The sequence below is a fragment of the Polaromonas sp. genome, from assembly GCF_035638815.1.
GTDB lineage: Bacteria > Pseudomonadota > Gammaproteobacteria > Burkholderiales > Burkholderiaceae_C > Polaromonas.
In genome coordinates this window covers 1-57,255 of sequence record NZ_DASQZG010000020.1, presented here as the reverse complement: position 1 = coordinate 57,255, position 57,255 = coordinate 1, and the positions used below count along the sequence as shown (strand labels likewise).

Below are 57,255 nucleotides of genomic sequence, written 5' to 3'. Positions count from 1 at the left end.
GCACCGCGATGCTGCGCCGCAAACTCAAAGCCGGCAGCAACTGCACTTTGATGTGCTGACGGGTTGGACAGAAGAGCCTTGGCCTTGCCAATCGCCTCGTCCATATCCTGAACGCGGAAAGCAGCTCCGGCGCCGAGCGCCAACTCTGCCACCTCGTCAAAGTTGAAGGTGTGCGGGCCCATGATAACGGGGCAGCCGCAAGCCGCGGCCTCAATCAGGTTTTGCCCGCCCAGCTGTGCAAAACTGCCGCCCAGCAAGGCCACATCACTCATGGCGTAATACAACGCCATCTCGCCCAGCGAGTCACCCACCCAGACATCTGCCGCGACGGGTGCGCCATTCCAGCTGGACCGACGCAACACGGACAGGCCACGTTTTGCGGTCAGCGTGACCACGTCGTCAAAACGATTGGGATGCCGGGGCACGATCAACAGCTGAAAGGCCGAAGCCAAAGCGCTTCCCTGCTCAAGGAAACTTTCCTCCTCACCTTCACGCGAGCTGGCCAGCATCAGGACAGGACGGCCCAGCGCCTGCCGCCATTGTTTGCCTTGCGCCTGCTGGGCGGTGTCGGGTGCGGCGTCAAATTTGAGATTGCCGAACACATGCTGCACTGTCGCACCCACGGAGCGCAGACGTTGCGCGTCAGCCTCGCTCTGCGCGTACACGGCTGTCAGGGCGCCAAAAGCAGGCTCAGACAGGGGGGCCATGCGCAGTGCCTGCGCCATCGACTTGTCTGACAGGCGAGCGTTGACCAATGCGAGGGGAACGCCTAGCGCCTGAGCGCAGGCGACAGTGTTAGGCCAGACCTCGGTTTCCATCAGCAAGCCAAGGCGCGGTTGAAAGTGTTTAAAAAACCGACGCACCGCTGCCTGGCTGTCCCAAGGCTGCCAGACCTGCACGTCGCCCGCGCGCAGAAGCCCTGCACCTTCGGCCCTGCCGGTGGCCGTACCGTGGGTCAACAAAATTCGCAGCGCAGGGTGCTGTACACGCAAGGCCTGAATCAGCATGCCGGCCGTGCGCGTCTCTCCCAGGGACACGGCGTGCACCCACACCAGCTCCGGACGGGCTTCTGCCACATGCGAGTAGAAACCGAAACGCTCGTCGACCGCTTCCAGGTACCCGGCTTCAGCCTGCCCGCGTCTGCGCAACTTGCGTCTGAGCAAAGGCTGCGCAGCCCACATGAGCAACGAATAGAGTTGACGAATCAGGCCGGACATCAAACCACGCTTTGAGCTTGGGCGTCGGTGGGCGCGCAGCTCATCCACGCGTCCCACACGGCTTGCACGGTTGGCGCGGGCTGGGCGTAAACGCTTACCTGATGCCCGCCGGCGGTGCCCGGCAGCGGCCCGGTGCGCCAGGCTGTGTCGAAGTTGTAAATCTGGACATGCGGCAAATCCAGCGCCACGGCGATGTGGCTCACGCCGCTATCCACGCCAATGACCCCGGCACATTGCGCAAGTTGCTGCGTGAGCGCGTCCAGCGACAGGCGCGGCCAAATCACGGCCTGGGTTGTGGGCCGGCCTTCGCTACCCAGATTAATCGCCGCAGCCATACGCTCGCAGCTTGCCAGCTCCTCGTCACTCCCATGCGGCAATGCAATCTGGAAGCCCAAGGCCGCGAGTCGCCGGCCCAGCGCAACCCAGTCTTCCTCGGGCCACTGCTTGTTTGCACGGGAGGTGCCATGGACAAACGCTACTGTTTTAATAGCGAACTTTGTCCGTGGCGATTGGGCCAATGCCGGATTTAATCCATAACTCCAGGCTGGAGGCAAGGAATAGCCCAGCGCACGCGCGCTCAACACACGTGAGCGCTGCATCGCGTGGATGTGCGGCTCAATGAAGATAGCCACGTCTGCGACCCAACGCGTCGGTGCTTCGTAGCCAGAACCGTCGGTCTGATTGGCTAGGGCGTATCGTTTTCCCGTGGCAGTCACGCTGGCGAGCCGCGCCACCAGCGCTGATTTGGTCAGACCCTGCAGGTCAATCACAGCGTCGTAGTGCTCAGCCTGAAGAAGCGATTTGAATATTTTCCATTCCGCACGCGTAGCCGCTGCCAGCGGAGACTTTCGCCAGCGCCTCAGTTCGCAGGGGATGACGCGGTGTAAGCCTGCGCCTACCAGCGGCGACAGCAGCGGCGCAAAAGACTTTTCCACCACCCAATCGATCTGGGCGCCGGGATGTGCGGAAAGGATGTCCTGCACCACCGGCAAGGTGTGAACCACATCGCCCAGCGAAGACAGTTTGACTAGAAGAACTTTCATCAAGTCCGGCGGAAATGCCTAATGTGCAGCTGGGGCAAAACTCGCGTCAGGCTTCACGCTGCGGAGCAAGGCGAGCATGTCGGCCTCGATGCGGTCCAGCGCCTGCTGCGACCGCCCTTCAAAGCGCAGCACCAGCACCGGCGTGGTGTTGGAGGCGCGGATCAAACCAAAACCGTCTGGCCAATCCACGCGCACACCGTCGATCACTGAAATTTTTGCCGGCTCTGGAAACGACACTGTCTTCATCAGCGTTTCCACCACGCTGTGGGGCTCGCCCTCGCGGCACGCCACGTTGAGTTCTGGTGTGGAAAAGCTGGTGGGCAAGCCATTGAGCACAACACCCGCATTGGGCATGCGGCTCAAAATCTCGAGCAAGCGCGCACCGGCGTAGGTGCCGTCGTCAAAACCAAACCAGCGCTCCTTGAAGAAGATGTGCCCGCTCATCTCGCCGCCCAGCGGGGAATCAAGCTCTTTCATTTTTGACTTGATCAGCGAGTGGCCGGTTTTGTACATCAGCGGTACACCGCCGGCGATCTCGATCTCGGGCGCCAGACGCTGCGAACATTTCACATCAAAAACAATGGTGCTGCCGGGCATGCGTGACAGCACATCGCGCGCAAACAGCATCATCTGGCGGTCAGGGTAAATGGTGTTGCCCTCGCGGGTAACAATGCCCAGGCGGTCACCGTCGCCGTCAAAAGCCAGGCCCAGCTCAGCGTCGCTGGACTGCAGCGCGGTGATCAGGTCTTTGAGGTTTTCAGGTTTGCTCGGATCGGGATGGTGGTTGGGGAAAGTGCCGTCCACCTCGCTGAAGAGTTCAATCACTTCGCAGCCCAACGCACGGAAGATGTCGGGTGCCGATGCGCCTGCAATACCGTTGCCTGAATCAATCACGACTTTCATCGCGCGCTCCAGCTTGATGTCGGACACGATACGGGCGGAATATGGCGCCAGGACATTGATGTTTTTGACCGTCCCGGGTCGCGCTGGCGCGGACCATTGGCCGGCTTGCATCAAACGTTTCAGCGCCTGAATCTCCTCGCCGAAAATCGCCCGCCCATTGAGCACCATCTTGAAACCGTTGTAGTCCGTGGGGTTGTGGCTGCCGGTGATCTGGATACCCGAGCGGGCCACTGTATTGGCCGCGAAATAAAGCATCGGTGTGGTGGACATGCCGATGTCGATGACATCCACACCAGTGGAAACCAGGCCGCGTATCAGGGCAGCCGCAAGCGCGGGGCCGCTGAGACGGCCATCCCGGCCGACAGCCACGGTGCGCTCACCCTCGGCCAGGGCAACGGTGCCAAACGCCCTGCCCAATGCCTCGGCCACGGACTCATTGACGGTAGAGGGAACGATGCCGCGGATGTCATAAGCCTTGAAAATCGATGCGTCAAGCTGCATGAGGGGGAGTTTCCTGAGGGGTGATGGGAGTACGGGGAGTGCTGGGATTGTAGGCGCCGCCGCCGGGGGGAAGATGTCCGAAAACGGCCAGTTCATTTGTAGTGAATCCGTATGATGAGCCCATGAACCCGGACAACGCCCTCCTCGCTGATGACGACTGCTACCTCGCGCTGAAGACGCGGGACGCGCGCTTTGATGGCAGTTTTTTCACCGGTGTGACCTCAACCGGCATCTATTGCCGGCCGGTGTGCAGCGTCAGAACGCCCAAACGGGAAAATTGCCGCTTTTTCGGCCACGCGGCTCAAGCTGAAAACGCCGGGTTTCGACCCTGCCTGCGCTGCCGGCCTGAGCTGGCGCCGCATTCGGTGGTGTGGTCGATTCAGGACGCCTCTTACATCCTGGCGCATCAAGCGGCACGGCTGTTGGATGAACCAGAAGCTTGGGCCGACACCGCCCCATCGGTCGAAAAACTCGCGGCACGGCTGGGCGTGAGCGACCGCCATGTGCGGCGGATCTTCGAAACGCAGTTCGGCGTGTCGCCCATGCAATATCTTCAGACTCGCCGCTTGCTGACAGCCAAGCAGCTTCTGGCCGACACAGCCCTGCCCATTACAGAAATCGCGTTGATGAGCGGCTACGCAAGCCTGCGACGCTTTAACGCCGCTTTTGTGGAGCACTACAAACTCAACCCGACGCAGTTGCGGCGCCAGGGCGCGGCTCCGTCGGGCGACGGCATCACCATACGGCTGGGGTACCGCCCGCCGTATGACGTGGCGGCCATGCTTGGCTTTTTCAGCAAGCGGGTCAGCAACGCGATTGAGTTTGTCAACACCGAGTCTGCCTATCCGGGAACGGGCCGAACCGTCCGCATCGAATCGGGCGGCAAGGTGCACGCCGGTTGGGTGCTCGCCTCTTTTGATGAAGCCCGCTGCCAGCTGGTACTGAAAGTCAGCGACTCCCTGCGCGAGGTGCTACCAATGGTGATTCGGCGCATACGCGCCACGTTTGATCTGGATGCCGACCCACACGCGATCAATACTGCACTGCACAGCAGCTTTCCCGGCGGCGACGGCCTGCGCGTGCCGGGTGCGATGGATGGTTATGAAATAGCCGTGCGAGCCGTGCTGGGCCAGCAAATCACCGTCGCCGCAGCGCGGACGCTGGCGCAGCGCATGGTGGACAAACTCGGTGAGCCGATCACAACGCCGTGGCCCGCGCTGACGCGTTTGTTTCCATCAGCCGCGGTGCTGGCGCAGGCAAGCGGTGACGCACTGGGCCAGTTGGGCATCGTCAAGCAGCGGCAAACTGCAATTGTGGGCATTGCCACGGCGGTGGCTGAAAAGCGCCTGCAGCTGCATGGCAGCGCCGATATCAACGCAACCATTGCCACGCTGAAAGAGTTACCCGGCATTGGCGACTGGACGGCGCAATACATTGCGATGCGGGCCCTGCGCTGGCCAGATGCCTTTCCGGCAGGCGATGTGGCACTGCACAAGGCGCTTGGCGTGCAGGGAAAGAAAAACCCCGCCAAGGAGGCGGAGCTGGCGTCAATGGCCTGGAAGCCGTGGCGCAGTTACGCCGTCATCCGGGCGTGGAGCGGCGCACTGCCCTCGCCGGCTGGGACCAATGCCGACGGATAACCGGGTAAGCCGATTTATGCGATTTGCGAATGAATAAGGCAGTTCTTTTTCATTGGACGCAAAGGCGCTCTCCCGCGAGGATCACAGTCGAGCAGTGGTGCGCGTGCCGCGTGTCTGTGATTGCCCGGGACCAGAAGAGAACATGATATTTGCTACCAAATCAATAGCTGTAGTCGCCCGTATCTATTGGGCTAGAGGCACATTTTGGCCTGCAAGACGGGCCAAAGCACGCAAACAACCACTCAAAAAGGTGAACACCATGAAATTTGACCGCTCCATCGTTCAGACCACTTATGAAAGCCCTTTGGGCAAGATGATCATCGCCGCCACAGACAAAGGCCTGGCCGGCCTCTGGTTCGAGGGGCAGCGCCATCTCCCACCAGAGCTGTTGGCCCCCACGCTTGCCGCTTGGCCCAGCGATCCCGCGCACCCGTTACTGCGGGAAGTCATCCGCCAACTGGGTGAATACTTCGCCGGCAAACGAACCGAATTTGACGTCGCACTGGACCTCGCTTACGGCACCGCTTTTCAGCAGTCGGTCTGGCAGGCGTTGCTGGCGATTCCCCAGGGTGGCACCGCCAGTTATGGCGAAGTCAGCAGCCGCATAGGCAAACCGGCTGCCGTACGCGCGGTAGGGGCCGCGATTGGCCGCAACCCTGTCAGCATCATCGTGCCCTGCCATCGTGTGATGGGCGCCAAGGGCGCACTCACCGGTTACGCCGGTGGGCTGGAGCGCAAAAGCGCCCTGCTTCGGCTGGAGGGTGTTCTGTGACCATCGCTGCTGCTGCGACGACAGCGAAACCCAAAAGCTGGCGCCTGGATTTTGTTTTGCTGGCGGCCATCTGGGGCTCGTCTTTTCTGTTCATGCGTATTGGCGTGGTGGAGTTCGGGCCGCTTCCCACAGCGGCCGTACGGGTTGCCATCGCGGCTGTTTTTTTGTTGCCGCTGGTGATGCTGCGCGGGCTGGGACCGGTGCTGATGACGCACTGGCGACGTGTGTTTCTGGTTGGCCTGTTCAACTCGGGCATTCCATTTGCCTGCTTTTCGTTTGCGCTGCTGTCCATCACCACAGGTTTGTCGGCCATCCTCAACGCTACCGTACCCATGTTTGGCGCACTCGTCGCCTGGCTCTGGCTCAAGGACAGGCCCACCGGTTCACGCGTGCTGGGCCTGGTGATTGGCTTTGCGGGGGTAGCCATGCTGGCATGGGACTCGGCCACCTTCAAGCCCGACAACTCCGGCGTGTCCCCCGCCTGGGCGGTGCTTGCCTGCCTGCTCGCCTGCGTTTGTTACGCGCTGTCCGCCAGCTACACCAAGCGTTACCTGACCGGCTTGCCGCCACTCGTCACCGCAGCAGGCAGTCAGATAGGGGCAACATTGGGTCTGGCCCTGCCCGCACTCTGGTTGTGGCCTGCGCGCATGCCGGGCGGCGAAGCATGGCTTGCCCTGCTGGTTGTCGGTGTCCTGTGCACAGGTATCGCATACATCCTGTACTTTCGCCTGATCGAGGCGGCCGGACCCGCGCGCGCACTGACCGTGACCTTTGCAGTACCGGTGTTTGCCGTGCTTTACGGCGTCGTGTTTCTAGGCGAAACGGTGACACTGTGGATGCTGCTGTGCGCGGTCGTGATCGTGTGCGGCACGGCACTGTCTTCGGGGCTGCTCAAACTCGGGAAGTAACCACGCTAGACGGAGCCAGCCGCGACGTTAATCGCCAAGGCAACGATCAGCACGTTAAATGCAAATGACAGGATGCCGTGCCCCAGCGTCAGCCGCCGCATCTCGCGTGAACTGACCTTTACATCGGACACCTGTGAGGTCATGCCAATGACAAATGAGAAATAGAAAAAATCAAAGTAGTCTGGATTCGGCTGGTTGGGAAACATCAGGCCTGCCCCGTCCGGCTCCTTGCGCTTTTCTTCCTGGTAGTAGCGGTGCGCATACCGGAACGCAAAAATGGTGTGGATGAACAGCCAGGACAAACTCAGGCCCATCATGGCCAGGATCAGGTGAAGAAGTCGCTCGGTTCCCTCCAGCTCTTTGACCTGCTGCAACAAAAGCGTGATGCTGATGACACAGGCGAGCATGGCCAACATGGTCACCAGAAAAATCACGACACTCGGCTCGTCCTGCGCCTGCGCGCGCTCCCGGGTGCCTTTGGAGTCGAAGACTTCTGCAAGCCACCAGGCCAAAACGAGATACACCGCAGCGCCTACGCACCAGCCAATCAGTGCCCTGAACGGCCACTCCATGGGCACCGGAATCGCCACGGAGGCTGATCCGGCAATAAGGCCGTATACAAGCCGCTGGGGCCCAGTAGTTTCAGAAAAGTGTTTTCGCATGGCTGCCATTGTGGCGCGAGTCGCGCCCGCTCTGACTTCCCCGAACTCCTACACCCCACAGAGAAGCTGAGTCGAGATCGCAAACGAATGCAGGGTGCCTCAGCGCACAGCCATTCCGCCATCGATAAAAAGATTTGCGCCGTTGATATAGGCCGCCCCATCGCTGCAGAGGAACGATGCCGCAGCCGCACAATCAGCTGGGGTACCCACGCGGCCAGCAGGTATGCGGGACAACACGGCAGCGCGGTATTCGGGGTCATTCAGTACGGCGCGGTTCATATCCGTTTCGATAGCGCCGGGAGACAAGGTATTGACGGTGACGCCAGAAGCGCCCAACTGCACAGCCAGGTTGCGGGCCATGTTTTCCAGCGCAGCCTTGGCTGCGGCATAGGCAATCAGTTGGGGATGCGGCCGCACTTGCTGAACACTACCTACGAACAAGACGCGTCCCCAGCCCCGGCTCCGCATTCCTGAGGTCAATTTTTGAGTCAATCCCAGGGGCGCCAGCAGGTTCACTGCCAACTGTAATTCGGCGTCGCCCCTACTGAGCTGATCCCACGGCGCGCGGCGCTCTATTGCAGCGTTGAGTACAAGTATGTCGATTCCGTCCGGCAGCAGCTCATCACATTGCTCAACCAGCTCTTGCACACCGCTCTCAGTCTGAAGATCGACGTGGAGCGACCCCAACGCGCCCATTGAATTTGCGAGAGCGGTAGTTGCTGCACGCTGCCCGGGTAGCCCGTGGAGGACAACGCGAACGCCATCACGTGCGAGCGCCAGTGCAATGGCGAGACCGATTCCAGTTGCTGATCCGGTGATGAGTGCTGACTTGTCTGAAATAGCAGAAGTGGTCATGTCGGTTTGGAACCTGGTCCTGTAATGAATGTTGGCCTGAACAGGGATAGCCTCAAACTTTCCTGGGAAATGTCAGTGACGTGCCCCTCTCGCCTCGCTTTAGTCCACCTTGATTTTGGCCTCCCGGACCAGCCGGGTGTAAGACACCGTCTCCTCCTTCAGGAATTTTGCAAACTCGGCAGTGGAGTTGCCAATCGGAACGGCGCCAACACTTGCGAAGCGCTCACGCACTTCTGTCTCACGCACCAGTTTGGCAATTTCAGCTTGTAGTCGCGCAAGAACTGGGGCGGGGGTGCCAGCCGGCACCATCAGACCGTTCCAGCTGTCAGCCTCAAAGCCGGGGACTGCTTCGGCCACAGTCGGCAGTTCCGGTGCCAAAGGACTGCGAGTTGGACTCGCCACGCCAAGCCCGATCAGTTTGCCGGCGCGGATGTTGGGCAGCGCCGTAATCGCCGTGTCAAACATGACATCAACCGTGCCGCCCATCAAGGCTTGCAGCGCAGGAGCACTGCCATTAAACGGTACGTGAAGAACGTCAATGCCTGCCATGAGCTTGATCTGCTCCACAGCCAGACCGCCACTTGTGACCGTTCCAAACGAACCGAAATTGATCTTCCCGGGATTGGCCTTGGCCTTTTGGACAAGTTCCGCCGCATTCTTTACGCCAAGCTGCGGATGTGCGATGAGGAATAGCGGGTAACGCGCCACCATGCTCACTGGAACAAGGTCTTTCTCCGGGTTGTATGCAAGCTTGCCAGCCAGCGTTGAAGGAGCAAGCGTTATGGCCGTAGGCGACGCCAGCAACAGCGTATAACCATCGGCTGGAGCTTTCGCCGTCAGTGACGCAGCCAGGGTTCCGGCAGCGCCCGGCCGGTTATCCACCACGACCGGAACCCCGAGTGCCTGCCCGAGCTTGGTGCCGACCAGGCGGGCCATCACATCAGACGCACCCCCCGCCGGGAAACCGACCATGATTTTGATGGGCTGGCCATTCGGCCACGGTACCTGGGCATGGGCGGAGCCCAGCGCGACCCAGCCCCCGAAAATCTGCGCGGCCATAGCGGCGGCTAGCAGCGCCCTTCGCTTGCTTGAGTTGATCATGGTGTCTCTTTCGTGGTGTGATGGTGGTGAGTGATTTCGCATCGGATAGCGAACACACGTGTTTGACCCGGTTCTATATGGGCGAGTCCGGGCTTGTTCGAGAAATCCCCGTAAGCGATCTCCGGGTCGGCGGTGCCGTGCCACGGCTCAATGCAAAGATAGGGTGCGCCTGGCCTCATCCACAAACCCAGCTCCGGCAACCCTTTGGTGTGCACCTTCAGGCCCAAACCGCCACCCGATCTGGGACGGTATTCAAGCCATTCGCTTGCCCGATCAAAGACAATCAACGCAGACGGTGTGAACAATGACTCTTCAAGAGCCAGTGCGCCCCCGTCCAGGGCCAGCGGAGAACGCTCCATCCGCAGCGCGCCCTGTGAGTCGAGTCGCGTGGTTTTGAGCTGTGTGTCCTGGGGGAAGTACACCTCGTATTCCTCCTTGCTGCGACCCGGTTCCAGCGGCCATGCGAAACCCGGGTGAAATCCAAACGACGCGGGCAACGCACCCCCGCCCGGGTTCAGCACTTCGGCGCTGATGTGCAGCCCCTGTGCCGACAATTCGTAGTTCAGTGTCAGCGCAAAATCAAAGGGGTAATACTGGTGAGTCGATGCCGAACTCGTAAGTCGGAGACTGCAGTTCGACGCCGTCCTGCTGCTGGACTCAAACTTGCTGATGGAAGCAAATCCGTGCTGCGGCATAGGATAGGTTTTTCCGCTCACGTTGATCTGGCCGTCGCGAACTTTCCCCACTACTGGAAACAAGACAGGACTTTGCCGCGCCCAGTAGTTCGGATCGCCCTGCCAAAGCAACTCCTGACCGCGGTAACGCAGGCTGACCAGCTCTGCGCCCAAGACAGAAATTTTGGCTTCCAGGTCGCCGCAGGCGATGGACAGATGAGAATCGGTGTGCGTTGTCATATGAGGCCTCGTCGGTGCTGTGTGGCGATCGTGACCTCCATTTTCAGCTGGCTCTAGTCAGCCTTGATATTTGCGGCCTTGACGGCATGGGACCAGCGAGGATATTCCCGGGCAAGGAGGTCTCGAAATTCTTCCACGCTGCCTTGAGTGACCTCCCCTGTCGCGGCAATTTTTTCGCGCACCTCAGGGCTCTGAAGTGCGCGCTGAAGCGCACTTGAGAGCTTGGTCATCACTGCGGGTGGCGTGCCAGATTTCACCACCAGCCCAAACCAGCCCGACACGTCATAGTCGGCCACACCCGCTTCAGCGAACGTAGGGATCTGCGCGGCCGAACCAGGTCGCTTCAGCGACGTAGTGCCAACTGCAATGACCGCGCCGGACTTGATGTGCTGATTGACCTCTACGGGCGAGAGGAACGCGCTGCTCACCTGGCCGCCAATGACATCGGTGATTGATTGACCGCCGCCACGGTAGGGGATGGGAACAATATCTGCGCCAGTCTTGAGCTTGAGCAACTCGCCGGCCATGTGCGTCACGCTGCCGCTACCCGATGTCGCATAGGTAATTTGTCCGGGCTTGGCCTTGGCCGCCTGGATGTATTCCGCAGGTGTTTTGATATTCAGCGACGGGTGAACTACCAGCACCAGCGGCGCCAACTGAAGTAGACCCAACGGGATGAAATCCTTTGCTCCATCGTAGGGTAACTTTGGATAAACGAACTGGGTTATTACATACGGCACTGCGACCAGGGTTAGGGTGTAACCATCTGCCGGGGATTTGGCGCCCTCTGCAATCCCTATCGTTCCTGAAGCGCCCGGCCGGTTTTCGACCATCACCGGCTGTCCCAGAAATTCCCCCATCTTCTTTCCAACATTGCGGGCCAATGAATCAGCAGCGCCACCTGCCGGATAAGGAACAATCACACGAACGGGCCTGGTGGGCCATTCCTGCGCTAGTGCTGCCGTGCCAGACAACAGAACCACGGCCAATGTTGTGGCTGTACGGAGAAAGATTAATGCGAGTTTTTTCATGCGGACTTCCTGATGACGGATGTGGGAAGGGACATGCGGACTGCCCCCAGCTACTAATGAGACGGCGCTGCAAGCGGCACCGTCTCATCAGAAGGCGCTAGAAGTAGCCACCCTTGGCCGTGATTTCCTGGACCGTATTTCCTTCGGCAACCCAGCCGAAAATCTTGCGTTCGTTGTCGAGGATTTCCTCGGCGCGAAGCAGGACTTCCATTGCAAGGCGACGCGGCACCACGATGACGCCGTCAATATCGCCGAGCACCACATCGCCGGGACGCACCAGGGTGCGTCCCATCAGGATCGGCGTTTGATAGTGCGTAATCAGGCATCGTCCAAGGCTGCCGTTGGGCGACCGGTAGCGGTAATAAATCGGGAAATCTTTTTCGAGGATCTGGTGCGTATCGCGGATGCCGCCGTCGATCGCAGCAGCCTTGATGCCTTTTTTGACGGCGGTGGCCGTCATGACGCCGCCCCAGGCGGTGGACTCTTCGTCTTTTGATGTTTCCCATACCAGGAAAGAGTGAGGCGCGATCTCATCTAGCATTTGCGTACGGAAAGTAAGCTCGCCGGTTACCCGTGTATTGGGTGCGCTTTTGACTGTGAAGGCCAGTCCGGCCACTGTGCGCTCGCTGCGCAGGGGCTTCAAATCCCCCGGTAGCGCCTGATCAAGCAGGCAATGCTCGCGCAACACATCACTCACCGCACCGGTGTAAAGCTTTTCGTAGCGTGCCAGTAGTTCTTCGACAGGAATCGGGAAAGGCGTTTCGTCGATGACTTCGCGGTCGGCGATCAAACGCTCCAGCTTCATCATCCTTGCTTCGCGTTGCAGATCGCCTTCTTCGGAAGGTGGCATTTTGGTCATTCTTTTTCTCCAGGTTAAAAAAGGGCTCTAAATGAAAAGGTCTTGGTAAAGCTTTTTGGAAAGGGCTTAGCCTTTTATCGCGCCGGCAGTCATGCCTTGGGCGATGTGTCGTTGCAGGGCAAACGTGGCAAGCAGCACGGGTGCCAGCGCTATGGTTGAAGCCGCCATGATTTGTGGCCACTCGATGCCGGTATCACCCACGAACTCGGCAATCACGGTAGGAAGCGTGCGGGCTGATTTGCTTGTCAGGGTCAAGGCAAAGAGAAACTCGTTCCACGCCCCGACGAAGACAAACACCGACGTTGCCGCCAGGCCGGGCGCAATGAGCGGCAGCGTGATTCGGGTAGCCGCCTGCCACCGGGTAGCGCCGTCCACCATGGCGCAGTTCTCCAGATCAGCGGGTACTGAATCGAAGTAACCCTTCAACATCCATACCGCCAGAGGTGTGTTCATTGCGACGTACGCCATGCCCAGGCCAAACACGCTGTCCTGCAGGCCCAGCCACTGCATGTTGAGGTAATACGGCGTGACCAGGGCGACTGGCGGAAAAATTCGCGTCATCAGCAGGCCAAACAAGATGGCATTAGCCCCCTTGAACCGGTAACGCGAGATGGCGTACCCGGCCAACAAGCCGACGGCGATGCAGATCACTAGCGTAAAGCAGCTGACCAGAACGCTGTTGATCAGCGCAGGGACAAATCCTGCCCGGGTCCACACCGCTGAGTAGGCCTCAAACACCGGCTGGAACCACAAGGCGGGCGGCAGGGTCAGGGCCTCACGCTGCGTCTTGAGTGACACCAACAGCATCCAGGCGATCGGAAACATGGTCAGACTCGCCGCAGCTCCACCCACGATCGTCAGGATGATTTTGGTTCTATATGCGGCGCGGCTCATGGTTTCCTCCCGTACAGGGTTCTGATTAATGCCCATGCAAGTGCCGATGTGAGAATCAACAGCAACACCGACAGGCCCGCAGCTTCCGACGCATCGAAATTTTCAAACGCCGAGCGGTAGAGCAGCATGGAGATGGTTTCCGTCGCACCGTTCGGACCGCCACGCGTGAGTACCCAGACTTCGTCGAACAGGCGGATGGCGAATACCACGCGGAACAGCAAGGCCACCAAAATGGCAGGTTTCAGCATAGGCAAGGCAACGTAGCGCACGCGCTGCCACCAGCTGGCACCCTCAACCATGGCCGCTTCAAACGGGGAGCGCGGCAGCATTTGCAGGGCCCCCAGCAGCACGAGGAATACAAAAGACGTGTTGTGCCAGACCTCTGTCACGAGCACCGCAAAAAACGCCGTTCCAGCCTCCGCAAGCCAGGGGTAAGGACCCAACCCCACCCATGAAATCATGTGGTTGATCACGCCGAACTCAGAATGCCAAAGCAGCTTGAAGACCAGTGCCACCACCAGCGGTGTAGCCATGATGGGCGCGACCAGCAAAGTGCGCAGCAGGCGTCCGCCATAGATGTCCTCGTTAACCATCAATGCCAGGGCGAGGCCCAGGAAAAATTCCAGCGCCACGGCGCAGACAGTAAACGCCAGCGTCACGCGCAGCGCATTCCAGAAATGGGGACTGGCCATGATTTTGGCCAGCGTACCCGTGCCGACGAAGGCCTGAGGTGAGTCGCTCTCAATCATGTTCCACTGGTGCAGTGAAGCAAACAGGTTAAAGCCGATGGGGTAAACCACCGTTACAACCAGTACCAGGACTGCAGGTAGAACCAGCAGGTAGGGCCACCAAGCACGCGGCACACGAGCCAGCAAGCCCCGCGCTCCCGGTGATCGTGGCCCCCCGCCGGCCTGCGCGCGGGGGGGAGTTACCGTTACTGAAGGGGTCATGCCAGTATCTGGTTGCACTCTGCCTCGGCCTGGCCCAGCGCATCGGCGGAGCCAATCTTGCCACCCAGCGAGCCACTGACGTGGCGACCCAGGGCGTCATAGACACGCGACAGCTGCGGTGTGTTGGGCATCATCTTCGCCTTGGGCAGTGCCAGTGCCAGCGCAAGCGCTACGGGCACGGCCTTCACAAACTCTGGGTCCTTGAGTACGCTCATCCGGCTGATGGCGTTGCCCTTGTTCATGCCCATCCATTTCTGCTGCGGGGTGTCCGTCATGAAACGAATGAACTCCCAAGCCATGTCTTTCTTGGCGGAGGATCCGTTGATGGACATTGCCCACCCGCGACCGGGGTACGCGAAATCGACACCATCATTGCGGAAGATCGGAGCCCAGCCAATTTTGCCGGCGACCTGGGAAGTCTTGGGATCCTCCAGACGCTGCCAATACCCGGAGAACATGATGCTCATCGCGGCACGGTTTTGCGCGATCGAGTTCACCGCATCGTCAAAGCTGAAGCTGAGTGAGCCGGGGCTTGCAATGCCATCCGCAATCAAGCGCCGGCGTGCTTCCAGGGCGCGGACACCGGGGGTGCTGTTAAACGCCGCCTTTTTCCAATCCGGCGCTTGAAGCAGGTCGCACCCCAGCGGAGCGGCCCAGTCGTACCAGTCCAGCGTACCTTGCTGGCCTTGCACACCCTGCATCACAACGCCATTCATGCCGGGTTTGGTCATGGCCTTGGCTGCTGCAACGTACTCTTCCAGCGTGCGGGGCACGGGCAACTTCGCAGCATCCAGCAAATCCTTGCGGTAATACATCAGGCTGACGGACAGACGTGACGGGATACCCATCAACGGACCGTTAGTTGTCTGGGGCACGCGGAACTGGTTCAGCATGCCGGGGAAGAAATCTTTCAGCCCACCGTTAGGCATGGGGTTGCGCCGGTTGAGCTCGTCAAGCGGCTCAACGAAGCGCGCTAGGCTGGATGTCCAGAAGGAGTCGGCGACGCTGACGATGTCAAAGGCTGAGCTGCGGGAAATGAACTCGGACTGAATCCGTTGACCAAGGACGTCGGTTGGAAACGTCACTGTCTCGACCTTAATGCCTGTCTTGGCTTCAAAGCGGCGCAACATCTCGCCGTCCCCCGTTGCCGCCAGGATGGCGGGGTGCGTGGCCCAGGTAATGGATTTGGGCTGAGCTCGCACCAAAGCGGGAGCAGCGAGGGCAGTGGCGGCGGCGCCAATTTGGACGAGTGCGGCACGACGATCTATCATGATGTGTCTCCTTGGGGTTGCAAACAGATACTTATTTGTCGATTCATATTTGAATTGACGTTTCGGTATTGAAACTGTACGATCACACCATACCAATTGTCAAGTAAGGGAAAACCCATGTCTGAATACCGCATCCCCGCTGTTGATCGCGCCATCGAAGTGCTTGGCGCCATGGAAACGAGGCGCGAGCCCGTGACGCTTAGAGAACTTTCCGATCAACTGGAAATTCCGAAGTCCACCGTCTATCGAATATTGAATTCGCTTGAAGCCGGCGCAATGGTGGCCCGCATGGAATCGGGCAGCTACGTACTGGGCCCCCGCTTGCTTCGCCTTGCCCAGGCAGTAACCCAGGGCTTCGACCTGGTATCACTCGCAAAACCCGTCATGGATGAGCTGGCGCGGCAACAAGGCGCCACAGTCAAACTCTCTGTGCTGGACTCCGGTAGCGCGCTGGTGGTGGCAGCCGCTATCGGCCAGGCAACCTTCACAGTCTCCACTCAGGTTGGCACGCGATTTCCGCTGCATGCAGGCGCCGCAAGCAAGACCTTGGCAGCCTGGCTGGAGGCGCGGGAACTGGAGAAGTTGTTACCCGCAAAACTGGAGCGATTCACCGATTTGACGGTGGTGCGCAGGGCCGATTTAGTTCGTGAATTTGCAACCATTCGCGCGCAGGGATTTGCCAAGGACGAGGGCGAACATAACGCGGGAGTGCACGCCTATGCGGCCCCAATATTTGATGCAGAAGGCAAATGTGTCGCCGCTATGAGCATGCCCTTTTTTGGCAGCGAGTCATCAGCACACGCGCAGGAACTCCTGAACGCCCTGCTAATTGCAGGGGAACGACTCAGCCAATCATTGGGCGCTGCTCCGCGATTAAAGAGAGCTTGACAAGACCCGCACTCATCGGGCAATATTCGTTCATATATAAATCACTGATTCATATTTGAATGGAGACAATATGGCAAGCGTGCAACTGAAACAGCTAGAGAAGTCCTTCCAGACACAGAAGGTGGTCCATCCGATGGATCTGCAAATCCAAGAGGGTGAGTTTGTGGTGCTCATCGGTCCGTCGGGATGCGGCAAAAGCACTTTGCTTCGCATGATTGCGGGGCTGGAGCCGGTAAGCGGGGGGCAGATATTCATTGGAGACCAGGATCTCACCGACGCCGCACCGCGTGATCGAAACGTGGCGATGGTGTTTCAGGACTATGCCCTCTACCCTCACATGTCGGTGCGGGACAACATCGGTTTTGGCTTGAAACTGAGGGGCGTGTCTGACGCCGACAGAGAAAAAGAAATTGCCCAAGCCGCGAATATGCTTGAGATCGGCCATCTGCTGGACCGCAAGCCTGCGGCCTTGTCTGGTGGCCAGCGGCAACGCGTCGCGATGGGGCGCTGCCTGGTGCGCAAGGCAGATGCTTTTCTGTTCGATGAGCCTCTCTCCAATCTGGACGCGAAATTGCGCGCCACCATGCGTGCGGAGATCAAACGCTTCCACCGCAGTACTGGTGTGACGACGATCTATGTGACGCACGACCAGGTTGAGGCGATGACCCTGGCTGACCGCATCGTGTGCCTGGACGGTGGGCGAATCGCCCAACAGGGCACACCATCACAGCTCTACGGGAAACCGGTCAATAAATTTGTTGCCGGTTTTATCGGGTCACCCCCCATGAATTTCGTGCCCGCCAAGTTCGATCACGTTGACGGAGGCGCCTGCGTTGTTCTGCCCGACGGCCAAAAGCTGGCCATCCCGGACGAGCGCGCCGCAGCCATCACGGCCAAGCCCGGCCAGGCCGTCCTGATGGGGATTCGTCCCGAACACCTTACCGACGCCGGTAATGCGCAGGGCGTTCGATGGCCCGCCAGGATAGAGCTTCCCGTGGTGTTGACTGAGCTGCTGGGTGCAGACACTCTGGTGCACGCGAAAGCAGGCAAGGAATCCGTCATTGCGCGTTGCGCCCCGCACGCGGTGGCAAGCGACACCGACCGCATAACCCTGGTCGCAGACATGGCACACGTTCACCTGTTCGCAACTGAGGGCGGTGCGGCATTACGTGCCTGACAGCCCTGCCGGACCCTTGTAGCAAGCGTCGGCCACCCATCTGGCTTAACGCCCTTGTGGCGTAACGAAAAGAGAAATTCATGAAATTGTCGATGATGTTGCCCGCGAAAGCGGACCGGCGCTGGACACTTGCCAGCCAAATGGGCGTCCGTCACGTGATCTCCAAGCTGGCCCCGGAGCTCACCGGGAACCCTCCCCCCTACGAGGAGCAAAGCCTGAAAGTAGCGCAGGACGAATACGCCCGCGCCGGTTTTGAATTGACCGGCCTTGAAGGCGACCAGTTCGATATGAGCCGAATCAAACTCGGCCTCCGTGGCCGTGATGAGGACATCGAGCGCTATCAGCAAATGCTGAAAGTCATGGGGCGATGTGGCGTGCATCTACTTTGCTACAACTTTATGGCCCGCATCGGCTGGTATCGGAGCGCGTCGGCTATCCAGGGGCGTGGCGGCGCGCAGGTTTCAGGTTTCAAGGTGCAGGATGCCGACCGTGAAGGTCTGACTGAACTGGGAGTGATTCCTTCTGATCGGATCTGGGACAACTATCGCTATTTCATTGAGGCCGTCATGCCCGCTGCCGAAGAAGCCGGGGTGCGAATGGCCTTGCACCCGGACGACCCTCCCGTTCCCTCTCTGCGCGGAATCGGACGGATCTTTCATGACCGAGCCGGCCTGGATCGCGCCTTGTCGCTGTCGGACAGTCCGTCGCACGCCCTCACCTTCTGCCAGGCCACGCTGACGGCGATGGGTGAGAACCTCGAAGAGTGTATAAACACGTGGCGCGAGCGGATTGCCTTCATCCATGTACGAGACCTGCGTGGCACATCGGAAGACTTCGTGGAAACCTTCCCGGAAGACGGCGACACCGACATGCCTGCCGTCTTCCGCGCCTATGCAAAGGCTGGGCTAAATGTCCCCATGCGTCCCGACCACGCGCCTGCAATTGAGGGCGATCAGGTTCATAACGGGCCGGTTGCCGGCATGAATGTTGGCTACGAAGCTTACGGCATGGTGTACACCGTGGGCTACATCAAGGGTTTGCTGCAGGGTAGCGACCTACAGTTCACATGAGCGCTGGCGCAGTACTGCAGCTGCCCGTGGAGTGCGTGGCCAATATGGGCGACGATTTGGGCGAGTCGCCAGTCTGGGCGCCAGCGAATCAGTCACTTTATTGGGCCGACATCAACCGCGGACTGATTCATTGTCTTGACTACAAATCTGGAGCGGTACAGACGTTGGGGGTGGGCGAACCCGTAGGCAGCTTCGCACTAGCCAGAGAAGGTGGATTTGTTGCTGGTCTGAAGAGCGGCGTTTGGCAACTGGATGGCACCGGCGGCAAGCTACGGCTCCTGGCCCACGCGAGCGCTGCGATCGCACACCAGCGCCTGAACGATGGCCGCTGTGACCCCCAGGGGCGCTTTTGGGTGGGCGCAATGGATGAGAGTCGTCAGCGCCACGATGGCAATCTCTACTTCCTCGATGCTGACGGTGGGTGCACCACAAAGCTTGCCGGTATCTCCATCTCCAACGGTCTGGCGTGGAGTCCGGATGGCCGGTGGATGCACCATGCGGACACTCCAACCCAAACTATTGCGGCGTACCCCTACGACGGTACCAGCGGGGCCATTGGCGAGCCTCGCGTCTTTCACCGCTTCGAAGCGCCCGATGAGAAACCGGATGGCGCAGCTTTTGACTCTCTGGGACGGTACTGGGTGGCTCTGTATGGAGCAGGCCGTGTGACTTGCCTCTCGCCGAGTGGTGAAAGACTGTTCGACATCCCGGTGCCCTGCCGCTGCCCTACCATGGTTGCTTTTGCCGGGCCGGATTTCAAAACGCTGTTCGTGACTTCGGCCAGACAAAAACGAAGCGCAGAAGAACTTGAGCTCTTTCCACTGTCTGGCGCTGTATTCGCAATCCGGGTCGATACGGCCGGACTTCCAGAACCCGTCTGGAACGGAGTATCTGCTTGACAACCAGAGTGGTTTGCTACGGCGAGTGCATGGTGGAGCTCAGCGCAGAGGGCCCTGGCATGTGGCGGCAAGGGTTTGCTGGCGACAGCTTCAATACGGCGACCTACTTGCACAGGCTCAGTCGTCATGGCTCCTTGGAAGTGCACTACGCATGCGGTATTGGGGATGATCCGTTTTCGGGGCAGATGCTCTCAAACTTCAAAACAGAGGGGCTTCATACAAGCTTTGTGAGACAACTGCCAGGTCGGTCTTGCGGGCTTTATTCGATAAGCGTAGACACCCACGGCGAACGCAGCTTTGCGTACTGGCGCGACACGAGCGCTGCACGCGACTACTTTGCGGGCGAGCGCACTTTGCTGGAGCTGATGGCGAGTACTGTCGACGTCTTCTATCTGACAGGCATCAGCCTTGCGATCACGCCCATGGATCACCGTGAACGTCTGTGGACCTTGCTGGCCGAGTTGAAACGATGTGGAAAACAGATTGTTTTCGACAACAACTATCGATCGCGGCTCTGGCCGTCAGCCAAAGAGGCAAGCGATGTGATGAACCGATGCATAGCCATGGCTGACATCGCTTTGCTCGGACTAGAGGATGTTTGCGCCATGCATCCCGAAGACTCCCGTGACAGCGCACTCGAGCGGTGCTTGTCGTACGCCGATAAAGAAGTTGTCGTTAAGGATGGAATAAACCCTGTCACTGTCAGGACGCGCAAAGGCAAATTTTTGCAAGTTCCTGTGGCAAAGGTTCAGCCCGTTGACACCACCGGCGCGGGAGATGCTTTTGCCGCAGCGTACCTGGCAGCTCGCCTCGCAGGTGCACCCGAGGCTGAGGCTGCAGAAATGGGCAATAAGCTCGCGGGGATGGTGGTTCTCCACCCAGGGGCGATAGTTGACAAATCCTGGACACAGCCTCAACTGGACACTTGGACGTGCCTTCCGTAGCGAAGAGGTTGGGGGCTACCGCGCGCGGATAAAGCAAGTCGACACCGAAAGCGTAGCAAAGATCACACCCGAAAATGAGATCCACAAACCAAAATGGGTTGCATCGAAACCGATGCAACCCATTGATTTTTGGCGGAGCGGACGGGACTCGAACCCGCGACCCCCGGCGTGACAGGCCGGTATTCTAACCAACTGAACTACCGCTCCAGGTAGTGGTAACGTTCGCTCTTTCGAGCCAAGTCGCATGCCCTTGCGGGCTTGCGGTTACCGACTTGTGCCTTGTGCTTCACACGGATGTGAAGAATGCTGGCGACCCCACGGGGATTCGAACCCCGGTACCTACCGTGAAAGGGTAGTGTCCTAGGCCTCTAGACGATGGGGTCTAAACCTTGGATCTTCCGGAAACAGGTTTTTGCAAACCTGTTCAAAAAAACTCTTCTCAAAACTTTTTCGACGCCATTTCAGGACGGTTGATTGGTGGAGGTAAACGGGATCGAACCGATGACCTCTTGCATGCCATGCAAGCGCTCTCCCAGCTGAGCTATACCCCCAATACCGTCAGACCTTCGTCCTGCAATGCGGGTTTCCCTGCAATTGTCGAGCCTTGAATTATAGCCCGAAATTCAGGTTGTATTCAAGCGCCTGAGCCGGGCAATCACCTGCTCCCTGTCCATCAAGGCCAAAAAGGCGTCGAGCGAGGGTGTTTGTGGCCGGCCCGCAATCAACACGCGCACGGGCATCGCCAGTTGAGGCATCTTCAGGCCCGTCTCGCTGAGCACTTGCTTGACCACAAGAGCAATGCCCGCCTTGCTCCATTCGCATTGCACCAGCAGCTCCGCCAACTTGCCCACCGCCGGCGCGATATCCGCAGGAACATGGGTCTGGATGTCTTGTGCGCTGACCGGCTCCTGTCCAAGCAGCACGCCCATCCATTCGGCCAGTTCCACCAGGGTGCTGCAACGGTCTTTCAGCAGTGCGCAGGCCGCAACGCGGCGTGGCACATCCAGCGCAGCCCGTGTTTGCTCGTTGAGGAAAGGCACCACCAACTGCGCGAGAGCTACGTCGGCCATCGCCTTCATGTGCTGGGCGTTTACCCAACGCAGCTTGGCTTCATCAAACTGCGCCGCGCTTTTACCAAGGTGGTCCAGGTTGAACCATTGCAAAAATTGCTCGCGGGTGAAGATTTCATCGTCACCATGGCTCCAGCCCAGGCGCGCCAGGTAGTTCACCATGGCGTCGGGCAGATAACCCTCAGCGGCGTATTGCGTCACGGCCTTGGCGCCGTTGCGCTTGCTCATTTTCTCGCCCTGCTCATTGAGCACGGTGGGCAGGTGCGCGTACACCGGCACTTCTTTGCCCAGGGCGCGGAAGATGTTGATCTGGCGCGGCGTGTTGTTGACGTGATCGTCACCGCGAATCACATGGGTCATGCCCATGTCGATGTCGTCAACCACCACGCAGAAGTTATAAGTCGGCGTGCCATCGGGCCGCGCAATCACCAGGTCATCGAGCTCGTCGTTGCCGATCTCGATACGGCCTTTGACCTTGTCTTCCCACACCACGCTTCCGCCTTGTGGGTTCATGAAGCGCAGCACCGGCTGCACGCCTTCAGGCACCGGTGGCAATGTCTTGCCAGGCGCCGGGCGCCACGTGCCGTCGTATCGCGGCTTTTCTTTGGCGGCCATCTGCTTTTCGCGCAGGGCGTCCAGCTCGGCCACGCTCATGTAGCAGGGATAGACCAGGCCATCAGCCTGCATCTGCGCGAGGACAGCCTTGTAGCGGTCCATGCGCTGCATCTGGTAGAACGGTCCGTCGTCGTAGTCGAGTCCTAGCCAGCGCATGCCTTCGATGATCACATCAACGGCTTCCTGGCTCGAGCGCTCGACATCGGTGTCTTCGATACGCAGAACAAAGTCGCCACCCGTAGCGCGTGCAAAGGCCCAGGGGTAGAGGGCCGAGCGGATGTTTCCTAAATGGATGAAGCCTGTGGGCGAAGGTGCGAAACGCGTTCTTGTTTTTTGTGTCATGTCAGGGTATCCAGGCCACGCAGCAAGTCGGCCTTCAAATCTTCAATATACTCCAGCCCCACGGCCACACGAATCAAACCCTGGCCGATGCCGGCGGCCTGGCGTTGCACTTCGGTCAGGCGCCCATGCGAGGTGGTGCCCGGATGGGTGATGATGGTTTTGGTGTCGCCAAGATTGGTGGCAATGCTCATCACGCGTACGCTGTTGATGACGTGAAACGCGTTGGCCCGCGCCACTTCAGGCGTGTCCCCGCGCACATCAAACGACACCACCGCCCCGCCCTGCCCTGACTGCTGGCGCATGGCGAGTTCGTGCTGCGGATGCGAGGCAAGCCCGGGGTAATAAACGCGCGACACGGCGGGCTGCTTTTCCAGCCACCGCGCAAAAGCGAGCGCATTGGCGCATTGCGCCTGCATACGAATGCCCAGCGTTTCCAGCCCCTTCAGCACCACCCAGGCATTGAAGGGCGACAGTGTCATACCGGCGGTTCGCACCACGGGGCCAAACACATCGACGATCAACTTTGAAGGGCCACAAATCGCGCCGGCCATGACGCGGCCCTGGCCATCGAGATATTTGGTGCCGGAATGGATCACCAGGTCGGCGCCGAACTCGACTGGCCGTTGCAGCGCTGGCGTGCAAAAACAATTGTCCACAGCCAGCAGCGCGCCAACCCCATGCGCAAGATCAGCCAGCGCAGCGATATCGCAGACATCGGTGAGCGGGTTGGTTGGCGTTTCGGCAAACAGAAGTTTGGTGTTGGGCTTGAGTGCAGCTTTCCACTCGCCCACATCGGTCTGCGAAACAAAAGTGGTTTCGACACCGAACTTGCCAAACTCGCGGCCGATCAGGTTGATGGTGGAGCCGAACATGGAGCGCGAGCAGATGACGTGGGCACCAGACTTGAGCAGGCCCATGCACATCATGAGAATCGCGCCCATGCCGGTGGAAGCACCGATGGCGGCCTCGGTACCTTCAAGCGCAGCCAAACGCTGCTCAAAGCTGGTCACCGTGGGGTTGGACGTGCGTCCGTAGGTGTAGCCCTCCTCGGTGCCGGCAAAACGCCGGGCCGCGGTTTCGGCATCGGGCTGCACAAAGCCGCTGGTCAGGTACAGCGCTTCGGAGTTTTCACCGTGCTGGCTGGGTTCCAGCGCCACGCGTACGGCAAGCGTGTCGCGGTGCAGGTTGTCAGGCAGTTTTTTGGACGTCATGCTCATGCCTCTTGCGGATTGGGCAGCGCCAGACGCGACACATCAACCTCGCCCTCTTCACTGCTGTCCACCCGCTCTGAATTCATTTTTTCGATGGTCTCAAGTGTCACATCACCGGTGATGTACACGCCGTCAAAACACGAAGCGTCGAAGCCGTCGAGGTTCTTATTCAGCGAGCCGACGGCGCGCTTCATCCCGTCTACGTCCTGGTAAATCAGGGCGTCGCACCCGATAGCGAGACGGATTTCTTCCACCGTTTTATCGTGCGCCACCAGCTCTCCGGACGTCGGCATATCGATGCCGTAAACATTGGGGTAACGCACTGGCGGCGCGGCGCTGGCCAGGTACACTTTTTTGGCGCCGGCATCGCGCGCCATCTGCACAATTTCACGGCTGGTTGTACCGCGCACGATGGAGTCGTCAACCAGCAGCACATTGCGGCCTTTGAACTCACTGGCGATCACGTTGAGCTTCTGGCGCACAGATTTTTTTCGCACGCCCTGGCCCGGCATGATAAAGGTGCGGCCCACATAGCGGTTTTTTACAAAACCTTCGCGGTAGGGAATGCCCAGCAGGTGCGCAAGCTGCGTCGCGCTGGGGCGGCTCGACTCGGGGATCGGGATGATGACGTCGATTTCATTCGGCGGTACGGTAGAGACCACCCGCTTGGCCAGTGTTTCGCCCAGGTTCAAACGTGCCTGGTACACCGAGATGCCGTCGAGCACGGAGTCAGGACGAGCGAGATATACAAACTCAAAGATGCATGGATTGAGCCGTGGATTGGCTGCGCATTGCTCGGCATGCACCGCACCTTCCAGATCAACAAACACGGCTTCACCGGGCGCAATGTCGCGCTCAAACTGGTGCGCCGTACCTTCCAGCGCTACCGACTCGCTGGCCACCATGACGGTGTTGCCGTTTTCATTCTGGCCGCGGCCTATGCACAGGGGGCGAATGCCAAACGGGTCGCGAAAGGCGAGCAGTCCGTGGCCGGCGATCAGCGCCACCACGGCGTAAGAGCCTTTGACGCGTTTGTGCACACCGCGAACAGCGGCAAACACATCAACCGGGCTGAGTGGCAGGCCGCGCGTTGTTTTTTCAAGCTCGTGCGCCAGCACGTTGAGCAGGACTTCAGAGTCGCTGTCGGTGTTGATGTGGCGGTGGTCGGTGTTGAAAAGCTCGGCCTTCAATTCCGCCGCGTTGGTCAGGTTGCCGTTGTGCGACAGCACCAGGCCAAAGGGCGCATTTACGTAAAACGGCTGCGCTTCATCTTCGCTGTAGGCATTGCCTGCCGTGGGGTAGCGCACCTGGCCCAGGCCCACCGTTCCCGGCAGCGCACGCATGTTGCGGGTACGGAACACGTCACGCACCATGCCTTTGGCTTTGTGCATGAAGAACTTGCGGCCCTGCTGGGTGACGATGCCCGCAGCATCCTGCCCACGGTGCTGCAGCAGCAGAAGGCCGTCATAAATCAGCTGATTAACCGGGGCGTTACTGACAACGCCAACTATTCCGCACATATGTTTCCGTTCATCACGTTGACACCCATCACAGATACTTTGCAAACTGCTCTGGCAGCACGGGCTTGAGACCCCTGAGTGCTGCCGACAAAACCTCTGCGCCTTGCGACTCCTGCCACCAGGCGCTGGACTTGAAAGCGGTCATGTTGATGACCACCGCCGCTGCCAGCAACAAGATAAGGCCGCGCACCACACCAAAAGCGGCCCCCAGCGTTCTATCCACAGGGCGCAGGCCCACGGCCTCCACCAGTTTTTTGATCAGCACCGCCAGCAATCCGGCCACAAAAACGGCCGCAATAAAAATCAATGCAAACGCCGCTGCGTAACGCACCGGACTGGCCGCCCCCTGCAGGGGAAGCTTGGTCGCCACCTCAGGGGCGAACCACTGCGCCAGATAAAACGACACGGCCCAGCCAATCACCGACAGGACCTCATACACGAACCCGCGCCACGCGCCGAGGATCAGCGACACCGCCAACACCCCCAGCAAAACCAGATCGGCGACAGCCACCGCTAGCCTGCTTACAAAGTCAGGATAGCTGCAGGCAAATCAAGGCCCTTGATCTTGCTGGCAGCCTTGTCGGCATCGGCTTTGGTGGCAAAAGGCCCCACGCGCACCCGGATGCGTTTGCCATCCTTGGTGTCTGCTACCTGCGTATAGGTCTTCAATCCCGCCTTTTCAAGTTTTTGGCGTACCTCTTTGGCCTTGTCTGCATCGGAGAACGCGCCTACCTGGACGACGTGGCGCCCTTCTGCCTCTGGAGCGGGTTTGCCTTCGAGCAAGGCCTTGGCGCGACCGGCCTCATCGTTTGCAGAAGGGACTTTGGCAACCGCCTTGGGCTCCGGCTTGGGATCGACTTTTGATTCAGGCTTGGGCTCAGCTTTTGCCTCCGCTTTTGCCTCCGGTTTTGGCTCGGGCTTGGGTTCTGCCTTCACTTCGTTCTTCACCGGGGACGAAGCAGGAGTCTCGGGGATTGAAGCCCTCCTTTCCGCTACGATTTCTTCACGCGCCGTGAGGCTGGCAGGCGCGGCAACCTTGCCGCTGGCAGCGGCCGAAGCAGCGGGCGGCACAACAGGCATGACCAGCGGTTTGACCGCGTATTTGGCGGGAATTTCGATCGGAATGTCTACCGCCACGGGGCGTGGCTGGGTATCAAACAACAAAGGAAACCCGACTACGCCCGCCAACACCAGCACGGCAGCGCCAATCAGCCGGTGCTTGGCCCTTTTGCGCAGCATTTCCACGCTTTCGGACGGGGCCGCAGACCCGGCGGCCTTCGCGGACGGTTGGCTGCGGCGAAAGTTGAAAAGGGGCATGGGCTGGGTCTAGGTTGATGAGGCTTGATGATGCGACGGGGCATGCGGGGCAGAAATTCGGGGCAGGCCGTCTCTCAAAATCTCCCCCACCGTATAGAAGGATCCGAAGACAACGATTCTATCAGCGGGGTCTGCTGCGGCGATGGCTGCCTGCAGAGCCAATACGGGCCCACTGTAGGTGCTGGCGTGTACATCTTTGCGGGTGTTCAGGGCCTGCCATTGCGCCATCAAGGCAGCGCCGGTTGCGGCACGGCCGGTGGGTAAATCGGTGAAATACCAACGGTCGACCAAAGGGCCCACGCGCCCCAACATGGCATTCAGATCCTTGTCGGCCATGGCGCCAAACACCGCATGGGTGGTGCGGTAAAAACCCATGGCGTCCAGATTGGCAGCAAGCGCCGCCACGGAGTGGGGGTTGTGTGCCACATCCAGCACCATCGTGGGCTGCCCGGCAATGATTTGAAAGCGCCCCGGCAACTCCACCATGGCGAGCCCGTTGCGCACGGCTTGTGCGGTCACGGGCAGGCGCTCGCGCAGAGCCGTCAACGCCGCCAGCACGCCGGAGGCATTGACCAGTTGGTTGGCGCCGCGCAGCGCCGGGTAGGCAAGCCCGGCGTACCTCCGGCCGCGTCCTGCCCAAGCCCACTGCTGCTTGTCGCCGGAAAAATTAAAGTCGTGGCCCAGTCGCCACAGGTCGGCACCCACTTCGCGGGCGTGGTCCAGCACACTTTGCGGCGGCACCGGGTCGCCCACCACCACCGGCTTGCCCGCGCGCATGATGCCGGCTTTTTCCCGTCCGATGCTGTCACGGTCATGGCCCAGCAACTCGGTGTGGTCCAGGTCAATGCTGGTGATGAGTGCGCAATCGGCGTCAATGATGTTGACCGAGTCCAGCCGCCCGCCCACGCCCACCTCCAGGATCACCACATCCAGATTCGACGCGGCAAGCAGGCTGAAGATGGCGAGCATCGTGAACTCAAAATAGGTCAATGAGGTGTCCCCGCGCATGGCCTCAACCCGGGCGAAATGCGGCAACAGCTGCTCGGCGCGAGCCATCTCGCCGCGCATGCGACAACGCTCTTCAAAATGGACCAGATGCGGCGAGGTGTAAACCCCTGTGCGATACCCGGCCTGCTGCAAGATGGCTTCCACCATGGCGCAGCTGGAGCCTTTGCCGTTGGTCCCGGCAACGGTGATCACCGGGCAGTCAAAACGCAAGTCCATACGCCCGGCCACGCTCCGTACGCGGGCCAACCCCAGATCAATGGCCGTGGGGTGAAGGCGCTCGCAATAGGCCAGCCAGTCGGCGAGGTTGTTCAGTTTTTCCATAGAGCCGGTATTGTCGCCGGTGCGCGGTTCCGGCACACCGGCCGCGTCATGCCACGGCACCCGGAATGCTATTTATTCAATAGCAACCTTCGCCCGTTAACAAAGGGCAAAGTACCGATTTGGCTACTGCCTATGCCAGAATGACAACATGATCATTGTTTATGGCATTCCCAATTGCGACACCGTCAAGAAAGCCCGCGCCTGGCTGACCCAACACGGCCTCCCCTACGAATTCCATGATTTCAAAAAGCAGGGCGTTCCCCTGCAGAGCTTGGTGGCGTGGGAAAAAGCGCTCGGATGGGACAAGCTCCTCAACCGCAAGGGCACCACCTGGCGCAAGCTGGACGCCGCAGTTCAGGCTGCTGCCGTTGACGCCGAAAGTGCGATCGAATTGATGCGACTTCACGCCAGTGTTATCAAGCGTCCGGTGGTGGAATGGTCGGGGCCCCAAGGTGCGGTGACCGTGGGTTTTGACGCGGAGAGCTGGGCGAAACGTCTCTAGCCCGAATGGGACTCATTTATTGAAATTTCTGTCATTGCGGGCTCGACCCGTAATCCATCCCTCGCGGGCCTGTGCCGTGGAACATGTGGCATGGATCCCGGCTCAAGGCCGGGATGACAGATAGATGCCTATGTGTAAAGCACCCCAGCTTTACAGTGTTTCCACCCCAGACCGGTACCCAAAATGACCTCCTTTCATTAAACTTGGCAAGTCCGTCCGGCCACGCTGGCTGGCAGCCCATCCAGTGGGGCCAAAGAGGTTTAAACCATGAAAAAGTCAATCGTTCTGTCCGCAGTTGTTGCCGCTACAAGCCTGGCGTGTGCCAGCGCCTCAGCCATGGACATCCTTGCGCGCGTGATCTCCAGCACGCCCGTGGTCCAGCAGGTCAGTGTGCCCCGTCAGGTGTGCACCACCCAACCCATGATCACAGAGTCCCCCCGCTCAGGGGCGGGCGCCATGATGGGCGCACTGGCAGGAGGTGCCATGGGAAATGCGGTCGGGGACGGCGGCGGCCGCGCGATTGCAACCATGATCGGACTTGTTGGCGGCGCCATCATCGGCAACAACATTGAAGGGCCGAACCAGCAGTTGCAAAACGTGCAACAGTGCGGCATGCAGACTTCGTATGAAAACCGCACGTCGCACTACAACGTGGTCTACGAATATGCCAGCAAGCAATACACGGTACAGATGCTCAATGACCCCGGCCACTATGTGCGCCTGCAAGTCACGCCTGTCGGTGCCGTGCCGGCGCCTCAGCCGAATGTTCAGCAGGGTTATGTTCAGCCCTACCAGCCGCAAGTCCAGCAAATGCAGCAGGCCTATCCGCAGCAACCGGTGTACGTGCAACCCGCCCAAGTTCAGCCCGTCTATGTGCAGCAGGCCCCCGTGGTGGTCTACCCCGGTTATTACTCACGGCCTTATTACCCGCCGATCGGCATGTCCATCAATTTTGGCTACAGCCGCGGCGGCCACTACAGACATCGTCATCACGGCCATTGGCGCTAAACCCAAAACAGTCCCTCGATAAAAAGGGCTGAATTGGCTATTTTCGTAGCCCAATCAGCCCTTTTTTGCGAGCGCCAGGCTTTACAGCGTCGTCTGAATCAAGGCGCCCTTGAAAAGCACCGGCCCAGTGGGTCCACTGCCTGGTGGCACGCCGCCTTTGGGCTCCAGCGTAATGGCAAGCGCTGGCACTTCTCTCACATCTCTATCGGTCGCGGTCAGCCGCATGATTTTTTCGCTGCTCATGACGCCGAGCGACTTGGGACCGCCACTCTTTGGCAAGGCCCACAACTCGAGTGATTTGTCGGCGCTTTCCTGGAAGCCACCAACGCGCTTGAGGACCAGCTTGTTGTTCTTGGGGTCAAAGGTGACCAGCATGGACGCCGCGGCCTTGTCGTCTGCCAGCACCGCAACGTACTGGATTTCAGGTGTTGCAGACAGCTTGGCGCTGAGGTCCTGCACCTGCCCATTAAGCGTGCTGTTCAGATTAACGCCGGTAACCACTGCCACCACCGCCGCCATTGCGCCAGCCGCTGTGGCGCCACGCCAAAGCCCCAGGCTTGCCCACCAGCCACCGGAGGCAGCCACAGGGGTTTGCCGCGCAGCCAGCATACGTTTCGCTTCTTTTTCCGCGTCGACCAGGTTCTGTATGCGCTTCCACACGGCCGGGCTGGGTGCCAACTGCGGCTGCAGTTCAGTCACCGAAGCAAGACGACTCTGCCAGATCAGCGCCGCAGCCCGCACCGGTGCGTGTACCCGCGCCAGCGCTTCAAAGCGCCGACGCGCGCCGCCACGCAGCGTACCCAGCGCATAGCTGGCGCCCAGCTGGTCAATCAACGATGGGTTACTGATCAAATTCATACAACACCTTCTTCAGAAGTTTCCCGCCCGACTTGACGGGAACAAACAATCTCTCCATACAACTCAGGCAAAGCGGGACATGCATCCACGCAACTGCTCCAGCCCGCGGCGGATCCAGGTCTTCACCGTGCCCAGCGGCAGCTTCAGCTGCTCTGCCAGTTCGCCATGGCTTAAATCACGCAGGTAGGCCAGGCTCACCACCTCCCGCTGCTTGTTCTCCAGCTGGCTCAGGCATTGGTGCAGCGCCCAGGCCTGCTCACCGGCCAGCGCCGTGTCCATCGGGTTGTCGGAGTCGCCTTCCAGCGTGTCGCTAAGCACATCGTCGAGCTCCACGCCCTGATCGGCACGCTCTGAAGTGCGTCGCCGCAAAAAATCCAGCCCCCGGCTGCGCACGATCAGGCACAACCAGGCCATGGGCGGGGAGAGCGAAGCCTTGTAGTCCCCGGCGATTCGCCAGACATTGAGAAAGGCTTCCTGCAATACATCTTCAGCCCAGCTTTTGTTGGTTACCACCCGCACTGCCACGCCATACAACTTTGACGAGGTCAACTCGTAAAGCTCTTTAAGCGCCGATTCATCGGCCAAAGCAACGCGATCAATCAATGCAATCAATTGGGTATCTGGGCTTTCTGCTTTCATGGACATCATTGTCCTGCATTAGGGATACGTGCAAAACAGGCCAATGGATTCAGCGTTGTCTGCCGCAGACAGTCCTGCGTGACCTAAAATCGCCTGCTTTGCCCCTGCGGGCTCTGCTGCTAGCCCTTTACCAAGCCTTCTGCGACGCCAATCTTCCGAAAACACCATGACTACCGAAAAAATTGACAACGTCAGCGTTACCACCCAGGCCATTGTGTATTTCGACGGCAAATGCGTCAGTCACGGCATCACGTTTGCAGACGGCACCAAAAAATCGGTGGGTGTTGTGCTGCCGTCCACACTGACATTCAACACGGGTGCGCCCGAGATCATGGAATGCGTGGCCGGCTCCTGCGAGTACAAGCTGGCGGGCAGCGACGCCTGGGTTACATCAGCGGCTGGCGACAAATTTAACGTGCCAGGCAATTCCAGCTTTGACATCCGCGTCGGCGAGGCTTACCACTACATCTGCCACTTCGGTTGATCCGCAGAGCAACACGCTCCTTATTTCATAGCAGCTTGCGCAATAAATACAAAGGCTAGAGGCCACTACATGTCTAACACCATCCTGCAAAACATCCCCGCCGGCCAAAAGGTCGGCATCGCGTTCTCTGGCGGCCTGGACACCAGCGCCGCGCTGCTCTGGATGAAACAAAAGGGCGCCCTACCCTACGCCTACACCGCCAACCTGGGCCAACCCGACGAAGCCGATTACGACGAAATTCCCCGCAAAGCCATGGAATACGGCGCCATCAAGGCGCGCCTGATTGACTGCCGCCCACAACTCGCCGCTGAAGGCCTGGCCGCGCTGCAAGCCGGTGCCTTCCACATCACCACCGCCGGCTCCACCTACTTCAACACCACACCGCTGGGCCGCGCCGTGACCGGCACCATGCTGGTCAGCGCGATGAAGGAAGACGACGTCAACATCTGGGGCGACGGTTCGACCTTCAAGGGCAACGACATCGAGCGCTTCTACCGCTATGGCCTGCTGGTCAACCCCGCGCTGAAGATCTACAAGCCCTGGCTGGACCAGCAGTTCATCGACGAACTGGGTGGCCGTTCTGAAATGAGCGCCTTCATGACCGCCAACGGATTTGGCTACAAGATGAGCGCCGAAAAGGCCTACAGCACCGACAGCAACATGCTGGGCGCCACGCACGAGGCCAAAGACCTGGAGCACCTGAACAGTGGCATCAAGATCGTCAACCCCATCATGGGCGTGCCCTTCTGGAAGGACGACTGCGTGGTCAAGGCCGAAGAAGTGAGCGTCACCTTTGAAGAAGGCCGCCCTGTCGCGCTGAACGGCGTACACATCAACAACCTGGTGGAGTTGATCCTCAAGGCCAACGAAATTGGCGGCCGCCACGGCCTGGGCATGAGCGACCAGATCGAGAACCGCATCATCGAAGCCAAAAGCCGCGGCATCTACGAAGCCCCCGGCCTGGCGCTGCTGTTCATCGCCTATGAGCGCCTGGTTACTGGTATCCACAACGAAGACACCATCGAGCAATACCGTGACAACGGCCGCAAGCTCGGTCGCCTGCTCTACCAGGGCCGCTGGTTCGACAGCCAAGCCATCATGCTGCGCGAAACCGCCCAGCGCTGGGTGGCGAAGGCTGTGACCGGCACCGTGACGCTGGAACTGCGCCGGGGGAATGATTATTCGTTGCTGAACACCGAATCGCCGAACCTGACGTATGCGCCTGAGCGTTTGAGCATGGAAAAAGTGGAAGACGCGCCGTTTTCTCCACTGGACCGGATTGGGCAGCTGACCATGCGGAATCTGGACATCACCGACACCCGCGCGAAGCTGCAGGTTTACTCCAACGCGGGGTTGTTGGAGCTGGGTAAGGGGGATGACTTTTTGAAGCTGGGGAAGTAAGCCAGTTCAGGCGCCCCCCAAAAAACAAAGCCCGCCAAGTGAATGCTTGGCGGGCTTTGTTGTTTCACCTCTAGGGCATCGTTTGGGTATCAATTATTCGCAATGGCTAGGGTAGTTCGAACAACTAAACAGGCTTCACACAGTTGCTGTTAAGCGCTCTATGGCGACGCTCAAGCTTTCTTCAGTAGGCGAGTTAATCACTGTAAGAGGCAAGCCGAGCTCATGGCAGACATCCTGAACATGAGCCGATTCGGCCTCGGCCAATTCAGAGATAGCGAAAACGTCAGTTGCGCCTCCATCCCGCATCGCTAATCTGCAAGCGATGATGTTTGATTCTTCGGTCAGAAGAATTACACCTGTCAAATGCAACTCCCGAAACACCATCTTCTCTAGCGGAGTCAAAATTCCCAGCTCATTTCGAAGAACAAAGTGCCCATCGAGCAGGATTTTTGGATGGATCAAGCGCTTTTGACTAACGGCTCGTATCAAAGCCACTTGGTTGTCATCAAGTGCAGAAGTCTTCCTGTCAGTTCCCCACGTAGCTAGTCCCTTTTCTTCGCGGATGAGTTGACTAGCCGTAAAGTGAATGACTCCAACAGCCTTGGCAACACGCGTACCAAGAAATCCCTTCCCAACACCATGCACACCCGCCAAGAAAATGACGCTCATTTTTCTACGCCGGCGCCAAAAGTTTTTCAAGCTTTTTCAATTCCTTTGGTGTCAGGTATCGAAAGGACTGTGGAGCCGAAAAGGATTTGAAAATTTTCTCCGGCCCGATTGGCTTGCTATATACGCGAACGTTATGAAGCATGATGGCAAACCCAGTTTTCTTCGAGTCAAAGTAGGCGATCAGTTCAGCACGACTTAGCCCACCGCCATTGTCTTTCGCGATTGACCACAGCTTGGCAGGACTAGCTTCTATGGTCTCTTTCACGTCAGCCAAGGCAACGATCGCCTGTACTGGGGCAGAGGAATAAATAGCGATGGTTCCTACGGTTTGAGCGGGAACAGTCCGGCGTAGCTCAACCAGCTTGCTTCCCTCTGCAATGAGAGAAGCAAACTTGGGCTTAACAGATAGCAGGATCGCACTACCGTTTTGAGAGTCTGAGAATTCTGGAAAAAGCGTCATCGGAAATGTTTGTGATGGACTGGATCGGCCCCGACACAATGCCTTCTTGTGTGAGTGCCGAATATGGGATGGATGACTGAAAGTGACATGCAAGTCTGAAAAGCATTACTTTAGTTGGCGTTCTTGCCATCACCTCAATGTCCCTTTGACTGTAAACCGTGCGACGACTCACGATTTGCATAATGCTAGAGGCGTCTTCATGCACCTCGTATCGTTCTACGATCCCCAGTGTCGTTACGGCCTTTTCGTCACCAGTCCTGTAGAAAAGAACGATGTCACCAGGCTTCACCCGATTGGTCTGCGCTTTGCAAAGATACGCTTGCTTGATAGCATTTCCAGCAACTGAATTGCCACCAAATAATTGTCCCTGAAGTGCTAGATCTGGGAAAAGAATTTGATGATATTGAGGTTGAATGGGTACAAGAAACTTTTGCACAAAAACGTCTTTCCGATAGTGAGGAAAGTACAGCTTTGCGTAGTCGAGTGCGGGAATATCCAGATCCGGGGGTACAGACGGATGGGCTTTAACCAACATGATGTCAGTTCCATACATGCCACGCTGCTGAAAACCGAAATCAACCAACAACTCCAAGAGATAAAACTGGTCATCACTGGTGTGAACAAAAATGTTCTCGCATCGGTTTTCTGTGGCGAATCGAAATGCGGCTTTCAGAAAGAGTTCGCCGATTTTTCTTCCTCGGATTTGTTCACCAACTTTGAAGGTGCAAAGTTTCAAGGACTGTCCAGATAGCGACTCTTTTGCATCATTAATTACTTCATTCGTTTGAATCGCATAGATGCAAATTGCCTCAATTACACCTTCCTCAGTTCGGGCGATCCACGCCTTCCTGCCCGTTTGCGCTTTGTCATGAAACCACTTGTTGAAACTGCGTTCAGGCGTGTCATAACTTGAACGTAGGCTGTCAAATAGCAGAATTTCAAGTTGACTGGTGAGGCTGAACATCGGTACATCTTCGATATTCGGAAGATGGACTTCTGCTGGCTCATGTAGACGTCGAAGCCAATCCTCTGCAGTCTGAATGTTGTAGACCCGGTCGCCAAACCCAGCTAGACGGGCTTTTGTATGAATTTCTTTGTCTTCGGTAATGAGGGCATGGACAGCAGAGCATTCAAGCGCATGAAGGATGTCGTTATCACACGCATCATTCGCAGACGTTTGCGACGTATTGCGGGGACTTGACGGAGCACCTTCAAGTCTTGTGTACTGTGTAAGGCGTGCGAGTGTTCGACCGCGTCTCTGCATATCCTTATCACGCTCAATATCGGCTTGTGATGCTGGGTGATAGAGCAATTGATGCCCACCGACTCCCGCCAACCGTACGAAATTTGCAAGGCTTGGCGCGAGCACGAGCATGGAATCCTGGAGTGGTATCAGGATATTCGTGTCGAGTAGGAAGCGGAGGCGTTGAGTCACGACCGGCGGAATGCTATTGGAACAACCGCTTGTTCAGCAGTAATACCGGACGTCTGGACTTGTCGTCGGCTGATTTGATCAGCATGCTCCCCTCCCCTTTGGAATTCTTATGGCTAGACTTTACCCGAGGGGTGCTGGCTGATGGGTGCCAGTGGCGCGGATGGTGCGAAAGAATTCTTTAACCGGGTGAAGTCACATTAAAGCAATCTTTAATGCGAAACGCACGTTTGAAAGCAGGCTTGAATAGGGCAGACGGCCACAAAATCCGAAATCAGCATTTTTATAAAGACAAATCGGTCTCTAGCCCTTGCAGAATATGCGCGAGCAGCTATCAAAAACGTAGCGTTTTCGGGGCGCCGTAGAGCCAGAGGCAAACCCGCACAGGAATCTCTACCGGGCTCTTACACCACCACCGGCTCCGGCTCCAGCAGGATGCCGAACCGCTCATACACACTCGTCTGAATCGCTTTCGCTAGGGTCATGACTTCACCGCCCGTCACGGGGTGCTCTTTGCCGCCCTTGTTAACTAGCACTAATGCCTGCCGGTCGTACACGCCGGCGTTGCCTATGGTTTTTCCTTTCCAGCCGCAGGCATCAATCAGCCAGCCAGCGGCCAGCTTGACCGAGCCGTCGGCCAGGTGGTAGTGAACAATTTTGGGCTCGCGCAGGATGATGTCGGCGCATTGCTCTGGCGTGACGGTGGGGTTCTTGAAAAAACTGCCTGCGTTGCCAATCACTTTGGGATCGGGAAGCTTGGCCCGGCGGATCTCGCTGATCCACTCATAAATTTGTAGCGCGCTCGGCGCGACGGCCGGGGACTGCGCCATCTTTTTCTCAAGATCGGCGTATCCGAGCACAGGCTTCCAGGCTTTGGGCAATGCAAACCTGACTCGCGTGATGAGTGCCTTGCCCGCCAGACCAAAACCGTTGGCACCTGTGCTGCTGTGTTTAAACACCGAGTCGCGATAGCCAAATGCGCATTGCGCTGCGTCTAACGTAAAACTTTTGCCGGTCGTGAGGTCAATGGCATCCAGCGACTCAAACCGGTCTTGCAATTCCACCCCGTAGGCCCCGATGTTTTGCACCGGTGAACCGCCCACCGTGCCGGGGATGAGGGCCATGTTTTCCAGACCGGGGAAACCGTTTTGCAGGGTCCAGCGCACAACATCGTCCCAGATCTCGCCGGCACCGGCCTCCACAATCCATGCTCTGGACGTTTCGCTTACAAGTCTTTTCCCCAGAATTTCAACCTTCAGCACCACGGCCTTGACGTCACCCGTGATAACGATGTTGCTGCCACCGCCCAGAACAAATTTGGGGGCACTTTCAAGGGCTGGATCAGCCAGCACGGCTGCTACATCTTCCTCACTGGCAATGCGCACCAGCGTGAGGGCCTTGGCCATGATGCCAAAGGTGTTGGAAAACTGGAGGGGGACGTTTTTCTCGACTAACATCGCAGGATTGTCGCACCCCGACATCCCTCCACGCCCTTAGTACGCAACCCCGGAAGCCGGAAAAATCATGCCCTCTTTTGATACTGTTCTCGAAGCCGACCTGGTCAAGGTCAAAAACGCGGTGGAGAACACCGGCAAGGAAATCGGTACCCGATTCGACTTCAAAGGCACGTCTGCAGCAGTTGAGCTCAAGGACAAGGAAATCACCCTGACCGGCGACAGCGATTTCCAGATTGAGCAGATGAACGACATCCTGCGCAACAAGATGACCAAAAGCGGCGTCGACATCCGTTTTCTGGACGCAGGCAAGATCGAAAAAATCGGCGGCGACAAGGTCAAGCAGGTTGCAAAGGTGCGCAACGGTATTGAGACTGAGCAGGCCAAGAAAATATCGCAGCTCATCAAAGGCAGCAAGGTGAAGGTGCAAGCCTCCATTCAGGGTGACGCCGTGCGGGTGACAGGCGCCAAGCGCGACGACCTGCAGGCAGCCATGGCCATGATCAAGGCTGAGCTGCCGGACATGCCGCTCAGCTTCAACAATTTTCGGGACTGAGCGCATGAACATGCGGCAGGCAAAATTGTTAGCCCTGTGGCTGACAGGCCTTGCCTGCCTCACCCCGGCCGCATGGGCACAAAGCGTCGCCCTTGCCGGCATGTTGGGAAACAAGGCCTTGCTGGTCGTCAACGGCGCAGCGCCCAAATCAGTGGCGGCTGGCCAGACACACATGGATGTGAAAGTCATTTCCACCTCAGGTGACCAGGCGGTGCTGGAGCTGAATGGCAAGCGTCACACCCTGCGGGTCGGTGACGCGCCAGTCAGTGTGGGTGCTGGCGGTGGCGCGGGTGGTGGCTCGGGCAAGGGGACCCGCATCGTGTTGACGGCTGGCACGGGCGGGCATTTCATGACGCAGGGCCAGATCAATGGCAACGCGGTGCAGTTTTTGGTGGATACGGGCGCAACATCCATTTCGATGACCGCGGCGGACGCTGAGCGCCTGGGCGTGAACTACCGGACTGGTACACGAGTACAACTGAGCACCGCCAATGGCGTCATAGAGGGCTGGAGGGTGACCCTCGACTCCGTGCGCGTAGGTGACGTGGAAGTGTTTGGCGTTGCCGCTGTGGTGGCCAATCGCGAGATGCCATTCCTGTTGCTGGGCAACAGTTTTCTCACTCGCTTTCAAATGATCCGCGAAAACGACCAGCTGACGCTGATCAAAAGGTTTTAAGCCAAAAGCGGCTTTTACCCTTGTTATTCGGGCTCAGACAGCTATTGAATTAATAGCAAACTCAACTCATACCTTCTTCCTGGCGCCCAGCTTGGACTCTGTGCCCTTGAGCAGCTTCTGGATGTTTTCCTGGTGCCGATAAACCAGAAAGGCACTCATCACCACGATCGCCAACGTCAACACTTTGTCGGTGTACCAGAAGGTGCGGTCGCCAATCAGGTAATACCACGGCGCAAACAAGCCGCAGGCAATGGCAGCCAAAGATGAATAGCGCGAGAAAAATGCCACGATGATCCAGGTAGCCAGCGTGGCCAGCCCCAGCACCCAGTGCACGCCAAACAGCACGCCAGCAGCCGTAGCCACCCCCTTGCCGCCCTTGAAGCCAAAGAACACCGGGTACAAATGCCCAAGAAACGCCGCCAGTCCCACGCCGGCAAGCGTGCCATCCCCCAATCCGTAATCCTTGCCAAACCACGTGACCAGGGCCATGGGCACCCAGCCCTTGACGCCGTCCAGCAGCAAAGTCGCTGCAGCAGCGCCCTTGTTGCCGGAGCGCAGCACGTTGGTAGCACCCGGGTTCTTGCTGCCGTAGCTGCGCGGATCGCTCAGCCCCGCAAACCTGCTGACAATGACTGCGAAGGAAAGAGAGCCGATCAAATAGGCCGCCACCACCGCAAGAGCAGAATACAAATAGTCCATGGGGTCTCCGTTGTTGTAGTTTCAGTCAGCCAGCGCACAACTAACCGATATTGCGCCCAGCAGCTCCACGCAGACTTGAGGCGACAACCCAACCAAGTAGCCGCGCCTGCCCCCGTTGATGGCAATTTTCGGCAGGCTGAGGATGCTCTCCTCGATGTACACCGGCATCGCCTTGCGCGTGCCGAAAGGCGAGGTCCCGCCCACCAAGTAGCCACTGTGGCGGTTGGCGACTTCTGGCTTGCACGGCTCTACCGATTTGGCGCCAATCTGACGCGCCAGATTTTTGGTCGATACCTTGCGGTTGCCGTGCATCAAGACCAGCAGCGGTTTTGCATCCTGGTCCTGCATCACAAGGGTTTTGACCACGGAAAAAGGATCCAGCCCAAGCACCTCGGCGCTGTGTTGAGCGCCACCGTGCTCCAGGTACTCGTACGGATGCTCGGTGAAGCTCACGTTGCTCGCCCTCAGCATTTGCGTGGCTGGTGTTTCGGAGACGTGGTCCTTTTTACTCACAAAGCCGGGTCCCGCAGCTCCCACCGGATGGCATCGATTGCGCTCAGCAACTCCGGCGACAGCCGGGTTGTGAAGGCATCGATGTTTTCATTCAGCTGTGCCAGCGAAGTGACACCAATGATGGTGCTGGCAACTTTCTGATTCGTGTAGCAAAAAGCAAGGGCCAGTTGCGCGGGGCTCAAGCCATTGTCACGAGCCAGCTGGTTGTAGCGGCGGGCAGCGGTCAGTGCCTCTGGCCGACCCCAGCGCTGTCCGCGCACGGATTCATATTTGGCAATGCGGGCGTCTGCAGGAGCTTGGGGCCCCGTGATACCACTGGTGTCGTACTTGCCAGTCAGCAATCCAAAGCCCAGCGGCGAATACGCCAGCAGAGACACACCGAGCCGGTGCATGGTTTCATCCAGGCCGTTGTCTACCGTGCGGTTGATCAGGCAGTACGGGTTTTGCACCGTCGCGATTTTTGGCAGGCCATGATGCTCGGCCAGACGAACAAATTCGTGAACACCATACGGCGTTTCGTTGGACAGGCCAATGGCTCGCACCTTCCCGGCCTTCACCAGCCCACCCAGCGCCTCAAGCTGATGATGAATGCTGCTGACCGGCCTATCTTTGGCCGGGTCGTAATACATGATTCCGAAGGCTGGCACATGGCGGGCAGGCCAGTGAATCTGGTACAGGTCAATCACGTCGGTTTGCAGGCGCTTGAGGCTGTCGTCACAGGCTTGCACGATGTCCTGGGCCGTGAGGTCAGGGCTGCCATTGCGGATCCAGTTCATGCCACGCGCCGGCCCTGCAACCTTGGTGGCCACCACCAGCTTGCGACGCGCCTCCGGGCGTTTGGCAAACCAGTTGCCGATGATGGTTTCCGTGGCGCCAAAGGTTTCGGCACGAGCCGGCACCGAATACATTTCCGCAGCATCCAGAAAATTGACGCCGCACTCCAGAGAGCGATCCAGAATGGCGTGGGCATCGGCTTCGTTGACCTGTTCGCCGAAGGTCATGGTGCCGAGACAAACAGGCGTGACCTGCAGGTCGCTGCTACCGAGTTGTACTTTGTTCATGTGCTGAAAGAAAGAAAAATCAGATGCAGGTGGAGGAAAACCCTGACGCGCGAAATGGCGGTCAAAGCGTTAGTTTAGGGGCTGCAGCGCCGCCGTTGGCGGGCAAACTTTCGGGAATTTGCCTTACACGTTAAAAAAGGTTGCCGACCTACGATTCATCTACAAGAGCTTCCAGCAAAAAAGCTTGTTGCTTCCCCGTATTAACAACTCCCAGGAGATATCCATGAAACTAGCATTCACATCCCTCGCCGCCGCTGCCCTCATTCTGAGCGGCTGCGCCAACATGACTGAAACACAATCGGGCACTGCAAAGGGTGCCGGCATCGGCGCTGTTGCTGGTGCTGTGATCGGCGCTGCAACTGGCGGCTCCAAAGGCGCCGCAACCGGGGCTGTTCTCGGTGGTGCAGTGGGCGCCGGTGGTGGATACCTCTGGTCGCAGCGCATGCAGCAGCAAAAAGCTGCCATGGAGCAGGCCACCGTGGGTACCGGCGTGGCTGTGAGCCAGACCGCCGACAACCGCCTGAAGCTTGACATCCCTGCAGACATTTCGTTTGCAACTGGCCGCTCGGACATCAACTCCAGCTTCGCACCGATTCTCAATCAGTTCGCTTCGAGCCTGAACCAGAACCCGGTCACCACGGTCACCATCGTGGGTCACACTGACAACGTCGGTACCGATGCGACCAACAACCCGCTGTCCATGGACCGCGCCAACAGCACACGCAATTACCTGACCTCACGCGGCGTTGCCAACAACCGCATCATCACGGACGGCCGTGGCGAGCGTGAGCCTATTGCGGACAACGGTACTGCTGATGGCCGTTCGAAAAACCGTCGCGTTGAAATTTACGTAGCTGAGCCCGTCCAGGCTGCTGCACGTCAATAATCCCGCAGCCTATCTAAAAAACCTCCTCTTCAGGAGGTTTTTTTTTGCCTCTTTTCTTTTTATGCGACCATTGACTTCATTTGCGTTCTCCACGCCTGAAAACCACCGGCAGAAAGCTCGACCATGCGCCTTTCGGAATTCCTCCGCACACAAACAAAAGAGATCCTGGAAGCCTGGGATGAGTTTGCCGCGACTGTCGAACACACCGGTACCGAACTGGACAAACAGGAGCTCAGGGACCATGCGGCCGAGATATTGCAAACCATTGCCGAGGATCTGGACCGCCCTCAAACCGAAGATGAACAGGTAGACAAATCCAAAGGGCTGAGTGACAGCACCTCCGAGGGCGAAGATACCGCCGCCCAGACGCACGCTGACATCAGGATGATCTCCGGCTTTGCCGTGGATGCCATGATTACCGAGTACCGGGCCTTGCGGTCAAGCGTGGTCCGTCTCTGGTTGAAAGCCAGCGGCGAATCTGGCCATGCGCGCGATGTGATCGACCTGACCCGCTTCAATGAGGCAATTGATCAGGCCATTGCCGAGTCGGTGGGCCGCTACACCGAACAGACCAAACGATCGACCGACCTTTTTATCGGCATTCTGGGGCACGACATCCGGAACCCGCTGGGCACCATCTCCATGTCGGCGCAGTACCTTGTCCGGTCGGGCCAGCTGACGGCTGCAGCCGCCGAACCCATCATCAATAGCGTGGTGCGTATCAACAGCGTGATAGAACAAGTGGTTGACTTCACACGGGGGCAGGCGGAAGGGGTCATGCCCATCCATCCCAAACCCGGCAACCTGGTGAGTCAGTTCTTCAAGGTGGTTGAAGAAACTCAGGTGCGCCACCCGAATGTTCCGGTGCGACTGGACAGCACAGGCAACTTTGATGGATCATGGGACGAAGGCCGCATGGGACAGCTGCTTTCCAATCTGCTGGGCAACGCGATCTCCTACGGTGCCAGCAACGAGCCGGTAACCGTGTACATGTGGGAAAACCGCGAAGAAGTGTTCTTCTCGGTGCACAACACCGGAAACCCCATCCCGCCGCAGGAGCAGGAGCGTATCTTCAAGCCTCTGGCCCGGGGCGCGGGCAATGGGGGCGGGGAGCGACGGGAGCCGGATGGTCTGGGCCTTGGCCTCTATATCTGCAAGGAAATTGTGCGTGCCCATGGCGGCACCATGGGGGTTGAGTCGGCCCCAGGATCGGGCACCACATTCAATGTGAAACTGCCACGCAGACCAGCACCCGTCAACCCGCTCTGACTCCGCCTCTAACCCGAGCCTGAACACCTGCCTCAAGCATTGGCAAGACGAAAGCGCTCCTCTTCCTGTAGCTTAAGCACACGCCGCTGCACTTTGCCCGTGGTGGTCATGGGCAATGCGTCAATAAACTCGATCTCCTTGGGGTACTCGTACGGCGCCAGCAGGCCCTTTACATGCGCCTGCAGCTGTGCCACAAGTTCTGCATCAAATTGGCCTTGCGCCCTTTCATTACGGGCGCGTTTAGCTATGAAATCAGGAGCAAGTACAACGTAGGCCTTGACCACTGCGCCGCGCTCGCGGTCGGGTTTGGGCACCACGGCCGCATTGGCCACGGCCGGATGTTTGACCAGGCAGTTTTCAATTTCACCGGGGCCAATGCGATACCCCGCGGCTTTGAACACGTCGTCTGCCCGGCCCTCATACCAGAGATAACCGTCGTGATCGCGGCTGGCCATGTCACCCGTGCGGCACCAGTCACCGGTAAATTTCCCCCGCGTGGCGGCTTCCTTCTTCCAGTAACCCAGAAAAAAGATCGGGTCAGGGTCGCCGTGAATGTCAAAGCGGTTGACTGCCACATCCCCAGGCACGCCCACCGCGCATTCGCGGCCTTCGTCGTCGATCACCGCCACGCGGTGTCCCGGGTAGCCCTTGCCCATGCTGCCCGGTCGTGCTGGCCAGAGGGCGGAGCAGTTGCCAACGACATAGTTGATCTCGGTCTGCCCGAACATCTCGTTCACGATCACACCGAGCTCGTCCCGGCAGTAGGCAAACACGGCGTCGCCAACAGCCTCGCCAGCACTCATCATGGCCTGCAGCTTGAGTTTGAAATGTTTTCGCGGATGCGGATAGGCCTTCATCATGGCCTTGAGCGCCGTGGGAAACAGGAAGGTGTGTGTCACACCCTGCGTAGCCATCAGGTCAAACGCGGTCTCCGGGCTGAAGCGCCCGTTGAAAGCCACAATGGGCCTGCCGAAATACAACGCAGGAAGCAGCGCATCCATCAAGCCGCCGGTCCACGCCCAGTCTGCGGGGGACCAAAACACGGCCTCGGATTTGGCATTGGTTTTGCCGTCAAAACCAAACCAGTTCTGGCTACACACAAACCCGGGCAAATTGCCGATCAGGGCCCGATGCGCCAGGAGCGCCCCCTTGGGCGGGCCCGTGGTACCGCTGGTGTAAATCAAAATTGCTGCGTCATCTGCCTTGGTTTGAACTGCCGTAAAAGCACGCTGTTCCGCCGCCAGTGCCGTGTCGTAATCAACATCACCCTGCCCCGCTGCGCCGCCCGCCGCAATGACGGTACGCAGCGCCGGGCAGCTCTTGCGGATGGCTTTGAGGCTAGCGATGGAGCTCTCGTCGCAAATGGCCAGCACGGCCTCGCTGTCCTGCAGGCGGTACTCCAGCGCCTCGGGGCCAAACAACATTGAGAGCGGCATCGCCACCGCGCCCATCTGGAAAACTGCCATGTAAGCCACCGCGGTCTCGAAGCGCTGGGGCATCACGATGGCCACACGGTCGCGGCGCTGCACACCCATCTGCACCAGCACATGGCTGAGCGCGTCAGCGGCGCGCTGCAAATCAGCATATGAATAAAAAGTGGCCTTGGCCCCGGGTTGATGGGCGCGTATTGCTACTCTTTTTGTAGCGCCTTGACGCTCAGGCTTGGCCCAGCGCCTGCAACAGACCTCGGCAATGTTGAAGTACTCGTCCACCTGCCAGCGAAAGCCGCGATGCATGGCGGCGCAGTTGTCGCCCTGCAGGGCGGCGAGCTTGTCCCTGTCTTGACTGCGTTTCAACTCAAGTCTCCTTATGATGAAGCCCAATGTACAAAGAAAAACGCCCTCCCCGTAGCGAGTTTGTCCCCATACGCGGCATTGATTACCACACGCTTTGCTGGGGAGAAGCTAACAGTACGCTGACGCCGCTGGTCCTGGTGCACGGCTGGATGGACGTGGCAGCGTCATACCAGTTTGTGGTTGATGCCCTGTCAGAAGCATTTGTCGCCGGTCGCCGCATCATCGCGCCCGACTGGCGCGGCTATGGAAAAACCGGCGCTAACGGCGCGGACAACTTCTGGTTTCCTGACTACCTGGCAGACCTTGATTTTTTACTCGATCATTACGCCCAGGGACAGCCGGTTGACCTTGTTGGCCACAGCATGGGCGGAAACGTTGCCATGTTGTACGCAGGTGTACGGCCCGAGCGCATCCGCAAACTCGTCAATCTGGAGGGGTTTGGCCTGCCGGCCAGCCGGCCCAGCCAGGCACCGGAACGATTTGCCAAATGGATGGATGAGCTCAAAAGCCTGCACCAAGGTGAGCTTGCACTCAAACCCTACAAAGACGCCGACGGCGTTGCGCGGCGTCTGATGCGCACCAACCCCCGGCTGCCCGCGGACAAGGCTGACTGGCTGGCCCGCCAATGGGCCGCGCAGGACGCCCAGGGACAATGGAACATTCTGGGCGACGCAGCGCACAAGGTCACCAACGCGCACCTTTACCGGGTCGATGAAGTGCTGGAGATTTACCAGCGCATCACCGCGCCGACGCTGGCGGTGGAAGCGTCAGACGATTCCCTGGCCAAATGGTGGGAGGGAAAATACACCCTGGCCGAGTACCACGAGCGGCTTAAAACCGTGCCGCAGGTGAGCACGGCCGTCATAGAAGATGCGGGCCACATGCTGCACCATGACCAGCCCGAGGCCCTGGCCCGCCTGATTGAAGGGTTTTTGCAGCAGAGCGCTTGCCCGCCAGCAGCGAAGCCTGGGGCGGTTAAACCCGTCCTCAGGCCGCTTTTGTAGGAGAATGGGGCACTTTTTTTGCGCTTGGCGCGGGGAATATTCATGGCCGCACCGAGCACAGCCAACGAGGAAAACTATCGCCGCATTCTGACCGGCAGCGTCAGCTTGCCCTTGGGTGTGGGCACCTTCAGCGCCGCCGTGTTTGTGGCCCTGATTTTCTATCTGCTGTCCGCCCTGGGCGGGGTCGAGCGGACCGAGCGGGCCATCAGCAGTGCCAACCAGATTGCAAAACTGGGCGCCGACATGGAAGCCAGCATGTATGGTTTTCTGGTCACGGGCGAAGAGCCCCTGCTACGCCCTTTCGAAATTGGCAAGCCCCGTATCGCAGCCGAAACCGCCTCCCTGGCCGAACTGGTTCGTGACAACCAGCCCCAGGTGGCGCGTTTGCGCCGCATCGCGGCATTGCAGACTCAATGGAATGAGTTTGCGCAAAACATCGTCGATTTGCGGCGTAAAGACCTGGACTACCAGGCCCCGGTCAAATCGGCGGGCGGTAAAAGCCTGGCCGACGAAATACGCCAGGAATTCACCGCCTTTATCAACATCGAGGAGCGTTCACTGCAAGAGCGCAATGCGCTGGCCCGAAGCAACACGGCTTGGGGCATGGCGGGCTATCTGCTGTTCAGCCTGGGTTTAAGTGTGCTGCTGGCATTTCTGGGCCGGCGCGAGCTGCAAAGCCTGTCTGACTCATACGGAAAGGCAGAACACCAGCAAACCGCTACAGCAGTGCTGCTGGAGCAGCAGCTGTGGCTCCGTACCGGGCAAAGGCAACTGGCAGAACACACGCTGGGCCAGCACGCCCTGGAATCTCTGGGCCGCAACGTGCTGGAGTTTTTGGCGCGTTACCTGGACGTGGCTGTGGCCGCGCTGTATGTGCGGCAGGAAGGTGGCTACCTGCAGCGCGTGGCCGCCTACGGGCCGACGCAGGATGCGGCAGAGGCAGACGCCCCGGTGGACACCGCTCAAGGCCTGATAGGCCAGGCCGCGCTTGAAAACCGCGTGCTCCAACTGACCGATCTGCCAGCTACCTATCTCAAGGTCAGCTCGGGCCTGGGACAAGGATCGGTACGCAATGTGCTGGTGATTCCCGTGCACAACGACGGTGTGGTCAATGGCGTGGTTGAACTGGGCTTTTTGCGGGCCATTGCGCCGCGCGACCTTGAATTTGTCACCATGATTGCCAGCAACATCGGCAACTCCATCCACGCAGCGCTTTATCGCAAGCGTCTGGAGGATGTGCTCACCCGGTCGCAGGAGCTTAATGAAGAGCTTCAGGTCCAGCAGGAAGAGTTGCGCACGACCAACGAGGAACTGGAAGAGCAGTCCCGCGTGCTCAAGGAGTATCAGGTCACGCTGGAGAACCAGCAGGCCGAGCTGGAGCAGACCAACGAACAGCTGTCCGAAACCGCGCTCACGCTGGACCATAAAAATGCGGCACTCAACCAGGCCCAGATCCTGCTGGAAGAGCGCGCGACAGAACTCAGCCGGGCCAGCCGGTACAAGTCTGAATTTCTGGCGAACATGTCGCACGAACTGCGCACGCCTCTGAACAGTTCGCTCATCCTGGCCAAGCTGCTCGCAGACAACCCACAAGGCCGCCTCAGCGAAGAAGAAGTTCGTTTTGCGCAGTCCATTTACTCGTCGGGCAATGACCTCCTCAGCCTGATCAACGACATTCTGGATATCTCCAAGGTTGAGGCCGGAAAGCTGGAACTGTCTCCTGAGGACGTGGTTCTGGGCAGGCTGGTTGAATCGCTCAAGAACACGTTTGAACCGCTGGCAGGACAGAAAAAACTGGTCTTTAACATCGCCGTCGATCCAGGCACGCCGGCCACTCTTAAAACGGACCGCCAGCGCGTTGAGCAAATCCTGAAAAACCTGCTCTCCAACGCGATCAAATTCACCGATGCTGGTGAGGTGAGCCTGCAGGTTTCGCTGCAGCCGAAGGGCGTTATTGCCTTCACCGTTCGCGACTCCGGCATTGGCATACGCGCTGACCAGCAGCAACTTATTTTTGATGCCTTCCGCCAGGCCGATGGGACCACCAGCCGGCGTCATGGCGGGACTGGTCTGGGACTGTCGATCTCACGCGACCTGACCTCCCTGCTGGGCGGCTCCATCACGGTGGACAGCGGCGAAGGCAAGGGCAGCACCTTCACCCTGATGCTGCCCTGCGAATGGAAGCCGGCACCGGCGCCTGCATCCGATGTGCGCTCCGGCCCCCGCGCGCCGGGGCGTCTGCGCAGCTCGGCGCCGCTGATGTCCGCGGCCCGCCTGCAAGCGCCTTCCTTGCTGCCGACTACTGTGCCGGTCGCGACCTTTACCGATGACCGCAATCTGACGGGCGGCGGTCGCCTGGCGCTGGTGATTGAAGATGACGTTATTTACGCGCGCATTCTTTACGACCTGGCGCGTGAACTGAGTTACAACTGCCTGGTCGCTCACGGTGCCGAAGACGGGGTCTCCCTGGCCCGGCAATTTTTGCCGAACGCTATCGTGCTCGACATGGGGCTGCCAGACGCTCCGGGGATGACGGTGCTGCGCAGACTCAAGGAAGATCCGAAGACGCGTCATATTCCGGTGCACATCGTCTCAAACGATGACCTCAGCGAAGAAGCGCTGCTGATGGGCGCTATTGGTTACGCCCTCAAACCAACCACGCGCGAAGAGCTCAAGGATGTGTTCAACAAACTGAGCGACAAGCTCAACCAGAAGATCAAACGGGTGCTGGTGGTTGAAGGCGACGCCCTGCAGCGCGCCAGTGTGGCGCAACTGATCGGCGATGACGACATCGAGATTGCCGCCGTGGCAACGGGGGCCGAGGCGATTGCGCTCCTGAAAAGCACCATCTTCGACTGCATGATCATGGACCTGAAATTTTCAGACATGCCCGGTCACGAGTTATTGCAACGCATGTCCACCGAGGACATTTCAGCCTTCCCACCAGTCATCGTTTACACCGGCCGCGACATGACCCGCGAAGAAGAAACCGAGCTGCTGAAGTATTCGCGCGCCATCATCATGAAAGGCGCCCGCTCTCCAGAGCGGCTGCTGGATGAAGTCACACTGTTTTTGCACAAGGTCGAGTCGGAGTTGTCGGCGGACCGCCAGCTCATGCTGTCCACCCTGCGCAGCCGTGACGCGGCCTTTGAATCGCGCAAGGTTTTGGTGGTGGACGACGATGCACGCAACATCTTTGCGCTGAGCAGCGCACTTGAGCAAAAAGGCATTCGCGTCGAGATTGCCCGAAACGGCTTTGAAGCCATCAGCAAGCTCGATGAAGTGAGCGATATTGACCTGGTGCTGATGGACATCATGATGCCTGGCATGGATGGCCTTGAAGCCACGCGGCGAATCCGCAAGGACCCGCGCTTTCAGAAGCTGCCCATCATTGCAGTGACTGCCAAGGCCATGAAGGATGACCAGGAACAATGCCTGAAAGCGGGCACCAGTGATTACCTGGCCAAGCCCATTGTTCTGGATCGCCTGTTTTCGCTTCTGCGTGTGTGGATGCCCAACACGGAACGCCCCTGATGCCCACAAAACCTGTCACTCCATCGCCTGCGGCTCAACTGCGTGATGCACTGGCCAATGCAGGCAAGCCGGTGCCCGTCAGCGAGCCGGACGACAGGCACTCGTACGCTGACCTGCAGGCGCTGATCAAGGCTATTTACCTCAAATACAGCTACGACTTTCGCGACTATGCGGGCGCGTCGCAGAAAAGGCGTGTGCTCAAGGCCCTCGAGCACCTTGGCTATCCGACCATCCCTGCCTTGCAAGCGGCTGTGGTGAAAGATGCAGAACTTTTCATGCGTCTGCTGCAGTTCCTCACCATCCCCGTGAGCGACATGTTTCGGGATCCTTCATTTTTTCTGGCCTTGCGGGAGCAGGTTGTGCCTGTGCTCCGCACCTACCCGTCGCTCAAAATCTGGATCGCGGGGTGTAGCACCGGCGAAGAGGTTTATTCGCTGGCCATCCTGCTCAAGGAAGAAGGTCTGCTGGACCGGTCCATGATCTACGCCACGGACATCAATCCCACGTCACTCGCAAAAGCACGGCAGGGTATTTTTTCGACCGCGAGCATCCAGGGCCACACGGCCAACTACCAGGCAGCAGGCGGCAAACAGGCGTTTTCTGATCACTACACCGCGGCGTACGACGGAGCGATTTTTGAGAAGTCGCTGCGGAATAACGTGACCTTTGCAGACCACAGCCTGGCTACCGACAGTGTGTTCTCCGAGACCCAGCTCATCCTTTGCCGCAACGTGCTGATTTATTTCAATCGAAAACTCCAGAACCGCGCCCTGGGCCTCTTTCATGAGTCACTCAGCCACCGCGGTTTTCTGGGTTTGGGGAGCAAGGAAAGCATCGACTTTTCGGCCCATGCCGCACACTTTGAAGCACTGGACCAACCCGAGCGGATCTTCCGCAAGGTCGAGGCTTCGGCTCGATGAATATTCAGCAAGCCGTCAAAAACCATCCCGTTGAAGCGGTGGTCATTGGCGCTTCCGCCGGCGGGGTGCAAGCCTTGCTGGCCTTGCTGTCGGGCTTGCCCGCCAAGTTTTCCCTGCCCATCATTGCGGTCCTGCATCTACCCAAAGAGCGTGACAGCCGGCTGGCCGATGTTTTCCAGCAAAGGCTGCCCATGACGGTGCGGGAGGCTGGAGACAAGGAAGCCATAGCTCCCTCGACCCTCTATTTCGCAGGGTCCGGCTACCACCTGTCCATCGAGATGGACCGGACTTTTTCCCTCAGCTGCGAAGAGCCGGTCAACTACTCCCGCCCCTCAATCGACATCCTGATGGAATCTGCAGCTGACGCCTACGGTGCACGGCTGGCGGGCGTGTTGCTCACGGGTGCCAATTTTGATGGCGCTGCCGGTCTGGCCCGCATCAAGCAGCGCGGCGGCATCACAGCGGTGCAGGACCCGGCAGAGGCGCAGGTTGCTACCATGCCTGAGGCGGCCATCCGTAAACTGAAACCCAATCTGATACTCCCTCTGGACGACATGCGACGGCTGCTTGTCCAACTTGATCAAAACCATGCGCACACCTGACGCTGTAAAAATCCTCATCGTCGACGATCTGCCAGACAACCTGCTGGCGCTCAACGCACTGATACGCCAGGACGACCGGGAAATTTTCCAGGCCAGCTCGGGCGAGGAAGCGCTGGACCTGTTGTTGACCCACGACTTTGCCCTGGCTATTCTGGACGTTCAGATGCCGGGCATGAACGGCTTTGAACTGGCCGAGCTGATGCGCAGTACCGGCAAAACACGCCAGATACCCACCATTTTTGTTACCGCGGCCGGCAAGGAACAGGACTACGCCTTCAAGGGCTACGGGGTCGGCGCGGTCGACTTTTTATACAAACCGCTGGATGTGGCGGCGGTGCGAAGCAAGGTCAACGTGTTTGTAGAGCTGTATTGCCAGCGCCGCGAAACCCAGCGGCAAGTTCTTGCGCTTGAAAAAAGCCAGCAGGAGCAGCAAGCCCTGCTCACCCAGCTACGGGCAACCCAGCTTGAACTGGAGCAGGCCCTGCGTCTGCGCGATGACTTCATGTCCTTGGCCGCGCATGAGTTGCGCACGCCGCTCAACACCCTGTTTCTGGAAACGCAGTTGCGCAAGATGCAGCTCAAGCGTGGGCAGGCGGAAATTTTCGACGAGGCTTACCTGCAAGCCATGGTCGACAAAGACCAGCGACAAATCCAGAGCATGGTGCGGCTGATTGACGACATGCTGGACGCCTCGCGCATCCGCAGCAACCGCCTGTCCATTCGCCCAGTGACGGTGGAGCTGTCTGCTTTGCTGGCGCGGGTAGTGGACACGCTGTCCAACCAGGCCATTGATGCCGACACCACCATCACCCTGAACGCCCCCGTGCCCGTTACCGGCATGCTGGATGAGTTCAGGATCGAGCAGGTGGTGATCAATCTGCTGACCAACGCCCTGCGTTATGGCCGCGCCAAACCGGTGGAAGTCACCCTGCAGGCGTTGCCCGACCACGCGCTGATTGAAGTGCGCGACCACGGCATGGGCATCCCTGAGGAAGACCAGCGACGCATTTTTGAACAATTCGAGCGGGTCACGGGCAATGACGGCACCGGCGGGCTGGGCCTGGGCCTGTACATCACGCGCCAGTTGGTAGAGGCGCATGGCGGCCTCATCAGCGTCAAAAGCGAGCCGGGCCAGGGCACCATTTTCCGGGTGACCTTGCCGCTGAACACGGTCTGCGACACCACGGACTGACCGGGCCTGCGACCAGCGTCGCAGTTTGCTCTGTTTTTCATAGCAGCTTGCGCCCGTCACGTATGGGCAAACAGGCTCTTTTTCTTAAATAACGCCCGGCTGATCCCATATTTACGTTCTGTAGCGCGCAAGCGCCCCCGCGGGCGCTGCCGCCCTTCACCGGGCATGAGAAAATGTCGGATTGAACCCCAGACCACACACAGGATTTCCCATGGAAGCAGAACGCATCAACACCATCGCCAACCAGCTCGCTGACCTGAGCAACCGGGTCAACGAGCTCAGGGGGTATCTTTGACTACCCTGCCAAAGAACGTAAATTAAACGAAGTCAACGCCGCGCTGGAAGACCCCAAGGTTTGGGACAACCCCAAACGTGCGCAAGAACTCGGCAAGGAAAAGAAGTCGCTGGAAGACGTGGTCCATGTGATTGACCGCCTCAGTGCCGAACTCGCTGACAACACCGAGCTCTTTGAGATGTCCAAGGGCGAAGGTGACATTGCCGGCATGACCTCCATCGAAGCTGAAGCCGCCAACGTGGCCACAGAAGTCGAGAAGATGGAATTTCGCCGGATGTTCAATAACCCGGCCGACCCGCTCAATGCATTCCTCGACATTCAGGCCGGTGCCGGCGGAACCGAGGCCTGCGACTGGGCCAGCATGCTGCTGCGCCAGTACCTCAAGTACGCCGAGCGCAAGGGTTTCAAAACCCAGATCGAAGACGAAACCGCTGGTGACACTGCCGGCATCAAGGGCGCGACCATCAAGGTCGAGGGCGAATATGCCTTTGGGCTGCTGCGCACGGAGACCGGTGTGCATCGCCTGGTGCGCAAGTCGCCGTTTGATTCGTCAGGCGGGCGTCACACCTCGTTTGCGTCGGTATTTGTGTACCCCGAGATTGATGACTCGATCGAGATCGACATCAATCCGTCGGACGTGCGCACAGACACCTTCCGGGCCAGCGGCGCCGGCGGCCAGCACATCAACAAGACCGACTCGGCCGTGCGCCTGACGCACATTCCCACCGGCATTGTGGTGCAGTGCCAGGACGGCCGCAGCCAGCACAGTAACCGCGACGTGGCGTGGAAGCGCCTGCGCTCCCGCCTGTACGACTTTGAACTGCGCAAGCAACAGGAAGCTCAGCAAAAGCTGGAGGACACCAAGACCGACGTGGGCTGGGGCCACCAGATCCGCAGCTACGTGCTGGACAACAGCCGCATCAAGGACTTGCGCACCAACTACGAGACCTCGGCCACACAAAAAGTGCTGGACGGCGATCTCGATCAATTTATTGAAGCGTCACTCAAGCAGGGCGTATGAACTTAACAAACGTCTAAGGAACCCCATGCTGCTATTGCGTGACGGACAAGCACCCTCCACGGCCATCCACCGTGCCGACTACCTCGCACCCGCTTACTGGATCGACACTGTCCATCTGAGTTTTGATCTGGACCCGGCCAAAACACGCGTGCTTAACAAAATGACGCTGCGCCGTAACGCCGACGTGCCCGCGCAACCCCTCAAGCTGGACGGCGAAGAACTCAACCTTGCACGCGTGCTGGTCAACGGCCAGGGTACGTCTTTCCGCATGGAAGGCGAGCAGCTGGTGCTGGACAACCTGCCCGACGCTTTTGAGCTGGAGATTTTCACCACCTGTGCGCCGGTGAAAAACACCAAGCTCATGGGCCTGTACGTCAGCAACGACTCCTTCTTCACGCAGTGCGAAGCTGAGGGATTCCGGCGCATCACTTATTTTCTGGACCGCCCTGATGTGATGGCCAGTTATACCGTCACGCTGCGTGCCGACAAGACCAAGTACCCGGTGCTGCTGTCCAACGGCAACCTGGTGGAGCAAGGTGATCTGGACGATGGCCGTCACTTTGCCAAATGGGTCGATCCGCACAAAAAGCCGGCCTACCTGTTTGCATTGGTGGCGGGCCAGCTGGTGGCGCGCGAGCAGCGCATTACCTCGCGCGCCGGCAAAGATCATTTGCTACAGGTCTATGTGCGGCCCGGCGACCTGGACAAAACTGAACATGCGATGAACTCGCTGATGTATTCAGTGGCGTGGGACGAAGCCCGCTTCGGCCTCGGCCTGGACCTGGAGCGTTTCATGATTGTTGCCACCAGCGACTTCAACATGGGCGCAATGGAAAACAAGGGCTTGAACATCTTCAATACGAAGTACGTGTTGGCGAATCAGGCCACGGCGACGGACACCGACTATTCCAACATTGAAAGCGTGGTCGGCCACGAGTACTTTCACAACTGGACCGGTAATCGCATCACCTGCCGCGACTGGTTCCAGCTCAGCCTGAAAGAAGGTCTGACGGTTTTCCGCGATCAGGAGTTTTCACAAGACCTGTGCGGTGAGGCCTCGGCCCGCGCCGTCAAACGTATTGAAGACGTGCGTGTGCTGCGCACCGCGCAGTTTCCTGAAGACGCCGGCCCCATGGCGCACCCCGTGCGGCCTGATAGCTACATCGAGATCAGCAATTTCTACACCGTCACCATCTACGAAAAAGGCGCTGAAGTTGTCCGCATGATGCAGACCCTCGTCGGCAACGGCGCGTCTGATCCTTTGGGTCGCGATGGCTTTGCCAGGGGCATGGCGCTTTACTTTGAGCGGCACGACGGACAAGCCGTAACCTGCGACGACTTTGCGCAGGCCATCGCCGACGCCAACCCGGCCTCTGACCTGGCGCGGCTGTTGCCCCAATTCAAGCGCTGGTACAGCCAAGCAGGCACGCCGCGCCTGCATGGCGTGGGGGTGTATGACGCTGCTGCCCGCACTTACACCCTGACGTTGAATCAAAGCTGCGCGGCAACACCGGGCCAGCCCGACAAACATCCTTTTGTGATTCCCGTGGGACTGGGACTGGTTGGACCCGACGGAGGCGACCTTGCGTTGCAGCTCTCTGGCGAGACTGCCCCTGCCCATGGGCCGCGCACCTTCGTGATTACCGAGGCCAGCGAAACCCTGCAGTTTGTCAACGTTGATGCCGAGCCGGTGCCGTCGATACTGCGTGGTTTCAGCGCGCCCGTGGTGCTTGAGTTTGACTACAGCGACGCGCAGCTTCTGCACTTGCTGGCGCACGACAGCGATCCCTTCAACCGCTGGGAGGCCGGACAAAGGCTGGCGGTGCGACTTGCTATCAAATCAATAGCTTGTGACGCCCATGAAACAAGGGCAAACCCTCTGGACGATGCCTACATTGAAGCCATGCGAAGCGTGCTGCGCCATCCCGTGCTTGATGCCGCGTTCAAGGACCTGGTGCTGACCTTGCCGTCCGAGACGTATCTGGCCGAGCAGCTTGACGTGGTTGATCCGCAGCGCATCCACGCGGTGCGTGAGGCCATGCGTCAGCAGCTCGCCGTTGCGCTGCAGGCGGACTGGGCGAGCGTATACGAGGCCAATCATGAAAACGGCGCCTACACGCCCGATCCCTTGTCCTCAGGCCGCCGTGCGCTTGCGGGCATGGCACTCACCCACCTGTGCCTGGCAGCCGTCGCGTCTGGCGACAAAGTTTGGCCCGGCAAAACATTACAGCGCTTCAAAGACGCCGGCAACATGACCGACCGCTTCAACGCCCTCGCCGCCCTGGTCTCCAGCGGCCACCCCCTGGCCGCTGAGGCGCTGCCCCGCTTTCACGCCATGTTCAAGGACGAGGCACTGGTCATCGACAAATGGATGGGCCTGCAATCCGGCGCGCCCGACCGCGGTGGCAACGTGTTGCCAGCGGTGCGCCAGCTCATGAAGCATCCCGACTTCAGTCTGCGCAACCCCAATCGCGCACGCAGCGTGGTCAGCACCTTCTGCCAGGGAAACCCGGCGGCCTTTCACCGCGCTGATGCGGCCGGTTATGTCTTCTGGAGCGAGCGTGTCATGGAGCTCGACGCCATCAACCCACAAGTGGCCGCGCGACTGGCCAGAGCCCTGGACCGCTGGAAGAAACTGGCAGAACCCTACCGCAGCGCAGCGCGCGAAGCCATCGCACGAGTTGCTGCCAAACCTGATTTAAGCAAAGACACACTTGAGGTCATCACACGTGCGCTGGCCGACTGACAAGCGGATGTCATCCCGGACTCGATCCGGGATCCATGCATGCGCACTACGCCGCGGCATCTGGGCAATGACACACGAGACACTTAAACTAACCGCGGATCCCGAATCAACCCCGGGATGACAACCCCCCAGGAACCCCATGTCCCAAAAAATATCCCTCACCCGCTACCTCGTTGAACAGCAACGCATGGAGGGTCACATCCCTTCGCAGCTGCGTCTGCTGCTTGAGGTGGTAGCCCGTGCCTGCAAAAGCATCAGCCAGGCCGTCAACAAAGGCGCGCTCGGCAGCGTGATGGGCAGCGCCGAAAGTGAAAACGTTCAGGGTGAAATCCAGAAGAAGCTGGACATCATCGCCAACGAAGTCCTGATCGAAGCCAATGAATGGGGCGGCCACCTGGCTGGCATGGCCAGCGAAGAGATGGACAGCATTTACGTGGTGCCCAACCGCTACCCCCAGGGCGAATACCTGCTGCTGTTTGATCCCCTAGATGGTTCGAGCAACATCGACATCAACGTCAGCATCGGCACCATCTTCAGCGTGCTGAAAATGCCGGAAGACGACCGCGGTGTCGACGAAGCCGATTTTTTGCAGGCCGGTAACAAACAGGTGGCAGCGGGCTACTGCATCTACGGCCCGCAGACCACACTGGTGCTGACCGTGGGCGACGGCGTGGCCATGTTCACCCTGGACCGCGAGCAAGGCTCGTTTGTGCTGATCGAAGAAAACGTGAAGATCCCGGAAGACACGCAGGAGTTCGCCATCAACATGAGCAACATGCGGCACTGGGACGAGCCGGTCAAGCGCTACATCGACGAATGCCTCCAAGGCAAGGACGGCCCGCGCGGCAAAGACTTCAACATGCGCTGGATTGCAGCCATGGTGGCCGACGTGCACCGCATCCTGTGCCGCGGCGGCATCTTCATGTACCCCTGGGACAAGCGTGAACCCGACAAAGCCGGCAAGCTGCGCCTCATGTACGAAGCCAACCCTATGAGCTGGCTGGTCGAGCAAGCTGGCGGCGTGGCCACCAACGGCCACCAGCGCATCCTCGACATCCAACCCGGCAAATTGCACGAGCGCGTCAGCGTGATTCTGGGCTCGAAGAACGAGGTCGAGAGGGTCACCGCGTATCACGCCAAGCTATAATTTGAGGCTCACTTTCACACCAATGCCGGTGTAGCTCAGTCGGTAGAGCAGCTCATTCGTAATGACAAAACTGCACCGCAAAAATAGCCATGCAAATCAACAAACTAATCGCGCCCTTGAGCGCGATTCTTTGTTTGTGGCACAGCCATGGCACAGTGACCATGACTCATTACGACAACGCATGATAGTTGGCACTGCCCATCACGCGCGCAACTCCCTGACCAGGGAGACTGCTCATGGCGTCCATTCGTGAACGTATTGACGCCGACGGCAAAACGAAGTGGCACGCGCAGATTCGCATCAAGGGGCATCCACCCCAAACTCAAACCTTCACGCGCAAGACCGATGCAAAAGTTTGGGCAGAGGAAACCGAACGCGCGATCAGGATGGACTTGACCCGCTTCCGTAGACACATTTCAGCTTCCAGTGCGAAGCTGCTCGAATGCCAGCGGGCTCAGAAGGTCAAGATGACTGTGCCTGCGAACTCGATTGTAGAAACCCTCGATGTAATCAAACACGTCTGACTTG

The 57,255-nt window shown here is 58.9% G+C and carries 53 protein-coding genes and 3 tRNA genes (1 of these 56 only partly in view); 24 read left to right on the top strand and 32 right to left on the bottom strand.

Going from position 1 to position 57,255, the window contains the following annotated elements; all coding sequences use genetic code 11:
• The 3 genes in view from VE934_RS14395 to VE934_RS14385 are tightly spaced (at most 18 nt apart) and all read right to left on the bottom strand, a layout consistent with a single transcriptional unit that may run on beyond the window.
• On the bottom strand, window positions 1–1,217 hold the 5' portion of the coding sequence (locus VE934_RS14395) for a 3-deoxy-D-manno-octulosonic acid transferase (RefSeq protein ID WP_324888667.1). It extends 46 nt beyond the left edge of the window; the window shows 1,217 of its 1,263 coding nt (coding positions 1–1,217); its start codon is at window positions 1,215–1,217; its stop codon lies off the left edge, out of view.
• Complete coding sequence (waaC, locus tag VE934_RS14390; RefSeq protein WP_324888665.1) at window positions 1,217–2,260, bottom strand: lipopolysaccharide heptosyltransferase I; 1,044 nt, start codon at window positions 2,258–2,260, stop codon at window positions 1,217–1,219. The genes VE934_RS14395 and waaC overlap by 1 nt, the downstream gene beginning before the upstream one ends.
• 18 nt (window positions 2,261–2,278) lie before the next feature.
• On the bottom strand, window positions 2,279–3,664 hold the full coding sequence (locus VE934_RS14385) for a phosphomannomutase/phosphoglucomutase (RefSeq protein ID WP_324888663.1): 1,386 nt from the start codon (window positions 3,662–3,664) through the stop codon (window positions 2,279–2,281).
• 122 nt (window positions 3,665–3,786) lie between these two features.
• On the opposite strand from VE934_RS14385, the gene VE934_RS14380 reads away from it, so the two are divergent.
• The 3 genes from VE934_RS14380 to VE934_RS14370 all read left to right on the top strand — a co-directional run bounded on the left by VE934_RS14380 (window position 3,787) and on the right by VE934_RS14370 (window position 6,984).
• Window positions 3,787–5,304: a DNA-3-methyladenine glycosylase 2 family protein gene (locus VE934_RS14380; protein WP_324888661.1), complete on the top strand. Its 1,518-nt coding sequence runs from the start codon at window positions 3,787–3,789 to the stop codon at window positions 5,302–5,304.
• Between the two features lie 259 nt (window positions 5,305–5,563).
• Entirely contained in the window at window positions 5,564–6,076 is a 513-nt protein-coding gene (locus VE934_RS14375) for a methylated-DNA--[protein]-cysteine S-methyltransferase (RefSeq protein ID WP_324888659.1), read from the top strand.
• Entirely contained in the window at window positions 6,073–6,984 is a 912-nt protein-coding gene (locus tag VE934_RS14370) for a DMT family transporter (RefSeq protein WP_324888657.1), read from the top strand. The genes VE934_RS14375 and VE934_RS14370 overlap by 4 nt, the downstream gene beginning before the upstream one ends.
• A 5-nt stretch (window positions 6,985–6,989) precedes the next feature.
• On the opposite strand, the gene VE934_RS14365 is transcribed toward VE934_RS14370, so the two are convergent.
• From VE934_RS14365 to VE934_RS14325, 9 genes are all read right to left on the bottom strand, one after another.
• The gene (locus VE934_RS14365; RefSeq protein ID WP_324888655.1) at window positions 6,990–7,646 is read right to left on the bottom strand and encodes a DUF1345 domain-containing protein; all 657 of its coding nucleotides are present in this window, start codon (window positions 7,644–7,646) and stop codon (window positions 6,990–6,992) included.
• 99 nt (window positions 7,647–7,745) lie between these two features.
• On the bottom strand, window positions 7,746–8,501 hold the full coding sequence (locus tag VE934_RS14360) for an SDR family oxidoreductase (protein WP_324888653.1): 756 nt from the start codon (window positions 8,499–8,501) through the stop codon (window positions 7,746–7,748).
• A 99-nt stretch (window positions 8,502–8,600) separates the two neighbouring features.
• Window positions 8,601–9,602 carry a tripartite tricarboxylate transporter substrate binding protein gene (locus VE934_RS14355; RefSeq protein WP_324888651.1) on the bottom strand — a complete coding sequence of 334 codons (1,002 nt, stop codon included), beginning with the start codon at window positions 9,600–9,602 and terminating at the stop codon, window positions 8,601–8,603.
• Window positions 9,599–10,516, bottom strand: a complete 918-nt coding sequence (locus VE934_RS14350; RefSeq protein WP_324888648.1) for an aldose 1-epimerase family protein — start codon at window positions 10,514–10,516, stop codon at window positions 9,599–9,601. Before VE934_RS14350 ends, VE934_RS14355 begins: the two co-directional genes overlap by 4 nt.
• 53 nt (window positions 10,517–10,569) lie before the next feature.
• Window positions 10,570–11,547: a tripartite tricarboxylate transporter substrate binding protein gene (locus VE934_RS14345; RefSeq protein ID WP_324888646.1), complete on the bottom strand. Its 978-nt coding sequence runs from the start codon at window positions 11,545–11,547 to the stop codon at window positions 10,570–10,572.
• A gap of 97 nt (window positions 11,548–11,644) precedes the next feature.
• A complete protein-coding gene (locus VE934_RS14340) occupies window positions 11,645–12,406 on the bottom strand; it encodes an RraA family protein (RefSeq protein WP_324888644.1) in 762 nt (253 codons plus the stop codon).
• 66 nt (window positions 12,407–12,472) lie between these two features.
• The gene (locus VE934_RS14335) at window positions 12,473–13,300 is read right to left on the bottom strand and encodes a carbohydrate ABC transporter permease (protein WP_324888643.1); all 828 of its coding nucleotides are present in this window, start codon (window positions 13,298–13,300) and stop codon (window positions 12,473–12,475) included.
• The gene (locus VE934_RS14330; RefSeq protein ID WP_324888641.1) at window positions 13,297–14,250 is read right to left on the bottom strand and encodes a sugar ABC transporter permease; all 954 of its coding nucleotides are present in this window, start codon (window positions 14,248–14,250) and stop codon (window positions 13,297–13,299) included. The genes VE934_RS14335 and VE934_RS14330 overlap by 4 nt, the downstream gene beginning before the upstream one ends.
• Window positions 14,247–15,521 carry an extracellular solute-binding protein gene (locus VE934_RS14325; RefSeq protein ID WP_324888638.1) on the bottom strand — a complete coding sequence of 425 codons (1,275 nt, stop codon included), beginning with the start codon at window positions 15,519–15,521 and terminating at the stop codon, window positions 14,247–14,249. The genes VE934_RS14330 and VE934_RS14325 overlap by 4 nt, the downstream gene beginning before the upstream one ends.
• Window positions 15,522–15,638: 117 nt before the next feature.
• Between VE934_RS14325 and VE934_RS14320 the strand changes: the two genes are divergently transcribed.
• From VE934_RS14320 to VE934_RS14300, 5 genes are all read left to right on the top strand, one after another.
• Window positions 15,639–16,409 (top strand): IclR family transcriptional regulator, encoded by a 771-nt coding sequence (locus VE934_RS14320; RefSeq protein ID WP_324888636.1) that lies wholly within the window; start codon window positions 15,639–15,641, stop codon window positions 16,407–16,409.
• A gap of 70 nt (window positions 16,410–16,479) precedes the next feature.
• Complete coding sequence (locus VE934_RS14315) at window positions 16,480–17,586, top strand: sn-glycerol-3-phosphate ABC transporter ATP-binding protein UgpC (RefSeq protein ID WP_324888634.1); 1,107 nt, start codon at window positions 16,480–16,482, stop codon at window positions 17,584–17,586.
• A gap of 80 nt (window positions 17,587–17,666) precedes the next feature.
• Window positions 17,667–18,656, top strand: coding sequence for a mannonate dehydratase (locus VE934_RS14310; RefSeq protein ID WP_324888632.1), 990 nt, complete (start codon window positions 17,667–17,669; stop codon window positions 18,654–18,656).
• Window positions 18,653–19,555: an SMP-30/gluconolactonase/LRE family protein gene (locus VE934_RS14305; protein WP_324888630.1), complete on the top strand. Its 903-nt coding sequence runs from the start codon at window positions 18,653–18,655 to the stop codon at window positions 19,553–19,555. The genes VE934_RS14310 and VE934_RS14305 overlap by 4 nt, the downstream gene beginning before the upstream one ends.
• 8 nt (window positions 19,556–19,563) lie before the next feature.
• Window positions 19,564–20,499 (top strand): sugar kinase, encoded by a 936-nt coding sequence (locus tag VE934_RS14300; protein ID WP_324888693.1) that lies wholly within the window; start codon window positions 19,564–19,566, stop codon window positions 20,497–20,499.
• A gap of 130 nt (window positions 20,500–20,629) precedes the next feature.
• Here VE934_RS14300 and VE934_RS14295 read toward each other — a convergent pair.
• The 9 genes from VE934_RS14295 to folC all read right to left on the bottom strand — a co-directional run bounded on the left by VE934_RS14295 (window position 20,630) and on the right by folC (window position 27,903).
• A tRNA-Asp gene (locus VE934_RS14295) sits at window positions 20,630–20,706 on the bottom strand.
• A 100-nt stretch (window positions 20,707–20,806) separates the two neighbouring features.
• Window positions 20,807–20,882 (bottom strand) — tRNA-Glu (locus VE934_RS14290).
• Window positions 20,883–20,974: 92 nt separating this feature from the next.
• A tRNA-Ala gene (locus tag VE934_RS14285) sits at window positions 20,975–21,050 on the bottom strand.
• A gap of 72 nt (window positions 21,051–21,122) precedes the next feature.
• Window positions 21,123–22,526, bottom strand: coding sequence for a glutamate--tRNA ligase (gltX, locus tag VE934_RS14280; protein WP_324888628.1), 1,404 nt, complete (start codon window positions 22,524–22,526; stop codon window positions 21,123–21,125).
• Window positions 22,523–23,737, bottom strand: a complete 1,215-nt coding sequence (locus VE934_RS14275; RefSeq protein ID WP_324888626.1) for an O-succinylhomoserine sulfhydrylase — start codon at window positions 23,735–23,737, stop codon at window positions 22,523–22,525. The genes gltX and VE934_RS14275 overlap by 4 nt, the downstream gene beginning before the upstream one ends.
• A gap of 2 nt (window positions 23,738–23,739) precedes the next feature.
• Window positions 23,740–25,257, bottom strand: a complete 1,518-nt coding sequence (gene purF / locus VE934_RS14270) for an amidophosphoribosyltransferase (protein WP_324888625.1) — start codon at window positions 25,255–25,257, stop codon at window positions 23,740–23,742.
• Between the two features lie 28 nt (window positions 25,258–25,285).
• Window positions 25,286–25,768, bottom strand: coding sequence for a CvpA family protein (locus VE934_RS14265; RefSeq protein WP_324888623.1), 483 nt, complete (start codon window positions 25,766–25,768; stop codon window positions 25,286–25,288).
• 11 nt (window positions 25,769–25,779) lie between these two features.
• A complete protein-coding gene (locus VE934_RS14260) occupies window positions 25,780–26,574 on the bottom strand; it encodes an SPOR domain-containing protein (protein ID WP_324888621.1) in 795 nt (264 codons plus the stop codon).
• A gap of 9 nt (window positions 26,575–26,583) precedes the next feature.
• Entirely contained in the window at window positions 26,584–27,903 is a 1,320-nt protein-coding gene (gene folC / locus VE934_RS14255) for a bifunctional tetrahydrofolate synthase/dihydrofolate synthase (protein WP_324888619.1), read from the bottom strand.
• 148 nt (window positions 27,904–28,051) lie between these two features.
• Between folC and VE934_RS14250 the strand changes: the two genes are divergently transcribed.
• Both VE934_RS14250 and VE934_RS14245 read left to right on the top strand, forming a co-directional pair.
• Window positions 28,052–28,405, top strand: coding sequence for a Spx/MgsR family RNA polymerase-binding regulatory protein (locus VE934_RS14250; protein WP_324888617.1), 354 nt, complete (start codon window positions 28,052–28,054; stop codon window positions 28,403–28,405).
• A 267-nt stretch (window positions 28,406–28,672) separates the two neighbouring features.
• Window positions 28,673–29,413 carry a hypothetical protein gene (locus VE934_RS14245; protein WP_324888615.1) on the top strand — a complete coding sequence of 247 codons (741 nt, stop codon included), beginning with the start codon at window positions 28,673–28,675 and terminating at the stop codon, window positions 29,411–29,413.
• Between the two features lie 81 nt (window positions 29,414–29,494).
• On the opposite strand, the gene VE934_RS14240 is transcribed toward VE934_RS14245, so the two are convergent.
• Window positions 29,495–30,271: an anti-sigma factor gene (locus VE934_RS14240; protein ID WP_324888613.1), complete on the bottom strand. Its 777-nt coding sequence runs from the start codon at window positions 30,269–30,271 to the stop codon at window positions 29,495–29,497.
• Window positions 30,272–30,334: 63 nt separating this feature from the next.
• On the bottom strand, window positions 30,335–30,910 hold the full coding sequence (locus VE934_RS14235; protein ID WP_324888611.1) for an RNA polymerase sigma factor: 576 nt from the start codon (window positions 30,908–30,910) through the stop codon (window positions 30,335–30,337).
• Between the two features lie 166 nt (window positions 30,911–31,076).
• On the opposite strand from VE934_RS14235, the gene VE934_RS14230 reads away from it, so the two are divergent.
• The gene (locus tag VE934_RS14230) at window positions 31,077–31,394 is read left to right on the top strand and encodes a pyrimidine/purine nucleoside phosphorylase (protein WP_324888609.1); all 318 of its coding nucleotides are present in this window, start codon (window positions 31,077–31,079) and stop codon (window positions 31,392–31,394) included.
• A gap of 69 nt (window positions 31,395–31,463) precedes the next feature.
• The gene (gene argG / locus VE934_RS14225) at window positions 31,464–32,795 is read left to right on the top strand and encodes an argininosuccinate synthase (RefSeq protein WP_324888607.1); all 1,332 of its coding nucleotides are present in this window, start codon (window positions 31,464–31,466) and stop codon (window positions 32,793–32,795) included.
• Window positions 32,796–32,930: 135 nt separating this feature from the next.
• On the opposite strand, the gene VE934_RS14220 is transcribed toward argG, so the two are convergent.
• The 4 genes from VE934_RS14220 to murB form a co-directional block, all read right to left on the bottom strand.
• The gene (locus tag VE934_RS14220; RefSeq protein ID WP_324888605.1) at window positions 32,931–33,464 is read right to left on the bottom strand and encodes an ATP-binding protein; all 534 of its coding nucleotides are present in this window, start codon (window positions 33,462–33,464) and stop codon (window positions 32,931–32,933) included.
• Between the two features lie 4 nt (window positions 33,465–33,468).
• A complete protein-coding gene (locus VE934_RS14215) occupies window positions 33,469–33,924 on the bottom strand; it encodes a hypothetical protein (protein ID WP_324888603.1) in 456 nt (151 codons plus the stop codon).
• Window positions 33,884–35,299, bottom strand: a complete 1,416-nt coding sequence (locus VE934_RS14210; protein WP_324888601.1) for a GNAT family N-acetyltransferase — start codon at window positions 35,297–35,299, stop codon at window positions 33,884–33,886. The genes VE934_RS14215 and VE934_RS14210 overlap by 41 nt, the downstream gene beginning before the upstream one ends.
• 461 nt (window positions 35,300–35,760) lie before the next feature.
• Window positions 35,761–36,813 (bottom strand): UDP-N-acetylmuramate dehydrogenase, encoded by a 1,053-nt coding sequence (gene murB, locus VE934_RS14205; protein WP_324888599.1) that lies wholly within the window; start codon window positions 36,811–36,813, stop codon window positions 35,761–35,763.
• Window positions 36,814–36,880: 67 nt separating this feature from the next.
• Here murB and VE934_RS14200 point away from each other — a divergent pair, with 67 nt between their 5' ends.
• Window positions 36,881–37,366 (top strand): YajQ family cyclic di-GMP-binding protein, encoded by a 486-nt coding sequence (locus VE934_RS14200; protein WP_324888597.1) that lies wholly within the window; start codon window positions 36,881–36,883, stop codon window positions 37,364–37,366.
• A 4-nt stretch (window positions 37,367–37,370) separates the two neighbouring features.
• Window positions 37,371–38,042 carry a retropepsin-like aspartic protease family protein gene (locus VE934_RS14195; RefSeq protein WP_414693853.1) on the top strand — a complete coding sequence of 224 codons (672 nt, stop codon included), beginning with the start codon at window positions 37,371–37,373 and terminating at the stop codon, window positions 38,040–38,042.
• 66 nt (window positions 38,043–38,108) lie between these two features.
• On the opposite strand, the gene plsY is transcribed toward VE934_RS14195, so the two are convergent.
• From plsY to VE934_RS14180, 3 genes are read right to left on the bottom strand one after another with little or no spacing between them, the layout of a single operon-like run.
• The gene (gene plsY, locus VE934_RS14190; protein ID WP_324888594.1) at window positions 38,109–38,741 is read right to left on the bottom strand and encodes a glycerol-3-phosphate 1-O-acyltransferase PlsY; all 633 of its coding nucleotides are present in this window, start codon (window positions 38,739–38,741) and stop codon (window positions 38,109–38,111) included.
• A gap of 21 nt (window positions 38,742–38,762) precedes the next feature.
• Complete coding sequence (locus tag VE934_RS14185; RefSeq protein WP_324888593.1) at window positions 38,763–39,254, bottom strand: aminoacyl-tRNA deacylase; 492 nt, start codon at window positions 39,252–39,254, stop codon at window positions 38,763–38,765.
• Window positions 39,251–40,315, bottom strand: a complete 1,065-nt coding sequence (locus VE934_RS14180; protein ID WP_324888590.1) for an aldo/keto reductase — start codon at window positions 40,313–40,315, stop codon at window positions 39,251–39,253. Before VE934_RS14180 ends, VE934_RS14185 begins: the two co-directional genes overlap by 4 nt.
• A gap of 223 nt (window positions 40,316–40,538) precedes the next feature.
• Between VE934_RS14180 and VE934_RS14175 the strand changes: the two genes are divergently transcribed.
• Together VE934_RS14175 and VE934_RS14170 are read left to right on the top strand one after the other, a co-directional pair.
• Window positions 40,539–41,201: an OmpA family protein gene (locus VE934_RS14175; protein ID WP_324888588.1), complete on the top strand. Its 663-nt coding sequence runs from the start codon at window positions 40,539–40,541 to the stop codon at window positions 41,199–41,201.
• Between the two features lie 123 nt (window positions 41,202–41,324).
• Window positions 41,325–42,470 (top strand): sensor histidine kinase, encoded by a 1,146-nt coding sequence (locus tag VE934_RS14170; RefSeq protein WP_324888586.1) that lies wholly within the window; start codon window positions 41,325–41,327, stop codon window positions 42,468–42,470.
• 32 nt (window positions 42,471–42,502) lie between these two features.
• Here VE934_RS14170 and VE934_RS14165 read toward each other — a convergent pair whose 3' ends face one another.
• Window positions 42,503–44,206, bottom strand: coding sequence for an acyl-CoA synthetase (locus tag VE934_RS14165; protein WP_324888689.1), 1,704 nt, complete (start codon window positions 44,204–44,206; stop codon window positions 42,503–42,505).
• A gap of 86 nt (window positions 44,207–44,292) precedes the next feature.
• On the opposite strand from VE934_RS14165, the gene VE934_RS14160 reads away from it, so the two are divergent.
• The 8 genes from VE934_RS14160 to VE934_RS14125 all read left to right on the top strand — a co-directional run bounded on the left by VE934_RS14160 (window position 44,293) and on the right by VE934_RS14125 (window position 56,727).
• Complete coding sequence (locus tag VE934_RS14160) at window positions 44,293–45,270, top strand: alpha/beta hydrolase (RefSeq protein WP_324888584.1); 978 nt, start codon at window positions 44,293–44,295, stop codon at window positions 45,268–45,270.
• A gap of 42 nt (window positions 45,271–45,312) precedes the next feature.
• Window positions 45,313–48,804, top strand: a complete 3,492-nt coding sequence (locus tag VE934_RS14155) for a response regulator (protein ID WP_324888582.1) — start codon at window positions 45,313–45,315, stop codon at window positions 48,802–48,804.
• Entirely contained in the window at window positions 48,804–49,724 is a 921-nt protein-coding gene (locus VE934_RS14150) for a protein-glutamate O-methyltransferase CheR (protein WP_324888581.1), read from the top strand. The genes VE934_RS14155 and VE934_RS14150 overlap by 1 nt, the downstream gene beginning before the upstream one ends.
• Window positions 49,721–50,326, top strand: coding sequence for a chemotaxis protein CheB (locus VE934_RS14145; RefSeq protein ID WP_324888579.1), 606 nt, complete (start codon window positions 49,721–49,723; stop codon window positions 50,324–50,326). Before VE934_RS14150 ends, VE934_RS14145 begins: the two co-directional genes overlap by 4 nt.
• Window positions 50,313–51,518, top strand: coding sequence for a hybrid sensor histidine kinase/response regulator (locus VE934_RS14140; protein WP_324888577.1), 1,206 nt, complete (start codon window positions 50,313–50,315; stop codon window positions 51,516–51,518). The genes VE934_RS14145 and VE934_RS14140 overlap by 14 nt, the downstream gene beginning before the upstream one ends.
• 211 nt (window positions 51,519–51,729) lie before the next feature.
• A protein-coding gene (prfB, locus tag VE934_RS14135) for a peptide chain release factor 2 (RefSeq protein ID WP_324888575.1) occupies window positions 51,730–52,834 on the top strand; the annotation gives its coding sequence in 2 pieces (ribosomal slippage) (window positions 51,730–51,810 and window positions 51,812–52,834; 1,104 coding nt in all).
• A 25-nt stretch (window positions 52,835–52,859) separates the two neighbouring features.
• Complete coding sequence (pepN, locus tag VE934_RS14130; RefSeq protein WP_324888573.1) at window positions 52,860–55,580, top strand: aminopeptidase N; 2,721 nt, start codon at window positions 52,860–52,862, stop codon at window positions 55,578–55,580.
• A 139-nt stretch (window positions 55,581–55,719) separates the two neighbouring features.
• Entirely contained in the window at window positions 55,720–56,727 is a 1,008-nt protein-coding gene (locus VE934_RS14125) for a class 1 fructose-bisphosphatase (RefSeq protein ID WP_324888571.1), read from the top strand.
• Window positions 56,728–57,143: 416 nt separating this feature from the next.
• Here VE934_RS14125 and VE934_RS14120 read toward each other — a convergent pair.
• Window positions 57,144–57,255, bottom strand: a 112-nt coding sequence (locus tag VE934_RS14120; RefSeq protein WP_324888687.1) for an IS3 family transposase, incomplete at its 5' end; no start/stop codon positions are given.

Coding starts and splice junctions, on each gene's coding strand:
- waaC (WP_324888665.1), bottom strand. CDS start 2,260: ATGAAAGTTCTTCTAGTCAAACTGTCTTCGCTGGGCGATGTGGTTCAC.
- VE934_RS14385 (WP_324888663.1), bottom strand. CDS start 3,664: ATGCAGCTTGACGCATCGATTTTCAAGGCTTATGACATCCGCGGCATC.
- VE934_RS14380 (WP_324888661.1), top strand. CDS start 3,787: ATGAACCCGGACAACGCCCTCCTCGCTGATGACGACTGCTACCTCGCG.
- VE934_RS14375 (WP_324888659.1), top strand. CDS start 5,564: ATGAAATTTGACCGCTCCATCGTTCAGACCACTTATGAAAGCCCTTTG.
- VE934_RS14365 (WP_324888655.1), bottom strand. CDS start 7,646: ATGCGAAAACACTTTTCTGAAACTACTGGGCCCCAGCGGCTTGTATAC.
- VE934_RS14360 (WP_324888653.1), bottom strand. CDS start 8,501: ATGACCACTTCTGCTATTTCAGACAAGTCAGCACTCATCACCGGATCA.
- VE934_RS14355 (WP_324888651.1), bottom strand. CDS start 9,602: ATGATCAACTCAAGCAAGCGAAGGGCGCTGCTAGCCGCCGCTATGGCC.
- VE934_RS14350 (WP_324888648.1), bottom strand. CDS start 10,516: ATGACAACGCACACCGATTCTCATCTGTCCATCGCCTGCGGCGACCTG.
- VE934_RS14345 (WP_324888646.1), bottom strand. CDS start 11,547: ATGAAAAAACTCGCATTAATCTTTCTCCGTACAGCCACAACATTGGCC.
- VE934_RS14340 (WP_324888644.1), bottom strand. CDS start 12,406: ATGACCAAAATGCCACCTTCCGAAGAAGGCGATCTGCAACGCGAAGCA.
- VE934_RS14335 (WP_324888643.1), bottom strand. CDS start 13,300: ATGAGCCGCGCCGCATATAGAACCAAAATCATCCTGACGATCGTGGGT.
- VE934_RS14330 (WP_324888641.1), bottom strand. CDS start 14,250: ATGACCCCTTCAGTAACGGTAACTCCCCCCCGCGCGCAGGCCGGCGGG.
- VE934_RS14325 (WP_324888638.1), bottom strand. CDS start 15,521: ATGATAGATCGTCGTGCCGCACTCGTCCAAATTGGCGCCGCCGCCACT.
- VE934_RS14320 (WP_324888636.1), top strand. CDS start 15,639: ATGTCTGAATACCGCATCCCCGCTGTTGATCGCGCCATCGAAGTGCTT.
- VE934_RS14315 (WP_324888634.1), top strand. CDS start 16,480: ATGGCAAGCGTGCAACTGAAACAGCTAGAGAAGTCCTTCCAGACACAG.
- VE934_RS14310 (WP_324888632.1), top strand. CDS start 17,667: ATGAAATTGTCGATGATGTTGCCCGCGAAAGCGGACCGGCGCTGGACA.
- VE934_RS14305 (WP_324888630.1), top strand. CDS start 18,653: ATGAGCGCTGGCGCAGTACTGCAGCTGCCCGTGGAGTGCGTGGCCAAT.
- gltX (WP_324888628.1), bottom strand. CDS start 22,526: ATGACACAAAAAACAAGAACGCGTTTCGCACCTTCGCCCACAGGCTTC.
- VE934_RS14275 (WP_324888626.1), bottom strand. CDS start 23,737: ATGACGTCCAAAAAACTGCCTGACAACCTGCACCGCGACACGCTTGCC.
- purF (WP_324888625.1), bottom strand. CDS start 25,257: ATGTGCGGAATAGTTGGCGTTGTCAGTAACGCCCCGGTTAATCAGCTG.
- VE934_RS14260 (WP_324888621.1), bottom strand. CDS start 26,574: ATGCCCCTTTTCAACTTTCGCCGCAGCCAACCGTCCGCGAAGGCCGCC.
- folC (WP_324888619.1), bottom strand. CDS start 27,903: ATGGAAAAACTGAACAACCTCGCCGACTGGCTGGCCTATTGCGAGCGC.
- VE934_RS14250 (WP_324888617.1), top strand. CDS start 28,052: ATGATCATTGTTTATGGCATTCCCAATTGCGACACCGTCAAGAAAGCC.
- VE934_RS14245 (WP_324888615.1), top strand. CDS start 28,673: ATGAAAAAGTCAATCGTTCTGTCCGCAGTTGTTGCCGCTACAAGCCTG.
- VE934_RS14240 (WP_324888613.1), bottom strand. CDS start 30,271: ATGAATTTGATCAGTAACCCATCGTTGATTGACCAGCTGGGCGCCAGC.
- VE934_RS14235 (WP_324888611.1), bottom strand. CDS start 30,910: ATGAAAGCAGAAAGCCCAGATACCCAATTGATTGCATTGATTGATCGC.
- VE934_RS14230 (WP_324888609.1), top strand. CDS start 31,077: ATGACTACCGAAAAAATTGACAACGTCAGCGTTACCACCCAGGCCATT.
- argG (WP_324888607.1), top strand. CDS start 31,464: ATGTCTAACACCATCCTGCAAAACATCCCCGCCGGCCAAAAGGTCGGC.
- VE934_RS14220 (WP_324888605.1), bottom strand. CDS start 33,464: ATGAGCGTCATTTTCTTGGCGGGTGTGCATGGTGTTGGGAAGGGATTT.
- VE934_RS14215 (WP_324888603.1), bottom strand. CDS start 33,924: ATGACGCTTTTTCCAGAATTCTCAGACTCTCAAAACGGTAGTGCGATC.
- VE934_RS14210 (WP_324888601.1), bottom strand. CDS start 35,299: ATGCTCGTGCTCGCGCCAAGCCTTGCAAATTTCGTACGGTTGGCGGGA.
- murB (WP_324888599.1), bottom strand. CDS start 36,813: ATGTTAGTCGAGAAAAACGTCCCCCTCCAGTTTTCCAACACCTTTGGC.
- VE934_RS14200 (WP_324888597.1), top strand. CDS start 36,881: ATGCCCTCTTTTGATACTGTTCTCGAAGCCGACCTGGTCAAGGTCAAA.
- VE934_RS14195 (WP_414693853.1), top strand. CDS start 37,371: ATGAACATGCGGCAGGCAAAATTGTTAGCCCTGTGGCTGACAGGCCTT.
- plsY (WP_324888594.1), bottom strand. CDS start 38,741: ATGGACTATTTGTATTCTGCTCTTGCGGTGGTGGCGGCCTATTTGATC.
- VE934_RS14180 (WP_324888590.1), bottom strand. CDS start 40,315: ATGAACAAAGTACAACTCGGTAGCAGCGACCTGCAGGTCACGCCTGTT.
- VE934_RS14175 (WP_324888588.1), top strand. CDS start 40,539: ATGAAACTAGCATTCACATCCCTCGCCGCCGCTGCCCTCATTCTGAGC.
- VE934_RS14170 (WP_324888586.1), top strand. CDS start 41,325: ATGCGCCTTTCGGAATTCCTCCGCACACAAACAAAAGAGATCCTGGAA.
- VE934_RS14165 (WP_324888689.1), bottom strand. CDS start 44,206: ATGCATCGCGGCTTTCGCTGGCAGGTGGACGAGTACTTCAACATTGCC.
- VE934_RS14160 (WP_324888584.1), top strand. CDS start 44,293: ATGTACAAAGAAAAACGCCCTCCCCGTAGCGAGTTTGTCCCCATACGC.
- VE934_RS14155 (WP_324888582.1), top strand. CDS start 45,313: ATGGCCGCACCGAGCACAGCCAACGAGGAAAACTATCGCCGCATTCTG.
- VE934_RS14150 (WP_324888581.1), top strand. CDS start 48,804: ATGCCCACAAAACCTGTCACTCCATCGCCTGCGGCTCAACTGCGTGAT.
- VE934_RS14145 (WP_324888579.1), top strand. CDS start 49,721: ATGAATATTCAGCAAGCCGTCAAAAACCATCCCGTTGAAGCGGTGGTC.
- VE934_RS14140 (WP_324888577.1), top strand. CDS start 50,313: ATGCGCACACCTGACGCTGTAAAAATCCTCATCGTCGACGATCTGCCA.
- pepN (WP_324888573.1), top strand. CDS start 52,860: ATGCTGCTATTGCGTGACGGACAAGCACCCTCCACGGCCATCCACCGT.
- VE934_RS14125 (WP_324888571.1), top strand. CDS start 55,720: ATGTCCCAAAAAATATCCCTCACCCGCTACCTCGTTGAACAGCAACGC.